The organism is Streptomyces sp. SID5643, from assembly GCF_009872555.1.
In the GTDB taxonomy this organism is placed as follows: Bacteria; Actinomycetota; Actinomycetes; order Streptomycetales; family Streptomycetaceae; genus Streptomyces; species Streptomyces iakyrus.
The window spans coordinates 1-46,916 of record NZ_WWIC01000348.1 but is presented as its reverse complement, the minus strand read 5'-3'; the positions used below and the strand labels follow the sequence as shown (position 1 = coordinate 46,916).

44 protein-coding genes are annotated in these 46,916 nt (G+C 71.7%); 23 read left to right on the top strand and 21 right to left on the bottom strand.

Annotated features, from left to right (window positions below; translation table 11 throughout):
- Window positions 1-332: 332 nt before the first annotated feature.
- Complete coding sequence (locus tag GTY56_RS36970) at window positions 333-1,181, bottom strand: L,D-transpeptidase family protein (RefSeq protein ID WP_161369637.1); 849 nt, start codon at window positions 1,179-1,181, stop codon at window positions 333-335.
- Window positions 1,182-1,320: 139 nt separating this feature from the next.
- On the opposite strand from GTY56_RS36970, the gene GTY56_RS36965 reads away from it, so the two are divergent.
- Window positions 1,321-2,901 carry an acyl-CoA mutase large subunit family protein gene (locus GTY56_RS36965; protein ID WP_161369636.1) on the top strand — a complete coding sequence of 527 codons (1,581 nt, stop codon included), beginning with the start codon at window positions 1,321-1,323 and terminating at the stop codon, window positions 2,899-2,901.
- Window positions 2,902-2,947: 46 nt separating this feature from the next.
- Entirely contained in the window at window positions 2,948-3,595 is a 648-nt protein-coding gene (leuE, locus tag GTY56_RS36960) for a leucine efflux protein LeuE (protein ID WP_161369635.1), read from the top strand.
- 66 nt (window positions 3,596-3,661) lie between these two features.
- On the opposite strand, the gene GTY56_RS36955 is transcribed toward leuE, so the two are convergent.
- The 4 genes from GTY56_RS36955 to GTY56_RS36940 form a co-directional block, all read right to left on the bottom strand.
- On the bottom strand, window positions 3,662-4,582 hold the full coding sequence (locus GTY56_RS36955) for a class I SAM-dependent methyltransferase (protein WP_161369634.1): 921 nt from the start codon (window positions 4,580-4,582) through the stop codon (window positions 3,662-3,664).
- Between the two features lie 64 nt (window positions 4,583-4,646).
- Window positions 4,647-5,801, bottom strand: coding sequence for an acyltransferase family protein (locus GTY56_RS36950; protein WP_161369633.1), 1,155 nt, complete (start codon window positions 5,799-5,801; stop codon window positions 4,647-4,649).
- A 184-nt stretch (window positions 5,802-5,985) separates the two neighbouring features.
- On the bottom strand, window positions 5,986-7,317 hold the full coding sequence (locus GTY56_RS36945) for an alpha-2,8-polysialyltransferase family protein (RefSeq protein ID WP_161369632.1): 1,332 nt from the start codon (window positions 7,315-7,317) through the stop codon (window positions 5,986-5,988).
- Complete coding sequence (locus GTY56_RS36940; RefSeq protein WP_161369631.1) at window positions 7,317-8,303, bottom strand: glycosyltransferase; 987 nt, start codon at window positions 8,301-8,303, stop codon at window positions 7,317-7,319. Before GTY56_RS36940 ends, GTY56_RS36945 begins: the two co-directional genes overlap by 1 nt.
- Before the next feature lie 198 nt (window positions 8,304-8,501).
- Between GTY56_RS36940 and GTY56_RS36935 the strand changes: the two genes are divergently transcribed.
- Genes GTY56_RS36935 through GTY56_RS36920 form a run of 4 tightly spaced genes read left to right on the top strand, consistent with a single transcriptional unit; the run spans window position 8,502 to window position 13,330 of the window.
- Window positions 8,502-9,848, top strand: coding sequence for a DUF6716 putative glycosyltransferase (locus tag GTY56_RS36935; RefSeq protein ID WP_346345665.1), 1,347 nt, complete (start codon window positions 8,502-8,504; stop codon window positions 9,846-9,848).
- Between the two features lie 35 nt (window positions 9,849-9,883).
- Window positions 9,884-11,149, top strand: coding sequence for an N-acylneuraminate cytidylyltransferase (locus GTY56_RS36930; RefSeq protein WP_161369629.1), 1,266 nt, complete (start codon window positions 9,884-9,886; stop codon window positions 11,147-11,149).
- A 13-nt stretch (window positions 11,150-11,162) separates the two neighbouring features.
- Window positions 11,163-12,101 (top strand): N-acetylneuraminate synthase family protein, encoded by a 939-nt coding sequence (locus tag GTY56_RS36925; protein WP_161369628.1) that lies wholly within the window; start codon window positions 11,163-11,165, stop codon window positions 12,099-12,101.
- A gap of 47 nt (window positions 12,102-12,148) precedes the next feature.
- Window positions 12,149-13,330, top strand: coding sequence for a ferritin family protein (locus GTY56_RS36920; RefSeq protein ID WP_161369627.1), 1,182 nt, complete (start codon window positions 12,149-12,151; stop codon window positions 13,328-13,330).
- Window positions 13,331-13,619: 289 nt separating this feature from the next.
- Here the strand turns inward: GTY56_RS36920 and GTY56_RS36915 are convergent, their stop codons facing one another.
- Complete coding sequence (locus GTY56_RS36915; RefSeq protein WP_524540182.1) at window positions 13,620-14,348, bottom strand: class I SAM-dependent DNA methyltransferase; 729 nt, start codon at window positions 14,346-14,348, stop codon at window positions 13,620-13,622.
- A 298-nt stretch (window positions 14,349-14,646) separates the two neighbouring features.
- Between GTY56_RS36915 and GTY56_RS36910 the strand changes: the two genes are divergently transcribed.
- The 10 genes from GTY56_RS36910 to GTY56_RS36865 all read left to right on the top strand — a co-directional run bounded on the left by GTY56_RS36910 (window position 14,647) and on the right by GTY56_RS36865 (window position 26,341).
- Entirely contained in the window at window positions 14,647-15,879 is a 1,233-nt protein-coding gene (locus tag GTY56_RS36910) for a M20 family metallopeptidase (protein ID WP_161369639.1), read from the top strand.
- Between the two features lie 816 nt (window positions 15,880-16,695).
- Complete coding sequence (locus GTY56_RS36905) at window positions 16,696-17,739, top strand: BMP family lipoprotein (protein ID WP_161369626.1); 1,044 nt, start codon at window positions 16,696-16,698, stop codon at window positions 17,737-17,739.
- A 435-nt stretch (window positions 17,740-18,174) separates the two neighbouring features.
- Window positions 18,175-19,224, top strand: coding sequence for a BMP family lipoprotein (locus GTY56_RS36900; RefSeq protein WP_161369625.1), 1,050 nt, complete (start codon window positions 18,175-18,177; stop codon window positions 19,222-19,224).
- A 210-nt stretch (window positions 19,225-19,434) separates the two neighbouring features.
- Entirely contained in the window at window positions 19,435-21,006 is a 1,572-nt protein-coding gene (locus GTY56_RS36895; RefSeq protein ID WP_161369624.1) for an ATP-binding cassette domain-containing protein, read from the top strand.
- Window positions 21,006-22,124 (top strand): ABC transporter permease, encoded by a 1,119-nt coding sequence (locus GTY56_RS36890; protein ID WP_161369623.1) that lies wholly within the window; start codon window positions 21,006-21,008, stop codon window positions 22,122-22,124. The genes GTY56_RS36895 and GTY56_RS36890 overlap by 1 nt, the downstream gene beginning before the upstream one ends.
- Window positions 22,121-23,386 carry an ABC transporter permease gene (locus GTY56_RS36885; RefSeq protein WP_161369622.1) on the top strand — a complete coding sequence of 422 codons (1,266 nt, stop codon included), beginning with the start codon at window positions 22,121-22,123 and terminating at the stop codon, window positions 23,384-23,386. Before GTY56_RS36890 ends, GTY56_RS36885 begins: the two co-directional genes overlap by 4 nt.
- A complete protein-coding gene (locus tag GTY56_RS36880) occupies window positions 23,383-23,787 on the top strand; it encodes a cytidine deaminase (protein ID WP_161369621.1) in 405 nt (134 codons plus the stop codon). The genes GTY56_RS36885 and GTY56_RS36880 overlap by 4 nt, the downstream gene beginning before the upstream one ends.
- Before the next feature lie 85 nt (window positions 23,788-23,872).
- Complete coding sequence (locus GTY56_RS36875; protein WP_161369620.1) at window positions 23,873-25,156, top strand: thymidine phosphorylase; 1,284 nt, start codon at window positions 23,873-23,875, stop codon at window positions 25,154-25,156.
- A gap of 96 nt (window positions 25,157-25,252) precedes the next feature.
- The gene (locus GTY56_RS36870) at window positions 25,253-25,846 is read left to right on the top strand and encodes a Uma2 family endonuclease (RefSeq protein WP_161369619.1); all 594 of its coding nucleotides are present in this window, start codon (window positions 25,253-25,255) and stop codon (window positions 25,844-25,846) included.
- Window positions 25,847-25,954: 108 nt separating this feature from the next.
- Complete coding sequence (locus GTY56_RS36865) at window positions 25,955-26,341, top strand: STAS domain-containing protein (RefSeq protein ID WP_161369618.1); 387 nt, start codon at window positions 25,955-25,957, stop codon at window positions 26,339-26,341.
- Here the strand turns inward: GTY56_RS36865 and GTY56_RS36860 are convergent.
- From GTY56_RS36860 to GTY56_RS36850, 3 genes are all read right to left on the bottom strand, one after another.
- The gene (locus GTY56_RS36860) at window positions 26,225-27,241 is read right to left on the bottom strand and encodes a sigma-70 family RNA polymerase sigma factor (RefSeq protein ID WP_161369617.1); all 1,017 of its coding nucleotides are present in this window, start codon (window positions 27,239-27,241) and stop codon (window positions 26,225-26,227) included. The genes GTY56_RS36865 and GTY56_RS36860 overlap by 117 nt on opposite strands.
- A 151-nt stretch (window positions 27,242-27,392) precedes the next feature.
- Entirely contained in the window at window positions 27,393-28,535 is a 1,143-nt protein-coding gene (gene dnaN / locus GTY56_RS36855) for a DNA polymerase III subunit beta (RefSeq protein WP_161369616.1), read from the bottom strand.
- A 95-nt stretch (window positions 28,536-28,630) separates the two neighbouring features.
- Window positions 28,631-29,905 carry an MFS transporter gene (locus GTY56_RS36850; protein ID WP_161369615.1) on the bottom strand — a complete coding sequence of 425 codons (1,275 nt, stop codon included), beginning with the start codon at window positions 29,903-29,905 and terminating at the stop codon, window positions 28,631-28,633.
- A gap of 62 nt (window positions 29,906-29,967) precedes the next feature.
- On the opposite strand from GTY56_RS36850, the gene GTY56_RS36845 reads away from it, so the two are divergent.
- Window positions 29,968-30,930 carry a LysR family transcriptional regulator gene (locus GTY56_RS36845; RefSeq protein ID WP_161369614.1) on the top strand — a complete coding sequence of 321 codons (963 nt, stop codon included), beginning with the start codon at window positions 29,968-29,970 and terminating at the stop codon, window positions 30,928-30,930.
- A 73-nt stretch (window positions 30,931-31,003) separates the two neighbouring features.
- Here GTY56_RS36845 and GTY56_RS36840 read toward each other — a convergent pair whose 3' ends face one another.
- Window positions 31,004-31,762: an alpha/beta hydrolase family protein gene (locus GTY56_RS36840; protein ID WP_161369613.1), complete on the bottom strand. Its 759-nt coding sequence runs from the start codon at window positions 31,760-31,762 to the stop codon at window positions 31,004-31,006.
- A gap of 123 nt (window positions 31,763-31,885) precedes the next feature.
- Here GTY56_RS36840 and GTY56_RS36835 point away from each other — a divergent pair, with 123 nt between their 5' ends.
- Window positions 31,886-33,043 carry an adenosine deaminase gene (locus tag GTY56_RS36835; RefSeq protein ID WP_161369612.1) on the top strand — a complete coding sequence of 386 codons (1,158 nt, stop codon included), beginning with the start codon at window positions 31,886-31,888 and terminating at the stop codon, window positions 33,041-33,043.
- 141 nt (window positions 33,044-33,184) lie between these two features.
- Window positions 33,185-33,538 (top strand): ATP-binding protein, encoded by a 354-nt coding sequence (locus GTY56_RS36830; RefSeq protein ID WP_161369611.1) that lies wholly within the window; start codon window positions 33,185-33,187, stop codon window positions 33,536-33,538.
- Window positions 33,539-33,620: 82 nt separating this feature from the next.
- Here the strand turns inward: GTY56_RS36830 and GTY56_RS36825 are convergent, their stop codons facing one another.
- The 5 genes from GTY56_RS36825 to afsQ1 all read right to left on the bottom strand — a co-directional run bounded on the left by GTY56_RS36825 (window position 33,621) and on the right by afsQ1 (window position 37,464).
- Window positions 33,621-33,833 (bottom strand): PspC domain-containing protein, encoded by a 213-nt coding sequence (locus tag GTY56_RS36825; protein ID WP_161369610.1) that lies wholly within the window; start codon window positions 33,831-33,833, stop codon window positions 33,621-33,623.
- A gap of 65 nt (window positions 33,834-33,898) precedes the next feature.
- The gene (locus tag GTY56_RS36820) at window positions 33,899-34,483 is read right to left on the bottom strand and encodes a VanZ family protein (protein WP_161369609.1); all 585 of its coding nucleotides are present in this window, start codon (window positions 34,481-34,483) and stop codon (window positions 33,899-33,901) included.
- A gap of 85 nt (window positions 34,484-34,568) precedes the next feature.
- The gene (locus GTY56_RS36815) at window positions 34,569-35,189 is read right to left on the bottom strand and encodes a hypothetical protein (RefSeq protein ID WP_161369608.1); all 621 of its coding nucleotides are present in this window, start codon (window positions 35,187-35,189) and stop codon (window positions 34,569-34,571) included.
- Window positions 35,186-36,790 (bottom strand): ATP-binding protein, encoded by a 1,605-nt coding sequence (locus GTY56_RS36810; protein ID WP_161369607.1) that lies wholly within the window; start codon window positions 36,788-36,790, stop codon window positions 35,186-35,188. Before GTY56_RS36810 ends, GTY56_RS36815 begins: the two co-directional genes overlap by 4 nt.
- Window positions 36,787-37,464: a two-component system response regulator AfsQ1 gene (gene afsQ1 / locus GTY56_RS36805; protein ID WP_053675520.1), complete on the bottom strand. Its 678-nt coding sequence runs from the start codon at window positions 37,462-37,464 to the stop codon at window positions 36,787-36,789. The genes GTY56_RS36810 and afsQ1 overlap by 4 nt, the downstream gene beginning before the upstream one ends.
- A 227-nt stretch (window positions 37,465-37,691) precedes the next feature.
- Between afsQ1 and GTY56_RS36800 the strand changes: the two genes are divergently transcribed.
- Window positions 37,692-38,447: a SigE family RNA polymerase sigma factor gene (locus GTY56_RS36800; RefSeq protein ID WP_033311361.1), complete on the top strand. Its 756-nt coding sequence runs from the start codon at window positions 37,692-37,694 to the stop codon at window positions 38,445-38,447.
- 186 nt (window positions 38,448-38,633) lie between these two features.
- Here GTY56_RS36800 and GTY56_RS36795 read toward each other — a convergent pair whose 3' ends face one another.
- On the bottom strand, window positions 38,634-39,338 hold the full coding sequence (locus GTY56_RS36795; protein WP_161369606.1) for a uridine kinase: 705 nt from the start codon (window positions 39,336-39,338) through the stop codon (window positions 38,634-38,636).
- 56 nt (window positions 39,339-39,394) lie between these two features.
- Here GTY56_RS36795 and GTY56_RS36790 point away from each other — a divergent pair, with 56 nt between their 5' ends.
- A complete protein-coding gene (locus GTY56_RS36790; RefSeq protein ID WP_161369605.1) occupies window positions 39,395-39,802 on the top strand; it encodes a hypothetical protein in 408 nt (135 codons plus the stop codon).
- A 30-nt stretch (window positions 39,803-39,832) separates the two neighbouring features.
- Here GTY56_RS36790 and GTY56_RS40985 read toward each other — a convergent pair whose 3' ends face one another.
- Window positions 39,833-40,036, bottom strand: coding sequence for a hypothetical protein (locus GTY56_RS40985; protein ID WP_237525199.1), 204 nt, complete (start codon window positions 40,034-40,036; stop codon window positions 39,833-39,835).
- A 61-nt stretch (window positions 40,037-40,097) separates the two neighbouring features.
- Here GTY56_RS40985 and GTY56_RS36780 point away from each other — a divergent pair, with 61 nt between their 5' ends.
- Window positions 40,098-40,610 carry a TetR/AcrR family transcriptional regulator C-terminal domain-containing protein gene (locus GTY56_RS36780; protein ID WP_237525198.1) on the top strand — a complete coding sequence of 171 codons (513 nt, stop codon included), beginning with the start codon at window positions 40,098-40,100 and terminating at the stop codon, window positions 40,608-40,610.
- Between the two features lie 85 nt (window positions 40,611-40,695).
- Here the strand turns inward: GTY56_RS36780 and GTY56_RS36775 are convergent, their stop codons facing one another.
- The 3 genes from GTY56_RS36775 to deoC are packed head-to-tail and all read right to left on the bottom strand — an operon-like array spanning window position 40,696 to window position 43,980.
- Entirely contained in the window at window positions 40,696-41,583 is an 888-nt protein-coding gene (locus tag GTY56_RS36775) for an aldehyde dehydrogenase family protein (RefSeq protein WP_161369604.1), read from the bottom strand.
- On the bottom strand, window positions 41,576-43,012 hold the full coding sequence (locus tag GTY56_RS36770) for an aldehyde dehydrogenase family protein (protein WP_161369603.1): 1,437 nt from the start codon (window positions 43,010-43,012) through the stop codon (window positions 41,576-41,578). Before GTY56_RS36770 ends, GTY56_RS36775 begins: the two co-directional genes overlap by 8 nt.
- 5 nt (window positions 43,013-43,017) lie before the next feature.
- Window positions 43,018-43,980, bottom strand: coding sequence for a deoxyribose-phosphate aldolase (gene deoC / locus GTY56_RS36765; RefSeq protein WP_161369638.1), 963 nt, complete (start codon window positions 43,978-43,980; stop codon window positions 43,018-43,020).
- 158 nt (window positions 43,981-44,138) lie between these two features.
- Here deoC and GTY56_RS36760 point away from each other — a divergent pair, with 158 nt between their 5' ends.
- The gene (locus GTY56_RS36760; protein ID WP_161369602.1) at window positions 44,139-44,843 is read left to right on the top strand and encodes a PH domain-containing protein; all 705 of its coding nucleotides are present in this window, start codon (window positions 44,139-44,141) and stop codon (window positions 44,841-44,843) included.
- 325 nt (window positions 44,844-45,168) lie between these two features.
- Here GTY56_RS36760 and GTY56_RS36755 read toward each other — a convergent pair whose 3' ends face one another.
- The gene (locus GTY56_RS36755; protein WP_161369601.1) at window positions 45,169-46,806 is read right to left on the bottom strand and encodes a phosphohexomutase domain-containing protein; all 1,638 of its coding nucleotides are present in this window, start codon (window positions 46,804-46,806) and stop codon (window positions 45,169-45,171) included.
- Window positions 46,807-46,916 lie beyond the last annotated feature (110 nt).

Sequence of the window (46,916 nt, the reverse complement as noted above, 5' to 3'; positions counted from 1 at the left end):
AAGCAGGACGGCAAGCAGGACGGCAAGCAGGACCGGAAGCAGGACAAGGCCGAGCGGAAGAGCGACCGGCAGGCCGACCGGAAGGCAGATCGGCGGACCGGGAAGAAGGGCGTTCCCGCAACGTCCTGACCTGGGACTTCGCGTCCGCTGAAAATCTCCCGGCCGAGGGTGTGACGTTTTCGGCCGCCCCGGCGCAGTAATGAGTGAGCCGACTGGTCATCGGCCGTCGCACAGAGCCGGGGTTCCCCCCGTACCTACGGCTCGTGCACCTGAGCGCGGGCGGGACACGTTCCCCCGGTCCCGCCCGCGCCCCATCCTCCCTCTCCCCGCCGTCACCACGACACGACGACCTTGTCGCCGTTGCGGACCTGCGCGAACAGCTGTGCGATCGCCGTCTCGTCCCGCACGTTGACGCAGCCGTGCGACGCGCCCGCGTAGCCCCGGGCGGCGAAGTCCGCGGAGAAGTGCACGGCCTGGCCGCCGCTGAAGAACATCGCGTAGGGCATCGGCGAGTCGTAGAGCGTCGAGACGTGGTCGCGGGACTTCCAGTAGACGGAGAAGACGCCCTCGCGGGTCGGCGTGCCCCGCGAGCCGAACCGGACCGCCATCGTCGACACGGTCCGCCCGTCGACCATCCAGCGCAGCGTCCTGCTGGTCTTGTCGATGCAGAGCACCCGGCCGGCCCGGCAGCGCGCGTCCGGCGGGTCGGCCCGCTGGCCGCCCATCAGGTACAGGTCCCACCGGCCCGGCTCGCGCGTCATGCGCAGCAGCCGCTGCCAGGTGACGGCGTCGGCCTTCCCGGTGCGCGGCAGCCCGCGCTTGCCCTGGAAGCCGCTCACCGCCCGCTCCGTCGGCCCGTCGTAGGTGCCCGTCGGCCCGTCGAACAGCCAGGCGACCTGCCGCAGCCGGGCCTGTAGCTCCCGGACGTCCCGGCCGGTGTCGCCGCGGGACCACAGCACGCGGGGCGGGGCGGGGGCGGTACGGGGCTTGTCGTCGTCCGGCCGCGGCCCGGGGTCCGGCCTGCCGCCGTCACCGGCGGGTGTGCGGCCCGGGGACGGGGTGCCGCTGGGCAGCTCGATGTGCACCGGCGAGCGGCGCTTCCCCTCACCCTCGGGCGTCTGCACCGTGCAGCCGGTCAGCGCGGCCACCACGACGAGTCCCGCTACGAACGCTCTCCCCATGCCCGTGGTACGCACACGGCCCCCCGCTCGTCTCACCGGTGTGCCCGGATGTCACCTGAGATGTTCCCCGGGCGTGACCGGCCGCGAACCAAGGGGCATGGTGGTGAGGGAGGTCACTCTCAGCGGGAGGCAATCCACCATGGCGCGTGAGTCGGAGTCCCACCTGCCCATCGAGCCGGTCTACGGGCCGCAGGCCCTCCAGGGCTGGGATCCGGCGGAGAAGCTCGGAGAGCCGGGGGAGTTCCCGTACACCCGCGGTGTGTACCCGTCGATGTACACGGGCCGTCCCTGGACGATGCGCCAGTACGCGGGGTTCGGTACGGCCGCCGAGTCCAACGCCCGGTACCGGCAGCTGATCGCGCACGGCACGACGGGTCTGTCGGTCGCCTTCGACCTGCCCACCCAGATGGGCCACGACTCCGACGCCCCGATCGCGCACGGCGAGGTCGGCAAGGTGGGCGTGGCCATCGACTCGATCGAGGACATGCGGGTGCTGTTCGGCGGGATCCCGCTCGACCAGGTCTCGACGTCGATGACGATCAACGCCCCGGCGGCCCTGCTGCTGCTTCTGTACCAGCTGGTGGCCGAGGAGCAGGGCATCCCGGCGGACCGGCTGACGGGCACGATCCAGAACGACGTGCTGAAGGAGTACATCGCCCGGGGGACCTACATCTTCCCGCCGAAGCCGTCGCTGCGGCTGATCGCGGACATCTTCCGGTACTGCCGGGCAGAAATCCCGAAGTGGAACACCATTTCGATCTCCGGGTACCACATGGCCGAGGCGGGCGCCTCGCCCGCGCAGGAGATCGCCTTCACCCTGGCCGACGGCATCGAGTATGTGCGCACCGCCGTGGCCGCCGGCATGGAGGTGGACGATTTCGCCCCGCGGCTGTCGTTCTTCTTCGTGGCACGGACCACGATCCTGGAGGAGGTCGCGAAGTTCCGTGCCGCGCGGCGCATCTGGGCGCGGGTGATGCGTGAGGAGTTCGGGGCGCGGAATCCGAAGTCGCTGATGCTGCGCTTCCACACCCAGACGGCCGGGGTGCAGCTGACGGCCCAGCAGCCCGAGGTGAACCTGGTCCGGGTCGCCGTGCAGGGTCTGGCCGCTGTGCTGGGCGGCACGCAGTCGCTGCACACCAACTCCTTCGACGAGGCCATCGCCCTGCCCACCGACAGGTCGGCACGGCTGGCGCTGCGCACCCAGCAGGTCCTGGCCCACGAAACCGACGTGACCGCGACCGTCGACCCCTTCGCCGGGTCCTACGTCATCGAGAGCATGACCGACGGCCTCGAAGCCGCGGCCGTGGCGCTGATGGACAGGGTCGAGGAACTCGGCGGCGCCGTCGAGGCCATCGAACACGGCTTCCAGAAGAACGAGATCGAACGCAACGCCTACCGCATCGCCCGGGAAACCGACTCCGGAGAGCGGGTCGTCGTCGGCGTCAACCGCTTCCGGCTGGACGAGGAAGAGCCCTACGAGCCGCTGCGTGTCGACCCCGCCATCGAGGCCCGGCAGGCCGCAGGCCTGGCCCGCCTGCGCGCGGAGCGCGACCAGCCGGCCGTGGACGCGGCCCTGGCGGCGATGAAGAAGGCCGCCGAGGGCGACGACAACGTCCTGCACCCCATGAAGGAGGCCCTGCGCGCCCGCGCCACCGTCGGCGAGGTCTGCAACGCCCTGCGCGAGGTGTGGGGGGCGTACGTGCCGTCGGACGCCTTCTGACCGATGGCAGGGCCGGGTGTCGGACCCACGTGCGACACTCATGCACATGTTCGGCGTCGTTGATCTGCCCACCTATCTGGCGGGCCTCGTCCTGATCGTCCTGCTGCCCGGTCCCAACTCGCTGTACGTGCTGTCCGTGGCCGCCCGCCGCGGCGTGCGCGCCGGGTACCGGGGCGCCGCCGGGGTCTGGTGCGGGGACATGGTGCTGATGACCCTCTCCGCGGCCGGAGTCGCCTCGCTGCTCCAGGCGAACGCCGTGCTGTTCGCCGTCGTCAAGTACGCGGGGGCCGGATACCTGACCTGGCTGGCCGTCGGCATGCTGCGAGCCGCGTGGGGCATGTGGCGGGCCCGCGGGGAGGGGACCGCCGATGGCGAGGCACCCGCGCCGGCCGAGGAGCGGCCCTTCCGCCGCGCCTTCGTCGTCTCCCTGCTCAATCCCAAGGCGATCCTCTTCTTCGTCGCCTTCTTCGTGCAGTTCGTGGATCCGGCATACGCCTATCCCGCCCTGTCCTTCGTCGTGCTCGGCGCCCTCGCGCAGCTCGCCAGTGTGCTCTACCTCAGCGCGCTGATATTCGGCGGCACCCGGCTGGCCGCCGCCTTCCGCCGCCGCAGACGCCTGTCGGCGGGGGCGACCTCGGCGGCGGGTGCGCTCTTCCTGGGCTTCGCCGTGAAGCTGTCGCTGGCCGGTTCATAGGGCGGACCTGGACGAACCCGCCCGCCCGAGGGCCGACTTCGGCCCGTCGGCTCAGGCGGGCACCTGTCAGGACCGTTTCGCGCGGGCCCGGCGCACGGCGCGGGTGATCACGGGCGGCAGCAGGTCCTTGGCGAGCCGGCGGGCCCGGGAAGGAGCGGGCCGGGCCGGGCGCGCCGCGGCCGACTCGGCGACCGGGGGAGCGGGGGCCGGCGTGGCCACGGGCTCCACGTAGTGCCGTGAGGGCGGGAAGGGCGGCGGCTTCATGCCCCGCGAGCGGGTGCGGATCAGCCGGTGCCCGGCCGCCTCCTGCAGGCTCAGCCCGACGTCCGAGCGCTGCCGCAGCATCTCCAGCAGTTCCTCCTGGAGCGGTTCCGGATCGCCCCAGGTGGCGTACAGCTTCTGCGTGCTGAGACAGATCGGGCGCAGGCCCCGGTTGAGGACGGCCTCCCAGGCGGCGACGGCGACACCCGGGGTGTGTTCGGACCGGAAGTCGTCCAGGACCACGACGCCCTCGGGCAGCAGGATGTCGTGGGCCGCGCCGATGTCGCCGTACACGTGCTCGTACAGGTGCGAGGCGTCGATGTGGATGAAGCGGCAGGAGTCCGGGGCCACCTTCTCGTCCACCAGGGAGCTGGGGCCGGTGATCACCGTCGGCAGGGTGTCGTGGAAGGAGAGGTAGTTCCGCTCGAACGCCTGCTGGGTGAGCGAGGCGTACGACTTCGAGGACTCGGCCTTGTTGGCCTCGTCGGGGGCGTCGCCCTCGAACAGGTCGCAGACGGTGAACTGTTCGCCGTCCTGGAGGTGGTGGCCGAGGAGGATCGCGCTCTTGCCCATGTAGACGCCGAGTTCCAGCAGGTCGCCCCTTATGCCGGCCTTCTTCTGCTGTTCGAGGAACCAGGTGAACAGCGTCTGGTCCAGTGGCGGGAACCAGCCCGGGACGTCGGCGAGTTCACCGGGGGGCGTGTCGGTCGCTTGTGCGTTGGTCATGAGGCGAGCCTTCTCTCCGAGCGTTGCCCCGATCGACGGCCGGCTGAACGTCCCGTGAACAGGGTCAGCGGGTCTTCGTCAGGGCCGTCCGCAGCCGGGGCGTCAGCGGCTTCTCCACATACTTGTTCAGCAACCACGCCAGCAGCAGCATTGACGCCACCGTCAGCGCGAAGGTCACCCCTGAGGCCAGCCCCAGACCGCGGTGCAGGGCGTGGATCACCACCCAGCCGAGATGCTCGTGGACGAGGTAGAAGGGGTACGTCAGCGCGCCCGCGACCGTCAGCCACCGCCAGTTCACGCGGCCCAGCAGGCCCAGCGCGATCGCGGCGACCGCCACGAAGCCGAACGTCACGACGGCGATGATCCCGAACGAGGAGCGGTAGGAGAAGGCCTCAGGGTCGGGCGCGTGCCACAGCCCCTGCACCGCGTAGTGCTGGCCGATCAGCCAGCTGACGGCGACGATGGCCCACCCGTAGACGTCCCGCCGGTCGCGGTGCACCAGGTAGAGGCCGACACCGCCGATGAAGAAGGGCGCGTACTCGGGCATCAGGACGATGTCGAGCAGCGGCATCTGCGCGTTCTCCGCGATCACCGCCGCCAGCGTCCAGCCCGCGCAGAACATGATCACCCTGCGGCGGTTCGCTCCGGGCAGCACGACGCACAGGGCGAACAGGGCGTAGAAGCGGACCTCCGCCCACAGCGTCCAGCACACCCCGAGCACCCGGTCCACGCCGAGCGGCATCTGGAGCATGGTCAGGTTGACCAGGGCGTCGCTGGGCGAGACGGCCTTGTAGGCCACCACCGGCAGCGCGAACACCGCCGTGACGATGAGCACCGCCACCCAGTAGGCGGGCAGCAGCCGGGAGGCGCGGGAGGCGAAGAACGACGTCAGGGGCCGGCCCCAGCCGCTCATGCAGATCACGAACCCGCTGATCACGAAGAAGACCTGGACGCCGAGGCAGCCGTAGGCGAACAGCGAGTGCAGGGTGGGGAACTGGTCCCGGGGCGAGGTGCCCCACGCCTCGGCGACCTCACCGCCGCGCCCGCCGTAGTGGTACAGCGCCACCATCAGCGCGGCCACCAGCCGCAGTCCGTCGAGGGCGCGCAGCCGGCCGCCGGAATCCCTTCTGCGCCGCGGGACGGTCGTGGCGCCCGGTGGGTCGACCGGCACGGTGACACCGGTCTGGGGCTTGCGGGGGCTGACGACCGTCTCGGTCACGCTGGAAACCTCTGTGTGGCTCGTATGTCCTCTGCCTGAGCCGCCTGTGGCGGGCGCCTGTCACCCTAGGACGAGAGTTGACGCAACTGCGTTCGATGGCGACAGGGTTCGCCCGCCGGTCTCCATGGGTTCATCCGGATGTCGCCGGGGGACGGGACGCCGGGCGGGACCGGCTCCGGAGAGCTCAGCGGCGTACCGCCTTGCGCAGGGCTCTGGCCCGCCGTACCACCTGGCGTGCGGTGGCATTGCGCGGCAGGAACGCCAGCCGCTGCGGGATGCCGCCGGGCAGCCCGAGCGCGGTCAGGCGGCGCTTCTTGAAGTAGCGCCGGGTGCGCGGCCCGAGATGCCGGGCGAGGAACTGCTCGGCCTGCGGACGCAGCTCAGGGTAGATCTGCGGCTGCATGGTGAACCCGAGGGCCGTGACGAGGGCGGGCAGCCGCTCGGCCGCCAGGAGGTCACCGTCCGTGTCGTTCTCCAGGTCGGGCAGCAGCGCGTCCGCCAGGGCGGTCGGCACCCGGTTGCTGTTCTGATACGGCGTCAGCCGCTCCAGCAGCAGCTCGGTGCCGATGCGCGCGGCCGGCAGGTCGTAGAACGCCGAGGCCGTGAACAGCGCGGTCGAGAAGCAGCCGACGACCAGCGCGGGCCGGGACCGGTCGAACAGCACCTCGGCGAGCACCGGCGTGTCCAGGACCGTGAGGTCCACACCGAGCTTCTCGGCCTCGGTCTCCAGGACACGGCTGTAGCGGGCCGGTGCGCTCGGGTGGGGCTTGAAGACGACCGTGCGGTGGCCGCGGGCGACCGCGCCCCGCATCATCCGCACGTGCAGGTCCTCTTCCTCCTCGGGGGAGAGGACGTTCAGCGCGGACAGGTACTGGCCGAGCAGCAGCGCCGAGTCACCGGGCACGTCCGGCAGTTCGGGCACGGTCTCGGTGACCTCGCCGAGCACCTTCAGGAACGCGGGCGTCGGCACCAGGTGCGCCGGCACGCCGAACTCCGTGAGCAGCACCGGCGTGAGCCCCGGCACCAGATCCAGGTGCAGCAGCCGCCGCACGCGCGTGCCGACCAGCGGGTCGAGCTTGTTGCGCGTGGGGCCGTAGCTCATCAGGCCGTCGGCGTAGACGTCGATGGGCGCGTCGGTGAACAGCTGGGCCAGCGTCAGGGCGGGCGGTACCTGGATCGACTCCAGCACCAGGCTCACCCGGTCGTCGCCGAGGCCCCACAGCAGCCGCAGGTAGCGCTCGAAGAGGGGGATGTCGTCGGAGCGCGGCGCCCAGGCCCCGGGGTGGAAGGGGCGGATGGCCTCGTTCCAGGACAGCACCTCGTCGAAGTGCTCGCGCAGCGGGGCGAACCCCGGCATCTCGTCGAGGGCCGGAGTGGTCTCCGGGGTCGTGACGTTGTTGAACACCAGCAGCACCCGGCGGTCCGGCTCCTCGAAGAGGCCCGAGTCGATCGCGGCGGCCAGGGTGGCGACGCCGTACAGCGTCGAGGCGCAGAAGATCTGAGTGGTCCCGGGCATCAGGCGGCCGCTCCCGTCGTGGTGACCCGGCGCCGCAGCCGCCGCAGCTTGGACGAGCGGTCCATGTCCATGGCCTCCAGTGCGTCGGCGAGCGCGTCCTGCGGCATGCGCCTGATGGCAGCCGCGCTCATCGACCGCAGCTGCCTGGCCACGGCCGGTTCGAACCTCTCCTCGTTGGAGAGGTGGTGGGCGATGATCGCGCAGTAGGTGCGTACCGCCTTCGGCAGCAGCCGGTCGGCATCGCGGTCCGCGGCCGTCTCCTCGATCACCTGGTCGAAGGCGCGGATGAAGTCGAGCTGGCGGACGTCGCCGATCTGGGTCAGGGACGAGGCGACCCCGCGCCGGTAGAACACGCCCAGCAGGCTCACCACGGCGAACGACTCCGCCTCGCGGTGCAGCTTCCAGATCCACGGCCGGTCCTCGGCCGTGCGCAGCCCGTCGGTGAAGTGGAGCAGGCCCTGGTCCACCAGGCGGCGGTGGTAGGCGCCGGCCCAGGCGTAGGCGTAGTCGACCGAGGTCGAGCGATGGGCGGGCAGGATCGCCTCGCGCGGGCTGAACACCTCCCAGCGCCTGCCGATCGGCACCCTGCTCACGGAACGGGCCCGGGCGGTGGCCTGCACATGGTCGGTGCGCACGAAGTCGCACCCCAACTCGTCCATCGCGGACACCAGTTCGGTGAAGTAGCCGGGGGCCAGCCAGTCGTCGCCGTCCAGGAACGTCAGGTACTCGCCCTGCGCCGCGTCCAGGCCGGTGTTGCGGGCGGTGGCGAGCCCACCGTTCTGCTCGTGGCGGATGTACCGCACCTGGGCGACATCCGAAAGCTCCTCGGCCGCTCGTTCGAGAATGGCCGGAGTTCCGTCCTTCGAATGGTCGTCGACCAGGATGAACTCGAAATCACGGTCGGCGTTCAACCGAAGGCTTCTGAGGGTGTCCGGGGCATATTGCTGCACGTTGTAGAACGGCACGATCACGGAAAGCTTAGGCACCCGCAAAACGTTAGGAGCCCGCCCGGCAGTGGAACTTTCCGATGAAGGTACACCGGGTGAACTCCATGTGTCAGAACGGTGCACCCCGTGTACTTCCCGCCTTCCAGCAGGCCAGTTCGGCTCTCGGTGGGCTGTTGTTAACTTTTCGTTGAGTCGCGGTTCCGCCATACCTAGGATTCGCTTCCTAGCGTCTTCGGCGTGCCAGTAAGTACACCGAAGCGCCCGCGAATCGCGGTCCTCGCGGACTCCGACACCCGATGGAAATGGGGTGCGCTGACCGCGGACCGCATCGCCCCGGGACCGTCCATGGAAACCGCATCGCGGGAGGGCGCGCAAGTCCGCCCCCGCCTCGACGGATTCCTGCTGCGCGGCCGGGCGACGCCCACCCCGCGCCAGCTTCAGGAAGTGGGCGTGCGCGCCGACTCACTGCGGGAGGTCACCGCCGTCGAGTTCCTGCGTGCCATGGCCGAGGAGTCCTACGACGTCCTGGTCCTCTCCCTCGTGGGCGGCGGTGTGCAGGCGATGCTGCACGGCCTGAAGCACGCCTGGCAGGACCGAACCGCTCGGCCCGTCGTCGTCACCGGCTACGTCGGCGTCGTCTATGAGAAGCTCGCCGACGGCCTGCTGCTGCGGCACGGCGCGGACCTCGTCCTCGCCAACTCCCGCCAGGACGCGGACCGTTTCCGGGCCGTGTACGAAGGGGTCGGCGCGGACGCGTCGGCGGTGACCGAGGTGGCCCTGCCCTTCCTCGGCGGCGCGCCGTACGAAGGCGAACACGACCCCTGCACGGTCGTCTTCGCCGCCCAGCCCTCCGTCCCGGAGAGCCGCAAGGACCGTACGTACCTGCTGAACCGGCTGGTGCAGCACGCCCGCCGGCACCCCGAGCGTGAGGTGCTGCTGAAGCTGCGCTCCAAGCCCGGCGAACACACCACCCACATCGAGGAGTTGCCGTACCAGAAGCTGGTGCAGCGCCTCGAACCGCCCGCCAACTTCCGCCTGGTGTACGGCAACATGGGCGAGGTCCTGGACCGCACCGACCTGCTGGTGACGGTCAGCTCCACGGCCGCCCTGGAGTCGCTGCACCGACGGATCCCCACGGTCGTCCTGACCGACCTCGGCATCCGCGAGTCGCTCGGCAACCACCACTTCGTGGGCTCCGGCTGCCTCGCCTCCTGGGACCAGCTCGACGCCGGGCACCGGCCCGTGCCCGACGAGGAGTGGGTCTCCCGCCAGGGCGTGGCCGCGGACGGCTCCTACGACTCCGCCTTCGACGCGGCCCGGGGCCGCATCGCCGCGCTGCTCGACCGGCCCGGTGGCCTGCCCCCGCTGGACCCGTACTACACCCCCGTCACCGCGCCCGGCTATCTGCCCGGGATCCTCGCCCGCCACCACCTCGGCCCCGACGGCGCCCCGCTGCCGGGCGCGCCCGCCGCCGACAAGGACCCCGGACCGGTCCGGCAGATCGTGCGCCGGGCGGCGCGCGGCGCCTACCGGCACGGCGTGCAGCGCGTGGCGCCCGTCATCCGGCGGATGGGCGAGCTGTGAGCCGCCCCGACACCCCTGCCCAAGGAGAAGACCCCATGTCCCGACCGGAAACGGGCCGAGGTGCCTCCGTGCGCCGCGTGCTCGCGGTGATCCCCGCACGCGGCGGCTCCAAGGGCGTGCCCGCCAAGAACCTCCTCCCCGTCGGCGGCGTCCCGCTGGTGGCGCGGACGGTGCGCGAGTGCCGCGCGGCCCGGCTGGTGACCGACGTCGTGGTCTCCACCGACGACCAGGCCATCGCGGCCGCCGCCCGGGAGGCCGGCGCCGAGGTCGTGCTGCGGCCCGCCGCCATCGCCGGCGACACCGCCACCTCCGAGGCCGCCGTCCTGCACGCCATGGACGCCCACGAGGCCCTGCACGGGGCGGTCGTGGACGTGGTCCTGCTCGTGCAGTGCACCAGCCCGTTCATCGTCCGCGAGGACATCGACGGGGTCGCCGGCGCGATCGTCGAGAACGGCGCCGACACCGCCGTCACCGTCGCGCCCTTCCACGGGTTCGTCTGGCGCGACGCCGACGACGAGGTGGCCGCGGGCAGCATCTCCGAGGCCGACGCGGCCCTCGGCGGCGGCTACGGCGTCAACCACGACAAGTCCTTCCGGCCCCGCCGCCAGGACCGCCCGCAGGACCTGCTGGAGACCGGCGCCGCCTACGCCATGGAGGCGACCGGCTTCCGCAAGCACCAGCACCGCTTCTTCGGCCGTACCGAACTGGTCCGCACCGACCCCGCGCGCGTGCTGGAGATCGACGACCCGCACGACCTCGCCCGCGCCCGGGCCCTCGCCCCGCTCTTCGACGCGGACCGGCCCGGCGCCCTCCCGACCGCCGACGACATCGACGCGGTCGTCCTCGACTTCGACGGCACCCAGACCGACGACCGGGTGCTCGTCGACTCCGACGGACGGGAGTTCGTCTCCGTGCACCGCGGAGACGGACTCGGCATCGCGGCCCTCCGCAGGAGCGGCCTGAAGATGCTGATCCTGTCCACGGAACAGAACCCTGTGGTCGCCGCCCGGGCCCGGAAGCTCAAGCTCCCGGTCCTGCACGGCATCGACCGCAAGGACCTCGCGCTGAAGCAGTGGTGCGAGGAGCAGGGCATCGCGCCGGAGCGCGTGCTCTACGTCGGCAACGACGTCAATGACCTCCCGTGCTTCGCCCTGGTGGGCTGGCCCGTGGCGGTCGCGAGCGCCCACGACGTCGTGCGCGGCGCCGCACGCGCGGTCACCACCGTCCCCGGTGGCGACGGCGCGATCCGAGAGATCGCCAGCTGGATCCTCGGCCCCTCTCTCGATTCCCTCACCAAGTAAGGACATCTCTGCCATGAGCACCAACTCCCGTATCCGCCGGTTCGGTTCGCGCGAGGTCGGCCCCGGCCGCCCGGTCTACGTCTGCGGCGAGATCGGCATCAACCACAACGGCGAGCTGGAGAACGCCTTCAAGCTCATCGACGCCGCCGCCGAGGCCGGCTGCGACGCCGTCAAGTTCCAGAAGCGCACCCCGGAGATCTGCACCCCGCGCGACCAGTGGGACATCGAGCGCGACACGCCCTGGGGCCGGATGACCTACATCGACTACCGCCACCGCGTGGAGTTCGGCGAGGACGAGTACCGCGCCATCGACGACTACTGCAAGTCCAAGAACATCGACTGGTTCGCCTCCCCGTGGGACACCGAGGCCGTCGCCTTCCTGGAGAAGTTCGACGTCCCGGCCCACAAGGTCGCCTCCGCCTCCCTCACGGACGACGAGCTGCTCCAGGCCCTGCGCTCCACCGGCCGCGCGGTGATCCTCTCCACCGGCATGTCGACGCCGAAGCAGATCCGCCACGCGGTGGAGGTCCTCGGCTCCGACAACATCCTGATGTGCCACGCCACGTCGACCTACCCGGCCAAGGCCGAGGAGCTCAACCTGCGGGTCATCAACACCCTCCAGCAGGAGTTCCCGAACGTCCCGATCGGCTACTCCGGCCACGAGACCGGCCTGCAGACCACCCTCGCCGCGGTCGCCCTGGGCGCCACCTTCGTCGAGCGCCACATCACCCTCGACCGCGCCATGTGGGGCTCGGACCAGGCCGCCTCCGTCGAGCCGCAGGGCCTGACCCGTCTCGTCCGCGACATCCGCACCATCGAGGCCTCCCTCGGCGACGGCGTCAAGAAGGTCTACGAGTCCGAGCTGGGCCCGATGAAGAAGCTGCGCCGCGTGGCCGGCGTGGTCGCCGAGGCGGAGATCGCCACGGCCGCGGGCGAGCCGGTCGGCGTCTGAACGCACCACCTCCACAACCCCCCTTACGACGGGACGGTCGTACGTCGATGAGCCCCCGCGCCGGGAACGCCGGCCCCCACACTCTCGCCTTCGTCGAGAGCCCGGTACAGCTGCTGAACGTGCTGGAGTGGGCGCACGCGCACGCCCCCGGCGTGGGGCTCACCCTCGTGGTGCTGTCGCCCCGCGACCCGATGACGCGCGGCCAGCTGCGGCGGATGTCCGACCTGGCCCGCGACGAGGGGCACGAGGTCCGCTGGGAGGAAGCGCGCGGCGGCCCCCTGGCGCCCTTCCGGACCATCGGCGGCCTGACCGGCCTGCTCCGCAGGGCACGCCGGGTCGTCCTGGGGGACCCCTTCTCCCGCTACGTCCAGCTGCTGCTGACGATCACCCATGCCCGTGACCTGGTCGTCGTCGACGACGGCACGGCGACCATGGAGTTCGTCGGGCAGCTGGCCCGGGGCGAGCGGCTGGTGCGCTGGCACCGCAAGGGCGGTCGCCCCGGCCCCCGGGACGTGATCTTCGCGCCGGTGTCGGCCTCGGCCCGCCGCCGCCTGACCCCCTCCGGCAGCCGCCGCATCGAGATCTTCTCCTCCATGCCGATGGAGGAGACCCCGGCGGGCGTCACGGTCGGCGCCAACACCTTCGCCTGGACCCGGGCCCGCTTCGGCCCGCCCCGCATCACCAAGGGCGCCGACCTGGTGGGCACGTCCCTGGTGGAGACCGGTGTGGTGGACGACGGCCGCTACCTGGAGGCCGTGCGCGCCCTGGCGAAGACCCACGGCGCCACGCGCTACTTCGCCCACCGCCGCGAGAGCACCGACAAGCTCCACCGCCTCGCGGTCGAGACGGGCCTGGAGATCGTCAGGCCCGAGCTGCCCCTGGAACTGATCGCCCGCCGCGGCCCCATCGGCCGCACCATCCTCAGCTTCCCCTCCACGGTCGTCCACACCCTGCCCCTCGCCCTGTCCGGCACGGAGGTCCGCGTGGCGGTCTGCGACATCGACCCGGCCTGGCTGACCGACAGCGCCTCGCCACGCGCCCAGGGCTTCCTGTCCGGCGTCACGGGCACGGCCCGGGACGTCCACCGGCTGTCCCCGACGGCCACACCGAAGCCGGCCGGCCCCACGGAATCGGCGGGCACGGCGGGCTTCACGGCCCCACCGGGCCCGGTAGGTCCGACCGGCCCGGCCGCGACGCCCGGGGCCGCCGGCGCGGTGGCCGCGGGTTGAGGCGACCCCGGCGGATCGGTCACAGCGGCCGCCGGAGGCCGGTGCCCGCACGCCGGCCTCCGGCGCCGTGCGGGCCCGGTGAACGCCCCGGGTCATGGCCGTCCGGGAAGCCGAGCGGATCCGACGAGGCCGGATCTGCACGCGTGCCCGGCCTTGCCCGCGCCGGTACCGTGCGGTCGCCGTGGCCGGGCCGCTCGCGTCGCGCGGATCCGTCCGGCCACCGTCCCGCCCGGCAGGTGCGGCCGGGGACGCGGAGCCGACTCGCCTGCGCCGCGCCGCGTCCGGCCGGTCAGCCGGAAGCCGCGTCGGTGGCCTGCACCGGAGCTGCGGGCGCCTGGTCCGTGACAGGCGCACCGGCCGGCGCCGGCCGGCGCGCCAGCAGGAACGCGCGCGGCATCTTCTCCTCGCCCTGCGGCGCGCGCAGCACCCGGGCGTACATCTCCAGGCCCGCCGCTTCGAGGTGCGCGGCGACCGTGTCCGGCGTGCGCCAGTAGTAGTCGAGCGAGATCTCCCGGCCGTAGCGCTCGGTCAGGCGCTGGTGCCCGTCCTCGTCCCCGGACTGGAAACCGAGCAGCACGGGAGCGCCCGGCAGCAGGACCCGGCGGAACCCGGCGAAGACGGACGGCAGGTGAGCGTCCGGCACATGGATGATCGAGTAGAGCGCGACGATGCCGCCCAGCGTGTCCTCCGGCAGGTCCAGCGCCGTCATCGAACCGACGTGGAAGCGCAGCTCGGGGTGCGTCCGGCGGGCCAGGGCCACCATGCGGGGCGACATGTCGATCCCGAACACCGGCAGCCCGGCCTCGTGCAGCCGGGCCGTCACGTACCCCGGACCGCTGCCGATGTCCGCGACCGGCGGCCCGGCCGTCCCGGCTGCCCGGACCAGCTCCACGAAGGTCGTCAGCAGGGCCCGCTCCAGTGGTCTGCCGGCCAGGCTGTCGGGGTGTTCGGCGGCGTAGGCCTCGGCGATGGAGTCGTACGAGGCCTGCGTGGACTGTAAGAAATCGGGGGAGCGCACGGCGCGCAGACTAGCGGGGCGCTCGTCCGGCAGATGAACGAGCCCGTGTTCGCCGCGCAGAGCGTGGTATCCGTGGAGAGGATGGATGGATACCGGAGCCGTGGCACTGGTGTGTTCGAAGTCACACTCCGGGAGATGGATGGCCCGCCCAGGCCCAAAAGGCAGGCGAGCATACCCATCTCACTTGATAGCTATGCGTCCGGCGGTCATATTTTCTTCCCCTTTCGGGTTGAAGTTTTGTTGATCCAGGGTCGGTCGACCGCCTCGGCGCCCTACCCTTCAAAGGGTGAAGCCACTGATGTCACTGGAGTCCGAGGTCGATCTTCCCGGCGGAGCCGTACTTCCCGGTGCACTGCCCGACGCCCTGCGGGCCGAGCTCATCGCGTTCCGACGCGACATGCACATGCACCCGGAGCTCGGCAACCAGGAGTTCCGCACGACCGCCGCCATCAAGGAGCGGCTCGAGCGGGCGGGCCTCAAGCCGCGCGTGCTCGCCGTGGGGACCGGCCTCGTCTGTGACATCGGCGTGGAGGGCGAGCAGTGGGACGGCGGTCCCAGCATGCTCGCCCTGCGGGCCGACATCGACGGCCTGCCCATCCCGGACACCAAGACGGAGTGCCCGTACCGCTCGACCGTGCCCGACCGGGCGCACGCCTGCGGCCACGACGTGCACACCACCGTCGTCCTGGGTGCCGGCCTGGTCCTCGCCGAGCTGCACCGGCAGGGCGCGCTGCCCCGTCCCGTCCGGCTGATCTTCCAGCCCGCCGAGGAGGTGCTGCCCGGCGGCGCCGCCGACGCCATCAAGAGCGGGGCACTGGAAGGCGTCGGCGCGATCATCGCCTTGCACTGCGACCCCCGCGTGGACGCCGGAAAGATCGGGCTCCGCGAGGGCCCCATCACCTCCGCCTGCGACCGGCTGGAGATCGGCCTCGACGGCCCGGGCGGCCACACCGCCCGCCCCCACCTCACGACCGACCTGGTCACCGCCGCGGCCCGCGTCGTCACCGACGTGCCCGCGCTGGTCGGCCGTCGCTTCGACAGCCGCAGCGGACTCGCCATCACCTGGGGCCGCGTCGAGTCGGGCCACGCGCCGAACGTGATCCCGCAGCACGCCGAGCTCTCCGGCACCGTGCGCTGCCTCGACATCGAGGCGTGGCGGCAGGCCCCCGACGTCGTGGTCGCGGCGATCGACGAGGTCGCCAACCTCCACCGCGCCAAGTCGGAGATCAACTACGTGCGCGGCGTCCCGCCGGTCGTCAACGAGCCCGGCGTCACCGAACTGCTGCGCGAGGCCATGATCGCCCGGCGCGGCGTCGAGTCCGTGGAGGGCACCGAGCAGAGCCTCGGCGGCGAGGACTTCTCCTGGTACCTGGAGCACGTCCCCGGCGCGATGGCCCGCCTGGGCGTCCGCACCCCCGGCGAACGCCACGTGCGCGACCTCCACCAGGGTGACTTCGACGTCGACGAGTCCGCCATCACGGTAGGCGTGGAACTCTTCACAGCCGCAGCCCTGGTCAACGGCCTCCGCTAGGCACCCACCCGGAGGAACCCGACCTGGGATTCCGGCCATTGTGCCGGGGCGGCGGTCTCCGACCGTCTTTGGGGACGCGGGGAACGGCGTGACCAGCCACGACGCCCCCGCCCACGGCCACGGCCACGGCTTCAGGCCCCGCGCCCCGGCGCCCCGGCGGGCGGGGCCCTGCCCTTCGCCGGGGCCGAGGGGAAGCTGACCGTCTTTGGGGGCGCGGGGAACGGCGTGACCAGCCACGACGCCCCCGCCCACGGCCACGGCCACGGCTTCAGGCCCCGCGCCCCGGCGCCCCGGCGGGCGGGGCCCTGCCCTTCGCCGGGGCCGAGGGGAAGCTGACCGTCTTTGGGGGCGCGGGGAACGGCGTGACCAGCCACGACGCCCCCGCCCACGGCCACGGCCACGGCTTCAGGCCCCGCGCCCCGGCGCCCCGGCGGGCGGGGACCTGCCCTTCCCCGGGGCCGAGGGGAAGCTGACCGTCTTTGGGGGCGCGGGGAACTGCGCGACCAGCCACGACGCCCCCGCACACGACCCATGACCCCAGCACCCCGGGGCAACCGGACACCCCCCCACAACGCCCCCCGGTTGCGAGCGGCGCAGCCCCACGGCAGCCTGGAGCGCGTGGCGAGGTAGACACGCGCCGTGTCCCCGAGTACACCTTTCGACCCCGTTCGATCCCGTGGTTCACAAGGGCGTAACCGGCCATCGGCACGAATGGATAACGGCCCCGCGGCGAACCGTTCCCAGGAGTGTCTACGCGCGTTAATGTGCGCCGAACCGAGCACCCACTGCGGGGCTTTGGAGAATGGGGAACTTCAGATGCGTCGGATTTCCAAACTGACCCGCGTCGCGGTGGGGGTCGCGTCGCTCGGGCTCGTCGCCACGGCCTGCGGCGGCACCAGCAGCGACAGCGGCGACAGCGACAGCAGCGAGCGCGGCGTCGCGATCGCGTACGACGTCGGCGGCAAGGGCGACCAGTCCTTCAACGACGCCGCCTACGCCGGCCTGACCAAGGCCAAGGACGAGTTCGGCTACAAGACGGCCGACATCGAGCCCACCGAGGGCGAGACGGACGCCGACAAGGAGCAGCGCCTGGCCTCCCTGGCCAAGCAGGGCTACAACCCGGTCATCGGCGTCGGGTTCGCCTACGGCCCGGCGATGAAGAACGTGGCCGCCAAGTACCCGAAGACCACCTTCGGCATCGTGGACTCCGTGGTCGAGGGCAAGAACGTCGCTTCCCTCGTCTTCGCCGAGGAGCAGGCCTCGTACCTCGCCGGCGTCGCCGCCGCCAAGGCCACGAAGTCGGACGTCGTCGGCTTCGTGGGCGGTGTGGACATCCCGCTGATCCACAAGTTCGAGGCCGGCTACAAGCAGGGCGTGGAGGACACCAAGCCCGGCGTCCAGGTCCTGTCGCAGTACCTGACCCAGACGGCTGAGGAGGGTGGTTTCTCCAGCCCGGACAAGGGCAAGGCCGCTGCCGAGGGCCAGATCGAGAAGAAGGCCGACGTGCTCTACGCGGCCGCCGGCCTGTCCGGTCAGGGCGTGATCGAGGCCGCCGCCAAGGCCAAGGTCTGGGCGATCGGCGTCGACTCCGACCAGTACAAGCAGGCCGCTCTGGCCCCGTACAAGAACTACATCCTCACGTCCGCGCTCAAGGACGTCGGCGGAGCGGTCTACGCGCTGTCCAAGTCGGTCCAGGACGGCAAGCCGCTGACCGGCACCAAGACCTTCGACCTGAAGGTCAACGGCGTGGGCCTGTCCGAGTCGAACCCGGAGTTCGCCAAGGTCGCGGGCCTCAAGGAGGCCGTGGACAAGGCGAAGCAGGGCATCGACGACGGCTCCATCAAGGTGAAGACCGAGTAGTACCGCCCCCGGAGGCGGCAGAGCGGGCGGACACCCCAGGGTGTCCGCCCGCTCTGTGCTTCCCGTACCGGCGCACGCTCCCCGGCTGCCGGATGAACTCGCCGTGCCCCCTTCCGAATCGCCGCCCGCCCGCTGCCCGGCCGCAGCCGACGACGCACAGGGCACACGCACACGCCGATGCCGGGCCCCACCCCGCGCGAACCGGCACAGGACCGGCCCGGCGCGGATCCGACCGGATCACCCAGCGCCACCCCCCGTTTGCGGTCGGCAACGCCCCGGCCAAGGCCCGGTGATGGCTTGGCCACGGGCGCATAACAAGGTGGACAGAAGGGGTTTTCAGGCAGGTCTACGCGCGTTAATCTGCGGCGAAGCCAGCGCTGAAGCTGAACCGTCCCGGCGCTGTGCGACCTCGTTGTACGACAGGAGCACCCACACATGCGCCGGATTTCCCGGATCACGGTCGCAGGCGCAGCGACCGCCTCCCTGGCCCTCGCGCTCTCCGCCTGCGGCGGCACCTCGACCTCCGCCGGGTCGTCGGACTCGAAGGGCGACAAGGGTCTCGCCATCGCCTACGACGTCGGCGGCAAGGGCGACCAGTCCTTCAACGACGCCGCGTACGCGGGCCTGGAGCAGGCGAAGAAGGAGTTCGGGTACCAGACGGCCGACGTGGAGCCCACCGAGGGTGAGACGGACGCCGACAAGGAGCAGCGCCTGGCCTCCCTCGCCAAGCAGGGCTACAACCCGGTCATCGGTGTCGGCTACGCGTACGCCTCGGCCGTGAAGGGTGCTGCCGAGAAGTTCCCGGACACCACCTTCGGCATCGTCGACGACTCCACGATCAACACCAAGAACGTGGCCGACCTGGTCTTCAACGAGGAGCAGGCCTCCTACCTGGCCGGCGTCGCCGCCGCCAAGACCAGCAAGAGCAAGGTCGTCGGCTTCGTGGGCGGTGTGGACATCCCGCTGATCCACAAGTTCCAGGCGGGCTTCGCGCAGGGCGTGAAGGACACCGACCCGAAGGTCAAGGTGCTCTCCCAGTACCTCACCCAGACGGCCGAGGAGGGCGGTTTCGCCAGCCCCGACAAGGGCAAGACGGCTGCCGAGGGCCAGATCGAGAAGAAGGCCGACGTCGTCTACGCGGCCGCCGGCCTGTCCGGCCAGGGTGTCATCGAGGCCGCCGCCGCCAACAAGGTGTGGGCCATCGGTGTCGACTCCGACCAGTACCAGCAGGAAGCCCTCGCCAAGTACAAGGACTCCATCCTGACCTCGGCGATGAAGGACGTCGCCAAGGCGGTGTACAACCTGGCGAAGTCGGTCGAGGACGGCAAGCCCGAGACCGGTATCGTTCGTGGCGATCTGAAGACCGGCGAAGTGAGCCTGTCGAACTCCAACCCGAAGTTCGCGGACAACGCCGAGCTTCAGGCAGCCATCAAGACGGCCAAGGAGAAGATCATCAGCGGCGAGATCAAGGTCAAGAGCAGCTGACGAGCGACTGCCTCGAAGCAGGCGGTAACCCCCGGGGTTACGTCCGCTCGACGGGGTACGGGGAGCTGCTCCTCGTACCCCGTTGCCGCGGGGCGTCGGCCCCTTTGTATGCCGTAGGGGCGCTACGCGCGTAGACGACCCCCGTCCCCAGGAGAGTGCGCCATCAAAGCGTCCAGCAGCCCTCCGGCCGGAGCGGCGGTCAACGAATCGGTGACCGCCGTCGAACTCGCCGGGATCACCAAGCGTTTCCCCGGGGTCGTGGCCAACCACGACATCCACCTCACCGTCCGCAAGGGCACCGTGCACGCCCTCGTCGGCGAGAACGGCGCCGGCAAGTCGACGCTGATGAAGATCCTCTACGGCATGCAGAAGCCGGACGAGGGCACCATCGCCGTGAGCGGCGAGCAGGTCAGCTTCTCCTCGCCGGCCGACGCCATCGTGCGCGGCATCGGCATGGTCCACCAGCACTTCATGCTCGCCGACAACCTCACGGTCCTGGAGAACGTGGTCCTCGGCAGCGAGAACCTCTACGGCATCGGCGCCAAGGCCCGCCGCAAGATCAAGGAACTCTCCGAGCGCTACGGCCTCGGCGTCGAGCCCGACCTCCTCGTCGAGGAGCTCGGCGTCGCCGCCCGCCAGCGCGTGGAGATCCTCAAGGTCCTCTACCGCGGCGCCACCACCCTCATCCTCGACGAGCCGACCGCCGTGCTCGTGCCGCAGGAGGTCGACGCCCTCTTCGCCAACCTGCGCGAACTGCGCTCCGAGGGCCTGTCGGTCATCTTCATCTCCCACAAGCTCGGCGAGGTGCTCTCCGTCGCCGACGAGATCACCGTCATCCGCCGCGGCACCACCGTCGGCACGGCCGTCCCCGCCGAGACGACGCCCCGTCAGCTCGCCGAGATGATGGTCGGCAGCGAGCTGCCCACGCCCGAGACGGCCGAGTCCACGGTCACCGACCGGCCGGTGATCAGCGTCGACAAGCTGCGCCTGGCGGCCCCCGGCGGCAAGGCCCTCCTCGACGACATCAGCTTCACCATCCACGCGGGCGAGGTCCTCGGCATCGCCGGCGTCGAGGGCAACGGCCAGACCGAGCTCGTCGACGCCCTCATCGGCCTGAGGTCCGCCGACACCGGCACCATCCGGCTCGCCGACGAGGAGATCACCGCCTGGCCCACCCGCCGCCGCCGCGAGCAGGGCATCGGCTACATCCCCGAGGACCGGCACCGCCACGGCCTCCTCCTGGAGGCACCCCTCTGGGAGAACCGCATCCTCGGCCATGTCACCGAGAAGCCGCTGGCCAAGGGCGTCTGGCTGGACCCGAAGGCGGCCCAGGAGGACACCCGGCGGATCGTCACGGAGTACGACGTCCGCACCCCCGGCATCGACGTCACCGCCGCCTCCCTGTCCGGCGGCAACCAGCAGAAGCTGATCGTCGGCCGCGAGATGAGCCACAAGCCGCGCTTCCTCATCGCCGCACACCCCACCCGGGGCGTGGACGTCGGCGCCCAGGCCGCCATCTGGGACCACATCCGCGAGGCGCGCCGCGAGGGCCTGGCCGTGCTGCTGATCTCCGCCGACCTGGACGAGCTGATCGGCCTGTCCGACACGCTGCGTGTGATCTACAACGGCAAGCTGGTCGCGGACGCCGACCCGGCCACCATCACCCCCGAGGAGCTCGGCTCGGCCATGACCGGTGCCGCCACCGGTCACCTGGAGCACGACGACACCCCCGAGATCTCGAAGGCCGACGCCCCCGAGTCTCCGGAAGACGAGGCCCGCTGATGAAGAAGTTCGACAAGGAGCGCCTGCTCCTCGCGGTGGCCGGACCGGTCATCGCGCTGGCCGTGGCCTTCGTCCTGAGCGCGATCGTGCTGCTCGCCTCGGGCAAGAGCCCCTTCGAACCGTTCGCCCTGATGTTCGAGCAGCTCGGCTTCTCCGACATCCAGGTCCTGATCATCAACCAGGCCTCGATGTACTACATCGCGGCCCTCGCGGTGGCCATCGGCTTCCGGATGAACCTGTTCAACATCGGCGTCGACGGCCAGTACCAGCTCGGCGCCATGATGGCCGCCATCGTCGGCGCCCACGTGAACACGCCCGCCGCGATCCAGGTCCCGCTGCTGCTCCTGACGGCCGTCCTCACCGGCGCCTTCTGGGCCGGCATCGCCGGTGTCCTCAAGGTCACCCGCGGCGTCAGCGAGGTCGTCGCCACGATCATGCTCAACGCGATCGCCACCTCCGTGATCGCCTACCTGTGGCTGCCGGACGTCTTCGGCGTGAAGGTCGGCAACAACAACACCACCGGCGAGATGTACGAGTCCGGCTGGATCCCCGGCATCCCCATCGGCGCGGCCGGCGAGATCTACGGCCTGGTGCTGCTCGCCGTGCTGCTCGGCATCGGCTACTGGGTCGTCCTCAACCGCACCCGCTTCGGCTTCGACCTGCGCGCCTCCGGCGCCTCGCAGACCGCCGCCGCGGCCAGCGGCGTCGACCCCAAGCGCATGGTGCTCAGCGCCATGCTGATCTCCGGCGGCATCGCGGGCCTCGCCGGCCTGCCGATCCTGCTCGGCGACACCCACACCTACAGCCTGAACTTCCCCACCGGCATCGGCTTCCTCGGCATCGGCATCGCCCTGCTGGGCCGCAACAGCCCCGTCGGCATCGCCTTCGCCGCCCTGCTGTGGGCCTGGCTCGACAAGGCCTCGCCCGAGCTCGACTTCCACGGCTACGACAAGGAGATCGCGGTCATCATGCAGGGCCTGATCGTGCTCTCGGTCGTCGTCTCCTACGAGGCCGTCCGCGAATGGGGCCTGCGCCGCCAGCAGCGCCGCGTCGGTGCCGAACTCGCCGCCGGTCACGTCCTCGGCGCCCAGAACACGAAGGAGGTGGCTGGCCGATGACCACCGCGACCGACGTCAACCAGCCCTCGCTGCAGCCCGCGGCGCCGACCGGCCGACGCCTGTCGTGGCCCGTCCTGCTGCTCGTCATCGCCGGAGGCCTGGCACTCACCTCGATCGTCCGGATCATCACGGGCGCCGACGGCATCACCAACGTCAGCCAGATGTCCACCGCGCTCCAGCTCGCCGTGCCGATCGGCCTCGCCGGTCTCGGCGGTCTGTGGGCCGAGCGCGCGGGCGTGGTCAACATCGGCCTCGAAGGCATGATGATCCTCGGCACCTGGTTCGGCGCCTGGGCCGGCTTCCAGTGGGGGCCGTGGACCGGTGTCCTGGTGGGCATCGCCGGCGGTGCGATCGGCGGTCTGCTGCACGCCTTCGTCACCGTCACCTTCAACGTCAACCACATCGTCTCCGGTGTGGCCATCAACATCCTCGCCCTCGGCGCCACCCGCTACCTCGCGCCCCTCGCCTTCGAGGGCCACACCGGCGGCTCCGCCAAGCAGTCCCCGGCGGTGGAATCCCTCGGGAACTTCACGGTCCCCGGACTGTCCGACGCCCTGCGGGACCTCAACGCCCACGGCTGGTTCCTGATCTCGGACCTCGCCGGCCTGCTCGGCGGCCTCGTCACCAACGTGTCCTGGCTGACGCTGATCGCCGTCGCGCTGATCCCCGCCACCTGGTGGATCCTGTGGCGCACCGCCTTCGGCCTGCGCCTGCGCTCCTGCGGCGAGAACCCGGTGGCCGCCGAGTCCCTCGGCGTCAACGTCTACAAGTACAAGTACATCGCCGTCGTCATCTCCGGCGGCCTGGCCGGCCTCGGCGGTGTGTTCCTGTCCATCGTGGCCAACCCCTTCTACCTGGAGGGCCAGGTCAGCGGACGTGGCTTCATCGGCCTGGCGGCGATGATCTTCGGCAACTGGATGCCGGGCGGCCTCGCCCTCGGCGCGGGCCTGTTCGGCTACACCGACAGCCTCAACCTGCGCGGTGGCTCCGCCAACGTCCACGCCCTGCTGCTGCTCGGCGCGCTGCTGCTGATCATCGGCGCGATCTGGCTGGTCGTCCGCAAGAAGTACGTCCCGGCCGTGTGCACGCTGGTCGCCGGAGCCCTGGTGTTCGCCTGGTACGCGACCACCGACGAGGTCCCGAACCAGGTCGTCTCCGCCACGCCGTACGTCATCACCCTGGTCGTCCTCGCCCTGTCCGCGCAGCGGCTGCGGATGCCGAGGGCGAACGGCATGCCGTACCGGAAGGGGCAGGGCAAGTGACCGGCGCCGGTCCCGCCGTCGACTGGGAGAAGCTGCGTGCGGTGGCCCGGGACGCCATGTCCCGGGCGTACGCCCCCTACTCCGGCTACCCGGTCGGCGTGGCGGCCCTGGTCGACGACGGCCGGATCATCTCCGGCTGCAACGTCGAGAACGCGTCGTACGGACTCGGCCTGTGCGCCGAGTGCGGCCTGGTGTCGGAGCTGCACAACACCGGCGGTGGCCGTCTGACGCACTTCACCTGCGTCGACGGCAACGGCGACACACTGGTCCCGTGCGGGCGCTGCCGCCAGCTGCTCCACGAGTTCGGCGGCCCGGACCTCCTGCTGGAGACCCCCGCGGGGGTCCTGCCGCTGTCCGCGATGCTGCCCCAGGCCTTCGGCCCGGACCACCTCAGCAAGTAACCCCCGTGCGGCCCCTCTGAGTTGCTCACGCGACCGGCTCAGGGGGGCCGTACGGCTTCTGGAACCCTCGGAAGGAAGCCAAGCCATGGCCATGGACGTCATCTCCGTCATCCGCACCAAGCGGGACCGCGGTGAACTCAGCGACGCGCAGATCGACTGGGTCATCGACGCGTACACCCGCGGGGAGGTCGCCGACGAGCAGATGTCCGCCCTCGCCATGGCGATCCTGCTGAACGGCATGAACCGCCGCGAGATCGCCCGCTGGACCGCCGCGATGATCGCCTCCGGCGAGCGCATGGACTTCTCGTCGCTGTCCCGCCCGACCGCCGACAAGCACTCCACGGGCGGCGTCGGCGACAAGATCACCCTGCCGCTGGCCCCCCTGGTCGCCGCCTGCGGAGCCGCCGTACCGCAGCTGTCCGGCCGCGGCCTCGGCCACACCGGCGGCACCCTCGACAAGCTCGAAGCGATCCCCGGCTGGCGGGCGCTGCTGTCCAACGAGGAGATGCTGCACGTCCTCGACACCACCGGCGCGGTGATCTGCGCGGCGGGCGACGGACTGGCCCCCGCCGACAAGAAGCTCTACGCCCTGCGGGACGTCACCGGCACGGTCGAGGCCATCCCGCTGATCGCCTCCTCGATCATGTCCAAGAAGATCGCCGAGGGCACGGGCTCGCTGGTCCTGGACGTGAAGGTCGGCACCGGCGCCTTCATGAAGACCATCGAGGACGCCCGCGAACTGGCCTCCACGATGGTCGGCCTGGGCACGGACCACGGCGTCAGGACGGTCGCGCTCCTCACCGACATGGCCACGCCCCTCGGCCTGACCGCCGGCAACGCCCTGGAGGTCCGCGAGTCGGTGGAGGTCCTGGCGGGCGGCGGCCCCGCGGACGTGGTCGAGCTGACGATCGCCCTGGCCCGCGAGATGCTGGAAGCGGCCGGGGTGAAGGACGCCGACCCGGCGAAGGCCCTGGCCGACGGCTCGGCCATGGACGTGTGGCGCCGCATGATCGCGGCCCAGGGCGGCGACCCGGACGCGGCGCTGCCGGTGGCCCGCGAGCAGCACGTGATCAAGGCCCCTTCCTCCGGAGTCCTGACCCGCCTCGACGCCTACGGCATCGGCGTCGCGGCCTGGCGTCTCGGTGCGGGCCGTGCCCGCAAGGAGGACCCGGTCCAGGCGGGCGCGGGCGTCGAGATGCACGCCAAGCCCGGTGACGAGGTCACCGAGGGCCAGCCCCTGCTGACCCTCCACACGGACACACCGGAGCGCTTCGAGTACGCCCTCCAGTCGGTCGAGGGCTCCTACGACATCGCAGCACCGGGAACGGCCTTCACAGCGTCGCCGGTGGTGCTGGAGCGGATCGCCTGACCTGGGGCTTTCCCCTTCGGGTGAACGGGACCGGTGGACCCCCGCCGGTCCCGTTCGGCATGCTGGGACCGGTGACGCACTGATTGGCGTCCCGCCATGAGCGCACTCACCGTCGACCACTCGCCGACCAACGGGCACGAGTGGGACGACCTCGTCCGGATCTGGCAGGAGACGGACGCGCCAGAGGGCTGCAAGGTGGAGATCATCGAGGGGATCGTCTCCGTGGCACCGCCGCCGTCCAACGCCCACAACGACATCGCCGACTTGGTTCAGCGAGCCCTGTACGAGGTCGTCCCCAGGCACTGGGGCATCTACCAGACTCTGGGTACGGCGGTGCCGTCCCGTGACGGGCTCTACATCCCTGATCTCGCCGTAGCCCCCAGGCAGGTGCTGCGTGACGAGGGTGGCAACTTCATCCCAGCGGCTGCCGCCGAACTCATCGTCGAGATCACGTCCAAGTCGAACGCGGCGCACGACCGGATCAAGAAGGCCGCAGGCTGCGCCCAGGCGGGTGTGCCGTTGTACCTGCTCATCGACGGCTGGGCCCCCGGCGGCCCCACCATCACGCTCTACGGCGAACCGCCACGGGATGTCCACCGGGTCCTCGATGCGGGCAAGTTCGGAGAACGCATCGCGCTGCCCGAGCCCTTCGGCCTCGAACTCGACACCGGCGAGTTCGCCGGGCACTGAATCACCCCAGCGCAGCCGCACGGCGCCTCACCGCCGGTGACGAGGGCAGCGGGCGCGGCAGGGCCGGATCGTTGAGGCATACAGCCAACCGCGGGACGGACAGCCGCGATGAGTTACCGCCGCCCGCCCGGTCTACCGATCGTGGACGCCATGACACCGCCCGTGCTCGTACTGCCCGGCCCCGTCACCCGGGACGAGGTGAGAGGGCTCAGTGAGGATGTGCGGGCACTGCTGCACGGCAGCGGTGCCCGGGTCGTGGTGTGCGATGTCGCGGGCCTGGGGCCGCCGGGCCTCGCCGCCGTCGACCTGCTGGCGAGGCTTCAGCTCGCCGCCCGCCGCGCCGGGGGGCGGATCCGGCTGCGCGACCCCGACCCGGCCCTACGCGCCCTGCTCGACCTGGTCGGTCTCCGCTTCGAGGTGGAGGGGGAGGTCGAAGAGCGGGAACCAGCGCTGGGTGTCGAGGAAGCAGTGGAACCCGGTGATCCGGCCGTCTGAGATCTCCAGCACCTGGACCGCCCACGGCGTGAAGCCGCCCTTCTCGGGGTCCGGCTTGTACTGGGCGAACCCCGGCAGGCCGTTGACCTGGACGGGCACCAGCCGCGAGCCCGCGCAGGGCGCGCCGAGGGTGGTCATGAAGCCGGTGATGTCGCGCGTGCCGGTCAGCCACAGGTCGAACGGCGGCATCGTCATGACCGCGTCCTCGTGCAGCAGCGTCGTCAGCGCCGTCATGTCGTAGCCCTCGAAGGCCGCCACATAGCGGTCCAGCAGCTTCTGCTGGTCCTCGTCCAGCGGGTCGGAGACGGCCGCCTCGGCGCCCGGCTCCTGCCGCTCGGCGAGGGTGGCGCGGGCCCGCTGGAGGGCGCTGTTCACCGACGCCACCGAGGTGTTCAGCAGCTCGGCGACCTCACTGGCCTTCCAGGCGAGGACCTCGCGCAGGATCAGCACGGCCCGCTGCTTGGCCGGGAGCTTCTGCAGGGCGGCCATGAACGCGAGCCGCACGGACTCCTTGGCGATCGCCGCCTCCGCCGGGTCACCGGTGGTGGGCAGCACACGGGCGTCCGGCATGGGCTCCAGCCAGGTGTTGTCCGGTCGGGGGGTGAGGGCGGCCTGGGCGAGCGGGGTGGACTCGGTCAGGTCCATGGGCCGGGCGCGCTTGTTGCCCGCGGTCAGCATGTCCAGGCACACGTTGGTCGCGATGCGGTAGAGCCAGGAGCGCAGGCTGGAGCGGCCCTCGAACTTGTCGTAGCTGCGCCAGGCGCGGATCATCGTGTCCTGCACCGCGTCCTCCGCCTCGAAGGACGAGCCGAGCATCCGGTAGCAGTATCCCGTCAGCTCCGTCCGGTGTGCCTCCAGCCTGCTGTCCAGATCCGTCGGTGCCGTCGTGCCGTTCGCCATCTCCACCCACCCCTGTGGACGTTCTGTTCACGCGCCTTTGCGCCCCAGCACTTCGGAAGCTACCGCAGCCCACTGACAACGACCCCCCGAGCGCACAAAGGCGCAGGTGGGAGCAGGTGATCCAAAACCGGCCCGACCAGAGCGCCGGTCTTCACACCAGCTCCTTGACCGACATGAGCAGATGCAGGTGCTCGCCGGCCGCCGCGACCGGATCCGCCTCGTCCGGCACCGCGTGCAACAGCGCCCGCTGCCCCGCCCCGAGCAGTTCCAGCCGCACCCGCGGGCTCTCGAAGGACGTCAGGGCGTCCAGCAGGTAGGCCGGGTTGAACGCGACCGGCATCTCGTCGGCGCCGGTCAGCGTGGCGGGCAGCCGCTGGGCCGCCACGTCGTCGCCGTAGCCGGCGCGCAGCCGCACGGATCCGCCCGCCGAGAAGTCGAGCCGCACGGGGCTGTTCGCCTCCGCCACCACCGCGACCCGCCGCACCGCCTCCGTGAGGTCCTCGCGCGTCACCTCGGCGACCGCGGCCCCCGCCATGTCGAACAGCGACGTGTACGCCGGCAGCCGCCCGTCCAGCAGCCGCAGCGCGGTGCGCGTCCGCCCGCCCTCGAAGCCGACCAGCCCGCCGCCCCCGCCCGGCTCCCACCCGATCCGCAGGTCCCCGCAGCGCCCCAGCGACCGCGCCACGTCCAGCAGCCGCCGCGCCGGCAGCAGCGTCTCCACGACCCCGTCACCGGCGGCGGCCTCCGGCTTCCACTCCAGCCGCCGCACCGCGTACCGGTAGCGGTCCGAGGCCGACAGGGTCATCTTCCCGCCGTCGAGGCGCAGTTGTACGCCCGTCAGCAGGGGCAGCGTGTCGTCGCGTCCGGCGGCGACCGCCACCTGGGCGACGGCGGTCGCGAAGGCGGCGGCGTCGACGGTGCCGTAGGGCGCGGGCGGCCCGGGCGGGGACGGGTACTCCGCGAGCGGCAGCGTCGACAGCCCGAAGCGCGTACCGTCCGCCTCCACCGTGAACCGCGAGCGCTCCAGCACACAGCCCACCGGCCCGTCCGGCAGCACCCGGCAGACGTCCAGCAGCCGCCGCCCCAGGACGAGCACCCGCCCGGGCGCGGGGACCTCCGCGTCGGCCTCCGCCCGTACCGCCGCCTCGAAGTCGAAGCCCGTCACGGCCAGCCGCCCCGCGTCCGCCTCCAGCAGCAGCCCGCCCAGCACCGGCACCGGTGTCCGCCCGGGCAGCGCGCGGGCCGCCCGGCCCACGGCATCGGCGAACTCCGTACGGTCGATGCGGAACTCCATGAAAAATCCCCCTGTTCGGAACCGGTGATCAGCCGGCGCGGACGTTATCCGCACCCACTGACAACCGGTCCCGACCAGGGGGGTGCCGCCGAGTCTCAGGCGGCCGTGGCCAGTTCACGGCGCTGGAGCCGGGCCGCCCGGGTACCGAAGACCGTGATCGTGACGACGCCCAGGACCGCCAGGAGTCCGACCCCGACCGTCCCGGCCCAGCCGCCCGCGTGGAAGGCGATCGCGCCGACCGTGCTGCCCGCGCTGGATCCGATGTAGTACGCGGACTGGTACAGCGCCGACGCCTGGGCGCGGCCGTGCGTGGCCGTCTTGCTGACCGCGGAGGAGGCGACCGCGTGGCCCGCGAAGAAGCCCGCCGTGATGAGGACCAGGCCCGCCAGGACCAGCGCGAGCGAGCCCGCCAGGGACAGCAGCAGGCCCGCCGTCGTCGTACCGCCCGCCGCGTACAGCGCGCCCCGCCGGCCCAGCCGCCCGACCAGCCGGCCCGCCGTCGACGCCGACACCGTGCCGACCAGGTACACCAGGAAGATCGAGCCGATGATGCCCTGCGGCAGCGAGAACGGCGCTTCGGTCAGCCGGTAGCCGATGACCGTGTACACGCCGCCGAACACCGTCATGAACAGCGCGCCGATCGCGTACAGCCGGCACAGCAGCGGGTCGGACAGGTGGGCGCGGACCGTCCCGGCCAGGACGCGCGGCCGCAGCGAACCGGCCCTGAAGTGCTTCGGGGCGGGAAGCAGCAGCCGGAAGGCCACCGCGCACGCCACCGCGATCACACCGATGACCCCGACGGCGATCCGCCAGCCCCACTCCTGCGCGACCCAGCCGGTGATGACCCGGCCGCTCATCCCGCCGACACTGTTGCCCGCGACGAACAGTCCGATCGCCGTGATCAGCGCCTTCGGGCTGACCTCCTCCGCGAGATACGCCGTCGCCGACGCGGGCAGCCCGGCGAGGGCGGCACCCTGGAGCGCCCGCAGCGCGATCAGCACACCGAGGGAGGGGGCCAGTGGCACCAGCAGCCCGAGCGTGACGGCCACCGCCAGCGACGCGGTCATGACCGCCCGGCGCCCGAAGCGCTCCGACAGGGCGCTCATCGGCAGCACGAACAGCGCCAGCCCGCCCGTCGCGGCGGCCACCGTCCAGCTCGCGTCGCTCGCCGCCACCCCGAACTCGCCGGAGATCAGGGGGAGCAGCGCCTGGGTGGAGTACAGCAGCGCGAAGGTCGCGACACCCGCGAGGAACAGGGCGAAGCTCATCCGGCGGTAGCCGGGGCCGCCTGGTGAGACACGTGAATCGGGGGTGGGAACAGAGGCATCGGCGCCCACGATCGTGGACGCCCCGGTACTGGCGGGAGACATGCCTCGAACCTACGGACGACGCACTCATCCGTCCAATGCATGGAACGGTCATAATCGTTCCCATGGTGCATCAACAGAGCTCACAGCCCCGCCTGTCACCCAGCAGTGACACAGAAGACATGGCAGAGATGTCGAAGCTGCTGGCACCGCGCCTCGCCTACTTCGCGGGCGTCGCGCGCACCGAGCACGTCACCCGCGCCGCCCAGGAGATGAACGTCCCGCAGTCGACCCTGTCGCGGTCCATGGCCCGTCTGGAGCAGGACCTGGGCGTCGACCTGTTCGCCCGGCACGGCCGCACGGTCTCCCTCACCCCGGCCGGCCGCACCTTCCTCACCTCCGTCGAACGCGCCCTGGCCGAGGTCGAGCGCGCCGCCGAGGAGGTGCGCGCCGACGCCGACCCGACCACCGGCAAGGTCGCCTTCGGCTTCCTGCACACCATGGGCGCCGAGACCGTCCCGGGCCTCCTGCACGCCTTCCGCGCCGACCACCCGCGCGTCCGCTTCAGCCTCGTCCAGAACTACGGCGAGGCCATGCTGGAACGCCTGCGCGCCGGCGAGCTCGACCTGTGCCTGACGTCCCCTGTGCCGGACGCCCCCGACCTGGTGGCCCGCCGCCTGGACGAGCAGAAGCTGCGCCTGGTCGTCCCCGCGGACCACTCCCTGGCAGGCCGCCGCCGCATCCGCCTCGCCGAGGCCGCGGACGAAACCTTCGTCACCCTGGAACCCGGCTACGGCCTGCGCCGCATCACCGACGACCTCTGCAAGGAGGCCGGCTTCAAGCCCCGCATCGCCTTCGAGGGCGAAGAGGCGGAAACACTGAGGGGCTTGGTGGCGGCGGGCCTGGGAGTCGCCCTCCTGCCTCCACCGGCCGTCCCGCGCCCGGGAGTGGTGGAACTGACGGTCACGGCCCCCAGGGCAGCCCGGGAAATCGGAGTCGCCTGGCTGGAGGGCCGCCCGGACACACCCCCGGTGGCGGCCTTCAAGAAGTTCCTGCTCTCAAGAAGGGGCAGCCTGTTGCCAACCTGAAGGGGCGCGGGGAACTGCGCGAGCAACCCACCACAGACCCGCACCCCGAAAACTACGGGCACCTCAAACGGCGCTACCGCCGAGAAGGACTGAACCCCGCAGCGAGCGGCATCCGCAACCCCAGTGGCGGCGGCGCGGCGAACGCGTCCCGCACGGGCCGCGACACCACCCGCCCGAACAGCGCCCCCATCACGAAGTCCTCCGCCAGCGCCAGCACTTCGTCCCGGTACTGATGCAACCCGTGCCCGTCCGCGTGCACTTCGAACCGGCACACGTCCCGGTTCGCCTTCTTCGCCCGCGCCGCCAGGCGGAACGACAGCTCGGGATCCGTCCGCCCGTCGTTCGTGCCGTGCACGATCAGCACCTGGCGTCCGACCAACTGCTTCACCGGTTCGGGTGGCGCCGCGACGTCCTCCTCCGGCAGCCAGGGGGCCAGCGCCAGCACGGAGTTGACGGCGTCGTGGCCGCCCGCCCGCAGCCCCGCCCGGCCGCCCATCCCGAGACCCACGAGGCAGACCGGGACGTCCCCGTAGCGCCGTACGATCTCGTCGGCCGCCCAGGTGGCGTCCTGCGCGAGACGGGCCTCGCTGCCGTTCCAGCCGCGGTAGCGGTAGTGCACCACGTGCGCCGCGAGACCCTCGTTCCGGCCCGCGCGGGCCAGTCGTCGCCCGACGGCGCGCATGGAGGCGGTCGCCAGCACGGTCGACGGTCTGCGGGCGGAGACCTCGTCGCCGCCGGGGAGCAGCAGCACCGCGCCGCTCACCGCCGTCGGCTGCGGACCGAGTGCCCTGCCCAGCCGGGCCCTGCGAACCGGCGTCGCTTGGTGTGCCATGACAGAACAGTGTCAGAAGCGCGGGTGTACACGACCCGTCCTCGGGGTCACCGTTACGTATCGACGAAAAAGTAAAGCCGCCGGGGCCGCGCCCTCTACGCGCGTAGGAGTTAGAGTGCGGAAATGACGAGCCAGACCACCGCGAACACCCCGACAACGGACCAGATCCGCCGGGCGCCCAAGGTTCTGCTGCACGACCACCTCGACGGCGGTCTGCGCCCCGGCACCATCGTCGACCTCGCCCGCGAGAACGCCTACACCCGGCTCCCCGACACCGACCCCGAGAAGCTCGGCGTGTGGTTCCGCGAGGCCGCCGACTCCGGTTCCCTGGAGCGGTACCTGGAGACGTTCTCCCACACCGTCGCCGTCATGCAGACCCGTGACGCCCTGGTCCGGGTCGCTGCCGAGTGCGCCGAGGACCTGGCCGCCGACGGCGTCGTCTACGCCGAAGTGCGCTACGCCCCCGAGCAGCACCTGGAAGGCGGCCTCAGCCTCGAAGAGGTCGTCGAGGCCGTCAACGAGGGCTTCCGGGAAGGGGAGCGGCGCGCACGCGGGAACGGACAGCGCATCCGCGTCGGCGCGCTGCTCACCGCCATGCGGCACGCGGCCCGCGCCCTGGAGATCGCCGAACTCGCCAACCGTCACCGCGATCTGGGCGTCGTCGGCTTCGACATCGCCGGTGCCGAGGCCGGCTACCCGCCCACCCGGCACCTCGACGCCTTCGAGTACCTGAAGCGCGAGAACAACCACTTCACCATCCACGCCGGGGAGGCCTTCGGGCTGCCCTCCATCTGGCAGGCCCTCCAGTGGTGCGGCGCCGACCGGCTGGGGCACGGCGTGCGGATCATCGACGACATCCAGGTCCACGAGGACGGCCGGGTCGAGCTGGGGCGGCTCGCCTCCTACGTCCGGGACAAGCGCATCCCGCTGGAGCTGTGCCCGAGCTCCAACCTCCAGACCGGGGCCGCCGCCTCGTACGCCGAGCACCCCATCGGGCTGCTGCGCAGGCTGCACTTCCGCGCCACGGTCAACACGGACAACCGTCTGATGTCCCACACCAGCATGAGCCGGGAATTCGAGCACCTCGTCGAGGCATTCGGATACACGCTCGACGACATGCAGTGGTTCTCCGTCAATGCGATGAAATCAGCGTTCATTCCTTTCGATGAACGACTGGCCATGATCAATGACGTCATCAAGCCCGGATATGCCGAGCTGAAATCCGAATGGCTGTTCCGTCAGACCGCTTCCACCAGCGGTTCTGTCGATTCCGAGGGCTGATCTCGGCGTATTCGGCGGACGGCGGATGCGGACGGCGTTCACAATCCGTCCGCATTTCGATGTTTGCGGCGGGTGGCGCCGGGTGTTTACGGTCGCTGGACCGCTCACCCACCCCGTCATCCCGTTACGAGGACGCCTTTCATGAAGCAGTCTGCTGCCAAGTCCCTCGGTGTCGCCGCTCTCGGTGCCGCTTTCGCCGCCGCCGGTGCGGGCGCCGCCAACGCCGCCCCGGCCCTCCCGGACACCGCCCAGACGCTGGAGACCGTCACCACGGCGCTTCCGGCGGAGCAGCTCTCCCAGACGCTGCCGGGCTCGGGTGAGGCGCTGGGTCAGGGGCAGACGGCGGCCGGCGCCGGCCTGGCCGCCGCCCAGCCGGTCGCCGAGCAGGTCCTCGCCAACGGCCCGACGGGCCCGGCCGCCAAGCTGCTGGGCGGGCTCCCGGTGCAGGGCATGCCCACGCACGGCCTGCCGGTGAACGGCGTGCCGGTCGGCTGACCCACCCGCCGAGGCGGACACACCCGCCGATGGGGCGCACCCGCACGGGGTGCGCCCCATCGGCGTTCTCGCATCCGGGAGTTCACCAGGCCGCGCGGGTCTTGCCGTGCACCTTGTCCTCCGAGGGCAGCACGATCCACAGCGCGATGTACAGCAGGAACTGCGGGCCGGGCAGCAGGCACGAGACGAGGAAGATCGTGCGCATCGTCGTCGCGGAGGTGCCGAAGCGCCGTGCCAGCGCGGCGCACACTCCGCCGATCATGCGGCCGTGGGTGGGGCGGGCGAGGCGGGACATGTGCGACTCCTTCAACGTCGGTGTGCTTGGGGCCTCCCGTCCGAGTACCCCATCCGCACTCCACGCTACGGAGACGAAGGGGGCAAAGCGTCGCTCCACGGGGCGATCCCGACCCTGGGAATCGTCGGGGTCCGACCCTGAGCCGGCTCCTCCGGGGGGAGGGGCGCACGCAGCACGCGGGCGGCGGTACGGCGGCGCAGCCAGGAGCGGCCCGCCGGGACCACCGCGAGATGCGCGAGGGCCACGCCCACGGTGTTCAGGAACAGCGAGTCGACATCGACGACCTGACCGGGCACACCGGTCTGCAGCAGTTCGATGCCCCACGACAGCAGGGCACCGGCCGCGACGGTGCGCAGCAGGGACGCCAGCGGCGAGACGGCCAGCCTGCCGCTCACCATCGGCAGCAGCACACCCAGCGGGGCGAGCAGCGCCAGCTTCTCACCGATGTGGCGGGCCGCCGCGGGCCAGCCCAGGGCGAGATCGGCCCGGATACCGGCGAACGGCCGCAGATTGGCCGGCATCACCCAGGGCACGTCCAGCGGCCGCAGCGTGAACCAGGCGACGAACGCGAGGTGGGCGACGAGGAGGACACCTCCTGTCACACGGATGCGGAACGCGGCGCTGCCGCCGATGGAGCCTTGACGCTGCACGCCCCCCTAGACGCGCCCTCCGGCGGGATCGGTTCCGGGAGGGGCCCCGGCAGACCTGTGAGGCATGCGCCACAACCCGTCCGGGTCACTCCCCGGCCACGCCCTTCGACGGCGGTTCCGTGCTGCCCGGCCGGGCCCGCACCTCGTCCGTGCACTCGTAGCGGCGCGGCTCCTCGGCGCCGGGCCCGCCCAGGACCACCGAGCCGTCCCCCTCGGCCGCCGCCGAGTCGGAGAAGGTGCAGACGATCTGTGCCAGGGCGTACGAGGTGAGTCCGGCCGGTGCCGTGCTCAGCCGCAGCGTGTCCTCCGGGTCGCCGGGGCGCGGCCCGCCCACGGTGATGCCGTCGCGCACGTCCGTGCTGTAGCCGGCTTCCTTCTCGGCGGCCGACGGCGGTGTGGCGAGCTGGTCCAGCAGGCCCTGCGCGACGAGCAGGCGCCGCTCGGAGTCGGCCGCGCCGTCCGGGACCCGCACGGCCCGGTCGACCGTCACCAGCGCGGACCCGCACAGCAGGAACACCTGCACCGGCAGCCCCCGGGCCGCCTGCGTCGAGACGTCCGGCTCGGAGAGCGAGCACTGCACCCGCGAGGGCGCGGGCCCGAAATTCGTCGGCACCTCCGTGGCCCGGATCCCGCAGCCGGCCAGCAGCACGGCGAGCGCCGGAACGGCCAGCACACGGGGCACGGCCGCGAGACGGGCGGTCATCATGCGTCCCCCTTCGGGGCCTCGCCCTGGGGCCGGTCGGTGTCGCTCCCGGGCGTCAGACCGTCCTCGGCGGGCTGCTCCTCCGCGGGGGACGTGCCGCGCGGGAGCCGCAGGGTGAACACCGCGCCGGAGTCGGGCGAGTTGGCCGCGGTGATCTCGCCGCCGTGGATGTGGGCGTTCTCCAGCGCGATGGACAGACCCAGGCCGCTGCCCTCGGAACGCGGCCGGGAGGCGCTGGCCTTGTAGAAGCGGTCGAAGACGTGCGGCAGGACGTCCTCGGGGATGCCGGGCCCGTGGTCCTGCACCTCGATGACGATCGAGTCGTCCGCCTCCCGCACCGACACCCGCACCGGGGAGCCACCGTGCTTGAGCGCGTTGCCGATCAGGTTGGCCAGGATGACGTCCAGGCGGCGCGGATCCAGCCGGGCGTGCAGACCGCGCTCGGCGTCCAGCTCGACCGCGTCCAGCCAGGCGCGGGCGTCGATGCAGGCGGTGATCTGATCGGCGATGTCGACGTCGTCCAGCACGAGCCGGGCGGTGCCCGCGTCGAACCGGGTGACCTCCATCAGGTTCTCGACCAGGTCGTTCAGCCGCCGCGTCTCGCTGACCACCAGCCGGACGGCGGGCTCGATCATCGGGTCCATGCTGCCGGTCTCCGCCTCCAGCTCCTCCTCCAGCACCTCCGTGACGGCGGTGATGGCGGTGAGCGGCGTGCGCAGCTCATGACTCATGTCGGCGACGAACCGCCGGGACGCCTCGTCCCGGGCGGCCATGTCGGCGACCCGCTTCTCCAGCGCCTCGGCCGCGTTGTTGAACGTCCGGGACAGATCGGCGAGTTCATCGGTCCCGGACACGCGCAGCCGGGTGTCCAGCTTGCCCTCGCCGAGCCGCAGCGCGGCCGCCCCGAGCCGCTGCACCGGCTTCAGCACCGTCGTCGCCGCGGCCTGCGCGAGCAGTGCCGAGCCGATCAGGGCGAGGCCCGTGGCGATACCCAGCGACCAGGCCAGCGAGTTGAGGTCCTTCGCCTCCGGCTCCAGCGACTTGAGCATGTAACCGGTCGGCCCGCCGCCGATCACGCGCGTACCGGCCACCAGGTAGGGCGTGTCGTGGTCGACTATCCGCTGCCAGTACAGGTGGTACGGCTGCTTGTTGCCGCCGTCGACCTTCTGCGCCTTGTTCACGGCCGTGCGCAGCGAGACCGGCACGTCGCGCAGAGAGAAGCCGCTCAGGCCACCGGAGCTGCCGTACACGGTCCGGCCCGCGGTGTCGCGGCCGACCAGCAGCACACTGAAGCGCTGGTCGCTGCCCGCCATCTGGCCGGCGGTGTGCTGCAACTCGTCCTGCGTCGGACGCTCGGGCAGCGCGGCCGCCCGGTTCTGCATCTCCTGCTCGAAGTCGCGCAGCACGGCGTCCTGGGTGCGGGTGAGCACGGCCTCGCGGTTGAGCCAGTACGCGATCGCGGACGCGGACACGGCGGCCGTCAGGGCCACCAGGCCGAAGACGACGACCAGCCGCAGCCGCAGGCTGGTGAAGCGCAGCCGCGACAGAACTCCCTTGCGCGCCCCGGTCCAGCCGCGGGCCCCCCCTTGGTGCGCCTGGGTCACTGAGGCGCGTCCAGCCGGTAGCCGACACCCCGCACGGTACGGATGAGCGTCGGGGACGACGGCACGTCCTCGACCTTGGCGCGCAGCCGCTGGACACACGCGTCCACGAGCCGCGAGTCGCCCAGGTAGTCGTGCTCCCACACCAGCCGCAGCAGCTGCTGCCGGGACAGCGCCTGGCCCGGCCGCCGGCTCAGCTCCAGCAGCAGCCGCAGCTCGGTCGGCGTCAGCTGGAGGTCCTCGCCGTTCTTCGTCACGGTCATCGCCGAGCGGTCGATGACGAGGCTGCCGAAGCTCGCCGCGTCGTTCGACTCCCGCTCGCCGCGCCGCAGCACGGCCCGGATCCGGGCGTCCAGCACCCGGCCCTGCACCGGTTTGACGACGTAGTCGTCGGCGCCGGACTCCAGCCCGACCACCACGTCGATGTCGTCGCTGCGCGCGGTCAGCAGGATGATCGGCAACTGGTCGGTGCGCCGGATGCGCCGGCACACCTCGAACCCGTCGATGCCGGGCAGCATCACGTCCAGCACGATCAGATCCGGCCGCTGCTCACGGAGCAGCTTCAGACCGTCCTCACCGCTGGCAGCGGTCGCCACGCGGTGACCCTGGCGCGTCAGTGAGAGCTCCAGGGCCGTCCGGATGGCGTCGTCGTCCTCGATCAGCAACAGGGAAGGCACGCGCTCATTCTGGCCCATGGAGGGGTCGGGGTTCGACCGGTGGGCCCCACTCGGTGCCGCCGATACCTCCGACGCGGGTGCCCGGCCTGGGCCCGACCCCTGTGACAGGTCTGTGACAGTCGGCGGACACGGCCATGAAAGTGCCGCGGCAAGCTTTTCGGCACAGGCAAGGAAGCCCGCCCCAACAGGCGGGCCGCACACCGGAAGTCCACGACGGGGGGCGCGAGATGAACACGCTGCACGGCATCAGCACCAGCGCAGTTGTCACGCGTCTGCACGACGTGCACAGGGGTTCCGAGAAGTCCGGTGCCGTGAGCGGGCGGGGGTGCGCTCGCGGCGCCGGGCGTCAGCACACCGCGTTCATGACGGTGGTTGACGCATCCACGGGGGAGAGCAAGGGGACGGGGGCGGCTCACGGGGGAGCCGCGTACGGGGAGGGCTCGGGGGAGCGTCGTTCGCTGACGGAGGCGGAGTTCACCGCCTACGTCCAGGAGCGCCGTGCCTCCCTGTACGCAACCGCCTACCACCTCACCGGCGACCGCTTCGAGGCCGAGGACCTGCTGCAGAGCGCGCTGTTCTCGACCTACCGGGCGTGGGACCGGATCAGCGACAAGGCCGCGGTCGGCGGATACCTGCGCCGCACCATGACCAACCTGCACATCAGCGCCTGGCGGCGCCGCAAGCTCAACGAGTACCCGACCGAGGAACTGCCGGAGACGCCCGGCGACACGGACGCGATGCGCGGCACCGAGCTGCGCGCCGTCCTGTGGCAGGCGCTGGCCCGGCTGCCCGAACTCCAGCGCACCATGCTGGTCCTGCGCTACTACGAGGGCCGCACGGACCCGGAGATCGCGGAGATCCTCGACATCAGTGTCGGCACGGTGAAGTCCAGCATCTGGCGGTCGCTCCGCCGGCTGCGCGAGGACGAGGTCCTCAGCTTCGGCCGTGACGAGGAGGACGCCTTCGGCGAGCTCGTCGCCTGAAGGTCGGGGGGGAGCACCACAAGGGGGCCCACGGGGGAACCGTACGGACGCCGGGGGGCGTCCTCGCGGGAGAGTGGGGACTCGGGGGAGGACCACGGGGGAGCACAGGAGCGGGACTGGAGGGCCGGGGGGTCCGTCCAGTCCCGCTTTCCTTTGTGCACCGGCCCTCTGGGGCCGGGCCGCCGGCTAGGCCGCCGTACGGAGGCTCGCGCACCCGCCGGCCGCCGCCGCGGCCAGCCGGCCCATCGCCTCGTCGCGGTCGCAGGCGTGCGCGCCCAGTGCCGTCTGGCGGGCGACGATCGTGCGCTCCTCGCGCATCAGGCGCCAGCCGCGGCGCAGCAGGAACGGCACCGACTTGCGGCCCTCCCTCAGATCCCGCAGGAAGCGGCGGCGGAACGTCTTCACCGGTCCGCGGCTCAGGCACAGCGCGTCGGCCAGGACGCCGAGTTCACGGCAGCGCGTGACGATCTCCGCAGCGAAGATGCCCTCCGCGATGAACAGCGGGGTCCGCCCGATGTCGACCGTCTCGGCGCCGGTGCGGGCGCTGAGCGAGAGGTCGTAGACGGGAACGTCCGTACGGCCCGTGCGGCACAGCCGGGTGATCGCGGCGACGGCCGTGTCCGCGTCCCACGAGTCCGGATGGTCCCAGTCGATGTCGGAGCTCTCCGGCACGAGCGGCAGCGTCGGGTCGTCGCCCTCCTTGTAGAAGTCGTCGAGCCGCAGCACCGGGAGGCCGGAGCGGGCCGCGAGGAGGGACTTGCCGGAGCCGGAAGGGCCGCAGAGCAGCACGACTCGCGTCGATAGGGACAGTGGAGAACTCACGGGACACCAGTGTGAGGCATCCACCGGGGGCCGTACGACCCCGCGGGTCGCCTTTGATGCGCGCGTCACACCTCAACTACCCTCGGTCCCGACACGATTACCCAGTGCATCAGAAGGTGGCAGTCATGGCCCGACACGACTCTCCCAAGAAGCCGGCCGCCCAGCGTGCCCTGGCCGTCCTCGCCACCGCGGGCGTGGCACTGGGGGCGGGTACGGCGTCGGCCGCGGCGGACACGACCTCGATCCTGGGCGTGGTCAACACCCGCCCCACCTCCCTCGGCAAGATCGACCCGGAGTCCGGCCTCCAGGCCGCGACCGGCACCGTCGGCTACGTCACCGGTCCCGTGGCCGGCCTCAAGCCCAACCCGCTCGCCGGCACCGGAGTCGACCCGCTCGACAACGGCATCGGCACCGACCTCGCCGACTTCAAGCCCATGACGTCCCAGGCCCTCACGGGGCCGGTGGCGCAGGCGCAGTCGATCGGGAGCGTGCCGGTGGTGGGGCAGGTGGCCGGGCTGCTGGCGCAGCAGTAGCTCACCGGCCTCGCAGCGGGACCTCCCGGATCAGCCATGCCACCGCGAAAGCCGCGGCGCACAGCGCGGCCGTGCCGAGCGCCACACCGTGCAGGCCTTCACCACACGGTGCAGGCCGTTCACCACACCGGTCCGGAACGCCTCCCGGGCCGGCTCCGGCAGGTCCCGCACCAGCGTGGGCGTCAGCTCCCCTTCGGTGAGCCGCCCGCCCTCGGCGCCGAGCCGGTCCGTCACCGCAGCCGTGAGCCGGCTGGTGTGGACGGAGCCGAGGACGGCGACGCTCAGGGAGCCGCCGATGGTGCGCAGCAGCGTCTGGGTGCCGCCTCTCCCCCCCCACCTGGCCGTCCCGCAGGGCGCGAAGGACTGGCGGGAGGTGCTGCGTTCCTACGCCCTGCAGACCAGGGAGCTGATGCTCGCCCACCCGTGGATGGCGGCCATGCCCACCCCCGTCATCCAGCTCACGCCGTCACGGCTGGCCGTGGCGGACCGGCAACTGGCCGCGCTCGCCGTCTGCGGTCTGGACGCCGACTCGGTGATGGCCGCCTTCCGGGCCGTCACCTCCTTCGTGCCCGGTTCGGCCCAGAGCGAGATCGGCCTGCGCGACTACCAGGAGCGCCACGGCTGGGCCAGCGGCGACGAGACCCGCGAGGCGCTCGCCCCGCAGATGCGCCACCTGGTGGGCACGGGCCGCTACCCGGCCTTCGAGCGGTACGCCCTCGGCGCGACCCGCAAGGACGACCGTGCCTGGGAGTTCGAGTTCGGCCTCGACTGCGTGCTCGACGGCATCGGGCAGCGGCTCGGGATCTGAGGGGCGGGACGCGGAGAAGCCCCGGCCCTCCCGGACGGAGGAGGGCCGGGGCTTCGGCTGTGAGGGGTGGCCCGGTACGACCGGCTCAGTACGACGAACCCGACGCGCCCAGCGAGCCCGTGGGGTGCCAGACCGTCTTGGTCTCCAGGAACGCCGTCATGCGGTCGATGCCGGGCGTCTCCGTGTAATCCACAGGCTGTGGACGGAGAACCCGCTTGAGGTTGTCGGCCGCGGCGATCTCCAGTTCCTTCGCCAGGGTCTCGTCGGCGCCCGCCAGGTCGATCGCGTTGACGTCCTGGTGGGCGGCGAGCGGGGCCGCGATCTCCGCCGTACGGCCCGACAGGACGTTGACCACGCCGCCGGGGACGTCCGAGGTGGCCAGGACCTCGGCGAGGGACAGGGCGGGCAGCGGGGCGTTCTCGCTGGCCACCACGATCGCCGTGTTGCCCGTCGCGATCACCGGGGCGAGCACCGACACCAGGCCCAGGAAGGAGGACTCCTGGGGTGCCAGGACGGCGACCACGCCCGTCGGCTCGGGGGAGGACAGGTTGAAGAACGGGCCCGCGACCGGGTTGCCCCCGCCGACCACCTGGGCGATCTTGTCGGTCCAGCCCGCGTACCAGACCCAGCGGTCGATCGTCGCGTCCACGACCGCCGCGGCCTTGGACTTCGACAGGCCCTCCGCGTCGGCCACCTCACGGGTGAACTGGTCGCGGCGGCCCTCCAGCATCTCGGCGACGCGGTAGAGCACCTGACCGCGGTTGTACGCCGTCGCCCCGGACCAGCCGCCGAACGCCTTGCGCGCCGCGACGACGGCGTCCCGGGCGTCCTTGCGGGACGACAGCGGCGCGTTCGCCAGCCACTTGCCCTTCGAGTCGGTCACCTCGTACACCCGGCCGCTCTCGGAACGCGGGAACTTGCCGCCCACGTACAGCTTGTAGGTCTTGAGGACACTGAGTCGCGTGTCAGACATCGAGGTACGCCTCCAGGCCGTGGCGGCCGCCCTCGCGGCCGAAGCCCGACTCCTTGTAGCCGCCGAACGGCGACGTCGGGTCGAACTTGTTGAACGTGTTGGACCAGACGACACCCGCGCGGAGCTTGTTCGCGACCGCCAGGATGCGGGAGCCCTTCTCCGTCCAGATGCCGGCGGACAGGCCGTACGGCGTGTTGTTGGCCTTGGCGACCGCCTCGTCCGGCGTGCGGAACGTCAGCACCGACAGCACCGGGCCGAAGATCTCGTCCCGGGCGACGGTGTGCGCCTGGGTGACGTTCGTGAACAGCGTCGGGGCGAACCAGTAGCCGCTCTCGGGCAGTTCGCACGCCGGGGACCAGCGCTCGGCGCCCTCCGCCTCGCCCTGCTCGACGAGCGAGGTGATGCGCGTGAGCTGCTCCTCGGAGTTGATCGCGCCGATGTCGGTGTTCTTGTCGAGCGGGTCGCCGAGGCGGAGCGTCGACAGCCGGCGCTTGAGGGAGTCGAGCAGCTCTTCCTGGATCGACTCCTGGACCAGCAGGCGGGAGCCCGCACAGCAGACCTGGCCCTGGTTGAAGAAGATGCCGTTGACGATGCCCTCGACGGCCTGGTCCACGGGTGCGTCGTCGAAGACGATGTTGGCGCCCTTGCCGCCCAGCTCCAGTGTGACCTTCTTGCGTGTCCCGGCGACCGTGCGGGCGATCTCCTTGCCGACGGCCGTGGAGCCGGTGAAGGCGACCTTGTTCACGTCCGGGTGGGACACCAGCGCGGCACCGGCGTCGCCGTAGCCCGGGAGGATGTTGACGACGCCCTTGGGCAGGCCCGCCCGGCGGCAGATGTCCGCGAAGAACAGCGCCGAGAGCGGGGTGGTCTCGGCCGGCTTCAGGACGACCGTGTTGCCGGTCGCGAGGGCCGGTGCGATCTTCCACGCCAGCATCAGGAGGGGGAAGTTCCAGGGGATGACCTGGCCCGCCACGCCCAGCGGCCTGGGGTTCGCCCCGTAGCCGGCGTGGTCGAGCTTGTCGGCCCAGCCCGCGTAGTAGAAGAAGTGCGCGGCGACCAGGGGAAGGTCCGCGTCGCGGGTCTCCTTGATCGGCTTGCCGTTGTCCAGGGTTTCGAGGACGGCCAGCTCGCGGGAGCGCTCCTGGATGATGCGGGCGATCCGGAAGAGGTACTTCGCGCGCTCCGCGCCCGGCAGCGCCGACCACTTCTCGAAGGCCCGGCGCGCGGCCTTCACCGCACGGTCGACGTCCTCGGAACCGGCCCGGGCGACCTCGGAGAGGACCTCCTCGGTGGACGGGGAGACGGTCTTGAAGACCTTGCCGTCCGCCGCTTCGACGAACTCGCCGTCGATGAACAGGCCGTACGAGGGCGCGATGTCGGCGATCGCGCGCGACTCGGGGGCCGGGGCGTACTCGAATACGGGTGCCATGGTGATCAGTCCACCGTCACGTAGTCGGGGCCGGAGTAGCGGCCGGTGGCCAGCTTCTGGCGCTGCATCAGCAGGTCGTTCAGCAGCGAGGACGCGCCGAAGCGGAACCAGTGGCTGTCCAGCCAGTCCTCGCCCGCCGTCTCGTTGACCAGCACCAGGAACTTGATGGCGTCCTTGGAGGTGCGGATGCCGCCGGCCGGCTTCACGCCGACCTGGATGCCGGTCTGGGCGCGGAAGTCGCGGACGGCCTCCAGCATGAGGAGGGTGTTCGCGGGGGTGGCGTTCACCGCGACCTTGCCGGTGGAGGTCTTGATGAAGTCCGCGCCCGCCAGCATCCCGAGCCAGCTCGCGCGGCGGATGTTGTCGTAGGTCGAGAGCTCGCCCGTCTCGAAGATGACCTTCAGGCGGGCCGATGTCCCGCAGGCCTCCTTCACGGCGGTGATCTCGTCGTACACCTTCAAGTATCGACCCGAGAGGAACGCCCCGCGGTCGATGACCATGTCGATCTCGTCGGCGCCCGCGGCGACGGCGTCACGGACGTCGGCCAGCTTGACGTCCAGCGCGGCGCGGCCGGCCGGGAACGCCGTGGCCACCGAGGCGACCTTCACGCCGGAGCCGGCGACGGCCTCCTTGGCCACGGCCACCATGTCGGGGTAGACGCAGACCGCCGCCGTGGACGGCGTCGTACGGTCCGTCGGGTCGGGCTTGACCGCCTTCGCGCCGAGCGCCCGGACCTTGCCCGGGGTGTCCGCGCCTTCCAGCGTCGTCAGGTCGACCATCGAAATGGCGAGGTCGATGGCGTACGCCTTGGCGGTCGTCTTGATCGAACGGGTGCCGAGCGAGGCCGCACGGCCTTCGAGCCCGACCGCGTCGACGCCGGGGAGCCCGTGGAGGAAGCGGCGCAGCGCGCTGTCGGACGCGGCGACGTCCCTGAGGGGGTGAGCTGCGGTGAGTGCAGAACTGGGCATGGTCACCAGACGAGCATATCTACGCGCGTAGCGGCTGTACAGCCCCCCGGTTTCTCCGGGGTCGGACCGCCATTTCTCCGAGGGTCGGACCGCCGGTCGCTCCCAGGCGTGGGGGACGTGGATGAGGGACGCGCGGACCGGTCCGGCAGAATCGAGACATGACGAGCCCCGAATCCCAGTCGCCGACCCCGCAGCCTGCGGAGCCCGAGTCCAAGGACCGGGTGTACCGGTCGGCCCCGGCCATCGCCGGTGGCGTGCTGCTGCTCGCCATCGCCGGATGGCTCGGCGTCGACGCGGTGATCTCCGGGGAGGGACGCACGCCGTGGCTCGCGCTCGCCCTGCTGCTCCTCGTCGTGCCGCTGGTCGTCGCCTTCACCCTGCGTCCGGCCGTGTACGCCGGCGACGACCGGCTGCGGATCCGCAACCCCTTCCGCATCGTCGTCGTGCCCTGGGGGCAGATCGCCTCGCTGCGCTCCGCCTACTCGAACGAGGTCCTCACCGAGTCCGGTGCGAAGTACCAGCTGTGGGCCGTGCCGGTCTCGCTGCGCGCGCGCAAGAAGGCCGCGCGGCGCGAGATGCGGGCTACGGCGCAGGCGCGGCGGCAGATGGGGCGGGACGAGAGCCGCGGCGGCGCGCTCGGCACGACCGAGGGGCTGCGGCAGGGCTTCAGCCGGGAGCCGCTGTCGGACGGGCCCGTCCGGGCGGAGACCGACCGGATCATGGACGACCTGCGGGGGCTGCACGAGGCGCGGCGGCAGGCGGAGTCGGCGCGGGGCGAGGTGACGGTGCGCTGGGCGTACGAGGTGCTGGCGCCGGCGGTCGCGGGCGGCGTGCTGGTGCTGATTCTGGTGGCGTTGGGCTGAGGGTCCGGCCGGCCCGGGTGGCGTTGGGCTGAGGGTCCGGCCGGTTCGGGCGGGGCCGGGGGTGAGGCCCGGCCCCTCTTCACCTTCCGCTTCCTGGACTCCGGCAGGACGAGGAGGACGTCGCCGAGGCGACCGAGCCGGCCGAGGGCCGGCGCGGACCGGCGCGGACCGGCCGGAGCAGCGCGGGTACGGCTACGGAACCTCAGGTCCAGCGCCCCGCGCCGCGGACCTCTCCCAGGCGCCTCTCGGCAAGCGGCAGCGGCGGGAGGCCGCCCGGAAGGGTTCCTCGGTCATCGGCGGGGGCGGTGGTGCGGGCCCCTCGGCCTCAGATGCCCGCCGCTGTCGACAGGTCGCGCTTGATCGACTCCAGCAGCGCCGTCGCCTTCGAGCGGGCCTCCGGGAGTTCCTCGTGCGACCCGACCGGGACCACGACCTCCAGGTAGCACTTCAGCTTGGGCTCCGTGCCGCTCGGGCGGACGATCACCCGGGCGCCGTCGAGGGTGTAGCGCAGACCGTCCGTGGGCGGGAGTTCCGCCGTGCCCTGGGTGAGATCGTCGGTACGCGTGATCGGCAGACCCGCCAGCTCCGTCGGGGGCTGCTCGCGCAGGCGCCGCATCGCGGCCGCGATGAGGGAGAGGTCCTCGACGCGGACCGAGAGCTGGTCCGTCGCGTGCAGGCCGTGCTCCACCGCCAGGTCGTCCAGCAGATCGAGGAGCGTGCGCCCCTCCTCCTTGAGCTGTGAGGCCAGTTCCGTGATCAGCAGCGCGGCCGTGATGCCGTCCTTGTCGCGTACGCCGTCCGGGTCCACGCAGTAGCCGAGCGCCTCCTCGTAGCCGTAGCGCAGGCCCTCCGCGCGGGCGATCCACTTGAAGCCGGTGAGGGTCTCGACGTGGGGCAGGCCCGCCTTCTCGGCGATCCGGCCGAGGAGCGACGACGAGACGATCGACTCCGCGAAGGTGCCGGTCGCTCCGCGGCGGACCAGGTGCGCGGCGAGCAGGGCGCCGACCTCGTCGCCGCGCAGCATGCGCCAGTCGGTGCCGTCCTGGACGGCGACGGCGCAGCGGTCCGCGTCCGGGTCGTTGGCGATGATCAGGTCCGGGGCGGTCTCACAGGCGCGTGCCGTCGCGAAGGCCAGGTCCATCGCGCCGGGTTCCTCCGGGTTGGGGAACGCGACGGTCGGGAACTCCGGATCGGGGTCCGCCTGCTCGGCCACGAGGACCGGTGCCGGGAAGCCGGCGCGGGCGAAGGCGGCCAGGAGGACGTCCTTGCCGACGCCGTGCATCGCCGTGTACACCGTGCGGGCGGTGCGGGGGGAGTCCTCGGACAGGACGGCGTCCGTGCGGGCGAGGTAGGCGTCGAGGACGCTGTCGTCGAGGGTGTCCCAGCCTTCGGTGGGCCGCCGGACGGTGGTGAGGGACGGGACGGCGGCGATCTCCGCCGCGATGTCGATGTCCGCCGGGGGGACGATCTGGGAGCCGTCGCCGAGGTAGACCTTGTAGCCGTTGTCGCGGGGCGGGTTGTGGCTGGCGGTGACCTCCACGCCCGCGACCGCGCCGAGGTGCTTTGTCGCGAAGGCGAGCACGGGGGTCGGAAGGGGGCGGGGGAGGACGGCCGCGCGCAGGCCGGCGCCGGTCATGACGGCGGCGGTGTCCTGGGCGAAGTCGTGGGACTTGTGGCGGGCGTCGTAGCCGATGACGACGAGGCCGTCGGCGTGACCCTGCTTCTTGAGGTAGGCGGCGAGACCGGCGGCGGCGCGGATGACGACCGAGCGGTTCATGCGCATGGGGCCGGCGCCGAGTTCGCCGCGGAGGCCGGCGGTGCCGAACTGGAGCGTGCCACTGAACCGGGCGGCGAGCTCGGTGTGGTCCTCGGCGTCGATGAGGCGGGCGAGCTCGGTGCGGGTTTCCGCGTCGGGGTCCTCGGTGAGCCACGCCTGGGCCTGTGCGATGAGTTCTTCGTGCACGGTGTGGTGTCAGCCTCTCCGGTGTGGTGTGGGTCTGTGAGGTGGTGGGGGTGCGCGTCTTCGCCTTGCGCCGGGTGGTGGGTCGGGGCCGCGCCGGGGGGTGTCCGTCC

Bases quoted from the DNA above. Each gene is read 5' to 3' on its own strand.
- GTY56_RS36970 (WP_161369637.1), bottom strand. From the start codon at position 1,181: ATGGGGAGAGCGTTCGTAGCGGGACTCGTCGTGGTGGCCGCGCTGACC.
- GTY56_RS36965 (WP_161369636.1), top strand. From the start codon at position 1,321: ATGGCGCGTGAGTCGGAGTCCCACCTGCCCATCGAGCCGGTCTACGGG.
- leuE (WP_161369635.1), top strand. From the start codon at position 2,948: ATGTTCGGCGTCGTTGATCTGCCCACCTATCTGGCGGGCCTCGTCCTG.
- GTY56_RS36955 (WP_161369634.1), bottom strand. From the start codon at position 4,582: ATGACCAACGCACAAGCGACCGACACGCCCCCCGGTGAACTCGCCGAC.
- GTY56_RS36945 (WP_161369632.1), bottom strand. From the start codon at position 7,317: ATGCCCGGGACCACTCAGATCTTCTGCGCCTCGACGCTGTACGGCGTC.
- GTY56_RS36930 (WP_161369629.1), top strand. From the start codon at position 9,884: ATGTCCCGACCGGAAACGGGCCGAGGTGCCTCCGTGCGCCGCGTGCTC.
- GTY56_RS36925 (WP_161369628.1), top strand. From the start codon at position 11,163: ATGAGCACCAACTCCCGTATCCGCCGGTTCGGTTCGCGCGAGGTCGGC.
- GTY56_RS36920 (WP_161369627.1), top strand. From the start codon at position 12,149: ATGAGCCCCCGCGCCGGGAACGCCGGCCCCCACACTCTCGCCTTCGTC.
- GTY56_RS36910 (WP_161369639.1), top strand. From the start codon at position 14,647: ATGTCACTGGAGTCCGAGGTCGATCTTCCCGGCGGAGCCGTACTTCCC.
- GTY56_RS36905 (WP_161369626.1), top strand. From the start codon at position 16,696: ATGCGTCGGATTTCCAAACTGACCCGCGTCGCGGTGGGGGTCGCGTCG.
- GTY56_RS36900 (WP_161369625.1), top strand. From the start codon at position 18,175: ATGCGCCGGATTTCCCGGATCACGGTCGCAGGCGCAGCGACCGCCTCC.
- GTY56_RS36890 (WP_161369623.1), top strand. From the start codon at position 21,006: ATGAAGAAGTTCGACAAGGAGCGCCTGCTCCTCGCGGTGGCCGGACCG.
- GTY56_RS36885 (WP_161369622.1), top strand. From the start codon at position 22,121: ATGACCACCGCGACCGACGTCAACCAGCCCTCGCTGCAGCCCGCGGCG.
- GTY56_RS36875 (WP_161369620.1), top strand. From the start codon at position 23,873: ATGGCCATGGACGTCATCTCCGTCATCCGCACCAAGCGGGACCGCGGT.
- GTY56_RS36870 (WP_161369619.1), top strand. From the start codon at position 25,253: ATGAGCGCACTCACCGTCGACCACTCGCCGACCAACGGGCACGAGTGG.
- GTY56_RS36865 (WP_161369618.1), top strand. From the start codon at position 25,955: ATGAGTTACCGCCGCCCGCCCGGTCTACCGATCGTGGACGCCATGACA.
- GTY56_RS36860 (WP_161369617.1), bottom strand. From the start codon at position 27,241: ATGGCGAACGGCACGACGGCACCGACGGATCTGGACAGCAGGCTGGAG.
- dnaN (WP_161369616.1), bottom strand. From the start codon at position 28,535: ATGGAGTTCCGCATCGACCGTACGGAGTTCGCCGATGCCGTGGGCCGG.
- GTY56_RS36850 (WP_161369615.1), bottom strand. From the start codon at position 29,905: ATGTCTCCCGCCAGTACCGGGGCGTCCACGATCGTGGGCGCCGATGCC.
- GTY56_RS36845 (WP_161369614.1), top strand. From the start codon at position 29,968: ATGGTGCATCAACAGAGCTCACAGCCCCGCCTGTCACCCAGCAGTGAC.
- GTY56_RS36840 (WP_161369613.1), bottom strand. From the start codon at position 31,762: ATGGCACACCAAGCGACGCCGGTTCGCAGGGCCCGGCTGGGCAGGGCA.
- GTY56_RS36835 (WP_161369612.1), top strand. From the start codon at position 31,886: ATGACGAGCCAGACCACCGCGAACACCCCGACAACGGACCAGATCCGC.
- GTY56_RS36830 (WP_161369611.1), top strand. From the start codon at position 33,185: ATGAAGCAGTCTGCTGCCAAGTCCCTCGGTGTCGCCGCTCTCGGTGCC.
- GTY56_RS36825 (WP_161369610.1), bottom strand. From the start codon at position 33,833: ATGTCCCGCCTCGCCCGCCCCACCCACGGCCGCATGATCGGCGGAGTG.
- GTY56_RS36815 (WP_161369608.1), bottom strand. From the start codon at position 35,189: ATGATGACCGCCCGTCTCGCGGCCGTGCCCCGTGTGCTGGCCGTTCCG.
- GTY56_RS36800 (WP_033311361.1), top strand. From the start codon at position 37,692: ATGAACACGCTGCACGGCATCAGCACCAGCGCAGTTGTCACGCGTCTG.
- GTY56_RS36790 (WP_161369605.1), top strand. From the start codon at position 39,395: ATGGCCCGACACGACTCTCCCAAGAAGCCGGCCGCCCAGCGTGCCCTG.
- GTY56_RS36780 (WP_237525198.1), top strand. From the start codon at position 40,098: ATGGTGCGCAGCAGCGTCTGGGTGCCGCCTCTCCCCCCCCACCTGGCC.
- GTY56_RS36775 (WP_161369604.1), bottom strand. From the start codon at position 41,583: ATGTCTGACACGCGACTCAGTGTCCTCAAGACCTACAAGCTGTACGTG.
- GTY56_RS36770 (WP_161369603.1), bottom strand. From the start codon at position 43,012: ATGGCACCCGTATTCGAGTACGCCCCGGCCCCCGAGTCGCGCGCGATC.
- deoC (WP_161369638.1), bottom strand. From the start codon at position 43,980: ATGCCCAGTTCTGCACTCACCGCAGCTCACCCCCTCAGGGACGTCGCC.
- GTY56_RS36760 (WP_161369602.1), top strand. From the start codon at position 44,139: ATGACGAGCCCCGAATCCCAGTCGCCGACCCCGCAGCCTGCGGAGCCC.